This is a genomic window from Lactococcus sp. FSL W8-0209 (assembly GCF_038006585.1).
Taxonomy (GTDB): Bacteria; Bacillota; Bacilli; order Lactobacillales; family Streptococcaceae; genus Lactococcus; species Lactococcus lactis.
The window spans coordinates 2,191,022-2,248,692 of record NZ_JBBOVN010000001.1 but is presented as its reverse complement, the minus strand read 5'-3'; the positions used below and the strand labels follow the sequence as shown (position 1 = coordinate 2,248,692).

The following is a 57,671-nucleotide window of genomic DNA, read 5'->3' as shown; positions in this document are numbered from 1 at the left end:
TGTGTTGCTTACGAACGTAGTAATGGTGAACAAATTACTCATTATCCAGCATCACTTAAAGAATTAGCAGATTGCAAACCAATCTATGAAGAATTGCCAGGATGGTCTGAAGATATTACTTCATGCCGGACTTTAGAAGAGTTACCAGAAGCTGCTCGTAACTATGTTCGTCGTGTTAGTGAACTAGTTGGCGTACGTATCTCGACTTTCTCAGTAGGTCCTGGTCGTGAACAAACTAATGTTTTAGAATCAGTTTGGGGCGTATAAAGTCCAAATAAAAAAGCCAGAGCATGCTCTGACTTTTTTTGTTTACAAGAAGGGTCCGAAGACTTGTGAACTAGAGTTTTTATTATTGACGTTGACATCAATTACATTATAAAAAGCATTAGAAGTATCAGCTACATCCCAGACAGCCAAAACAATGTGATAACCAGATCGATCAGTTGGAATGTTAATCGTGTGAGAGAGATTATTTGTTGCAGGAGAACCATCGTGATTGATTGTCCCTATAAGTTCTAATTCTGAACGTTTTAAAGGTGCATTTTGGTCCCAACCTGTTTTGGTCATATAGTAGTGCCACTTCGTTGTTTTATGAGATGCAGTGTATTTCCAAGTGAAGATGTTAGAACCTGTACTAATAGAGGTTTTTTTCCAGTGGGAACTAGTTTGATTATCTAGAACAAAGTCGCCTATTTGCCCTAAGCCTCCATTTGCAGAAGCGATCCGACCATCAGCGGGACCAGATTCTGGGAAGCCTTTAGGTGCTTCTAAAGATTGTGGGTTACTAATAACATTTCCATAAATATTAAAAGCGGCGGTCCAACCTAAACTTTGATAATCCAATTGTCCTTGATAGCCTCTGGCTGGTGGTGATTGAACATAACCATGAGCTGATACAGTATCTGTTTTAATTAAAAGGGAGACACTGAGTAGACCTGCAGCAACTAATAAACCAGTAAGTAGTTTTTTCATAAATTTATTCCTCTCCTATTTATAGCTTTTTCCATGGGCCAAATTCTCCTGATTGGTCAGGTTGTTGGCCAGTATTTCACCATTTTGCTTCATAATTTACTCCATTAAAAGTAACACGATCACCTTGAACATAAACTTTATCCTTTTGCCAAGTATTATTTTCCGCTGATGTGTCCAGTGTCATAAATGTAGCTCTGGCCGTATCAGAACGATTACCTGAAGGGTCAACTGCTACAACTTCAACGTTGTATTCAGTTTTTTTGGATAATCCAGTCACATCTTGTAAGCCGGATGTACTTTTAAAAGATTGAGTACCAATCTTAATTTCATAGTGATCAATGCGGACATTGTCTGTAGATTTTCCTTGAATTGTGGCAGTAGAAGCAGTCACATTGCTAATCGAAATTGTGGGCAAGGTGGGTTTTTCAGTATCTTCAATCGGTTGATTGTTAAAGAGCATTGGGGTGTATGTATTTACAAAAATATTATTATATTTTTCACCATTTGAATTGGTTCCAGCATCCCAATTTACTGACCAAGTCATTAAACCTTTTATTTCGTTACCAGAAGCTTTTAAGCGATTCAATGCATTTTTTACGGCATTGGGGTCTTTCACATAACCTGTTGCAGCAGCGTCATTATTAGATGGTAGACCAATAACGAATTTACTGGCTGGGATTTTAATAAACCCATCTGTTCCTGTTACGAGACGTTGAGTTAAACCATAGAGAAAATCTTCTTTTTTTTCGTCATTTGATTGAGAAATCCACATATTTAAATCACTATCCCAGAAACCATCTCCTCCTTGATTATAGTATTGAGGATTGATGAAATCATAGTACGAATCTAAATTGTTGATATATGGTGCATATTTACCTGAACTTGTTAAGTAAGGAAATTCTGGAGCCATCGTAATCATAAAGTTTTTACCATCTTTTCGATAATGGTCTTTAACTTTTTTTAAAGCAGATGGGATAACAGTTTGATTATCTGCTGCTTCAATTGCAGCCTGTTCTAAATCAATATCTAATCCATCAAAGCCGTAAGTATCTACAAGACGAATGATTTCATTAACAAAATCACTTTCCTGACTTTTCTTTAATTCAATATGAGCGTCAGCTCCTCCTAAAGCGATTAAGACGCTCTTACCTTCGGCATTTAATTTTGAAATTTCGGCTCTGAATTCAGTATCAGTTTTGTTATAAGGCTTGAAAGTGGGAAGGGTTTGTCCTTCAGGTGTTTTCATAAAGGAAACATTAATTACATTGTAGCCTTCTTGTGTACTTGAAAGATTGAAGTCAGCAGAACTTCCTCCTTTATAACCATCTTTTCCTGTTGATTTCCAATTGTGCCAATAACCTACAAGCACTTTATCTTTTGGATTGACCATTTCACTAGCTGCATCTGCTAAGACTTGTTGCCCTCCTAATACAACAATTCCTATAGATGCTGTTACCAAAAAAGCCTTAATTTCTCTACGTTTTTTCACTGAAATCATAAATATCTCCTAAACAATAGTGATTTTAAAGATTCCGGAATCTTGTTCTGTAAGCGCTAACTTTATTTTAACAATTTTTTTCCTTAACTAAAAATAAAAAGGTTTATAAAATAATTATTTTTGAAGGATAAAAAAACACTAATATTCATAAAATATTAGTGTTTTTCTTATTTTAAATCTTTAAGTAAAGAATCTAACCATTCTTTTTTAAAAGTTTCTCTTTGAATAGCAAAATCTAAAACCAAATAGTGGCCACTTTTTTTATTTTTTTCATCTTCACCAAAGAGGTCTTTTTGACGTTTAATCAGATATTCCAGTTTTTTCTGGTGGACAATACTTTCTTCTTCAATTAGTTTTTGGAGATTTTCTTCATTTTTGTCATCGAGAAAATAAAGGCGGAGCATGAATTCATCTTTTTGAATTGGATAGCGGTCAACAGGGTGTTTTAACCACTCGTTAAATAGTTCGATTCCTTTTGGAGTAATTTGATAGGTTTTTTTCTCTAACTTTTCACCTACAATGTGTACATCAAAAGTAACGGCTTGATCGTTTAATAATACTCTAAGTGAAGGATAAATTTGCCCTGTGTTGGCTTGCCAAAATTCACCGACTTCACTTTCAAACTTTTTCTTAAGGTCATAACCACTTAATGGTTCGGTCTTTAAAAGTCCAAGTATAATATAAGATAATTTATCTCTATGGCTCATATTTTTTCTCCTTTATTTCCATGATACACAAAAAATAGTAAATTGTAAATTTTTGATGTAGAATTTAAATTTCATTTTTAAAAAACTATCTATTCTATTATATATAACGAAATTTAAGGAAATCTAAATTGATAATTATTTAATGTTGATAAGCTGGTATTCTATTGATTTCTCAAATAAAGAAGAGACAAATTAAATATTATTTGTCTCTTCTTCATTATTTTTGACATAAAAATTAATGCTTAATCATTTTATAATTTTGGTCAAAGTATTTTCCGTTACGAATATCATTTGTCATTTCTTTGTAAGGAGCTTGTGCGACGACTTCGTCATTATCTTTGCCTGCTTCAGCAGCATAAGTGATTTTTGCAAATTCTGGAACTAAATATTTAGGATAAGTTTCATATTTTTCGCGAGATTCATGCATTAAGTCAATAAAATCATTTTGGAAGCAGACAGTGATTTCTGGATGTTCCTCTACCCATTTCGGGAAGAAAATCATGCCATGTAATTTTCCTTCATTTGGAAGAAAATCTAAGGCAACATCAGTACCAGTAGGTTCTGTCCATGTAATTTTATAAATTCCTTCGGTTAACATCACTAATGAAACTTCTTGATCTTTGACCCAGCGGCCAGCGACCATTCCGCCATGGATACGGTAATCAATGGTATGATCGTTTTTGACGTAGAGTTCATATTCCCAACCATTATCATAGGTATAGATAAAGTGTGTTCCGACAAAATCTTCTAAGCTTTTAAATGTTTTCATTAAATTTCTTCTTTCTAAACGTGTTTTATAAACATGTTTTAAATATATATTTATTATAAAATACGTTTTTTATTTTGTCAAGATAAAAAAATACACTTTCTTAAAGTTGACAAATCTTATGAAAGTGATAAAATTAAGCATAGATGTAAGAAGAGTAGATTGTCTATGAAATTTGAGGGAATTGTGGTCACCGACTGAAAGCCACAATATGGAATTGCAATTGAAGTTCACCTTACTAAAGAAAGCTATTTTTAATCTATCATTTAGAGTGATAGTCTAAAATGTAGGCTTTTGTGTGAATTAAATAATTAAATTAAGTGATAAAATAGGATGGTACCGCGGCTTTCGCTCCTTTGGAGATGAGAGTTGTGGTATTTTTATTTTCTATTAAATTTGGCTCAAATCTCTTTTTAATAACAAATATATATTTTTCATAAGTTGAAAGGATAAAAATGAACTTACAAGAAAAAATTGAAGACCTTCGCAAGCGGACTTTGTCTGACTTACTCTCTGTTGCTGATGAAAAAACACTGAATAATTTAAGAACTATGATGCTCGGTAAAAAGGGTGAATTGACTGAAATTCTGAAAGGGATGAAAGACCTAACTAATGAAGAACGTCCAGTTATTGGCGCACTTGCCAATGCTTTTCGTGATGAGTTTGGGGCAAAATTTGAAGCTAAAAAAGTGGAAATTGAACAAGCAGTAATGAATGCCGCTTTAGAATCAGAAACTTTGGATGTGACTTTGCCAGGAAAAGCTCAGAAAAAAGGAAGTCGCCATATCTTAACTCAAACGCAAGAGGAAATTGAAGAAATTTTCCTTGGAATGGGTTATGAAATTGTTGATGGCTATGAAGTGGAAACAGACCATTATAATTTTGAGCGAATGAATCTTCCAAAAGATCATCCAGCTCGTGATATGCAAGATACTTTCTATATCACTAATGAAGTTTTACTTCGTACGCATACTTCACCTATGCAAGCTCGGACAATGGATGCTCATGATTTCTCTAAAGGTGGTTTACGCATGATTGCTCCTGGTCGTGTTTATCGTCGTGATACAGATGATGCCACTCACAGCCACCAATTTCATCAAATTGAAGGTTTGGTTGTAGATAAAAATATCACAATGGCAGACCTTAAAGGAACGCTTGACCTTGTCATGAAAAAAATGTTTGGTCAAGACCGTGAATTACGCTGGCGTCCAAGTTATTTCCCATTTACTGAACCTTCTGTTGAGGTTGATATTTCTTGTTTCAAATGTGGCGGAAAAGGCTGTAACGTCTGCAAACATACCGGCTGGATTGAAATTCTTGGTGCAGGTATGGTCCATCCCAATGTGCTTGAAATGTCTGGTTTAGATTCTTCAGTTTATTCTGGTTTTGCTTTCGGGCTTGGTCAAGAACGTATTGCGATGCTCCGTTATGGAATTAACGATATTCGTGGATTCTATCAAGGGGACGTACGATTCTTAGAGCAATTTGGAAAATAAAAAAAGTCAAAAAACTGTGAATAGAAAGTGAAATAAAATGCAAGTATCATATAAATGGTTAAAAGAGTTGGTGCCTAATCTTAGAGCGACATCGGCTGAATTAGAACAAAAGATGTCTACGTCTGGGATTGAGGTTGAAGGCGTGACAAGTCCAATGGAAGGTTTGTCAAAACTTGTTGTGGGAGAAATTTTATCAAGTGAAGATATTCCTGACACACACTTACACATCACACAAGTGAATGTTGGAGCTGAAGAATCATTGCAAATTGTTTGTGGTGCGCCAAATGTTCGTGTGGGTATGAAAGTAATTGTGGCACTTGTGGGTGCTCGAATTGCTGATAATTATAAAATCAAAAAAGGTAAAATTCGAGGAGTTGAATCTCTCGGGATGCTCTGTGCTCTTGATGAAATTGGGATTGATGAAAAAATTAATCCAATGAAGCATGAGGATGGTATTTTTGAAATGCCAGCGGATGCTAAAGTTGGTGATAGTATTTTCTCTTATCTTGATATGGATGATGAAATCATTGAATTATCAATTACACCAAACCGTGCGGATGCTTTGTCAATGCATGGGGCAGCTTGGGAAGTTGGCGCTATTTATGGTTTACCCGTTCAATTAGAAAAGAAAGATTTAGTAGAAGCTTCTGAATCAGCAGCAAGTAAAATTGCAGTAAAAGTTGAAACAGATAAGGTACCAACATATAAAATTCGTTTGATTGAAGGGGTTAAGATTGCTAAATCACCACAATGGTTGCAAAACCGTTTGATGAATGCTGGTGTGAAACCAATCAACAATGTAGTGGATGTGACGAATTATGTTTTGATGGCTTTTGGTCAACCTTTGCATAGTTTTGATTTTGCTAAATTTGGTTCTGATGAAATTTTGGTTCGTCAAGCTAAGGCTGGTGAAAAAATGACAACCTTAGACCATGTTGAACGTGAATTAGATGATTCTGATATTGTGGTTACCGCAAATGGACTTCCTGTAGCGCTTGGTGGTGTTATGGGTGGCGCTGATAGTGAAATTACTGACGAAACAACAAGTGTTGCCCTTGAAGCGGCTCTATTTGATGGGACTTCAATTCGTAAAACTTCTCAAAAATTTGCTTTGCGTTCGGAAGCATCAAGTCGTTTTGAAAAAGGAATTAATGAAGGAACGGTTCGTGAGGCACTTGATTTTGCAGCAGCAATGATAGTTGAATTGGCTGGTGGAAAAGTTCTTTCAGGTGTTGTTGAATCAAATGATTATCAACCTATTTTGCCAAAAGTATCAATTACTTTGAGTCGTGTTAATAGTGCTTTGGGAACAGATTTATCTCTTGAGACTGTGGAAAAAATTTTTGTTCAACTTGGCTTTGGGGTTGAAGTTGAGGGTGAAAAATTTACTTGTGAAATTCCATCACGTCGTTGGGATATTCATATTGAAGCTGATTTAGTTGAAGAAGTAGCTCGTATTTATGGCTATGATAATTTGCCAAGTACTTTGCCTTCCTCACAAAATGCTGGTGAATTGACTCAAATGCAAAAATTCCGTCGTACGGTGCGAACAGGTCTCGAAAGTTCAGGGCTTAATGAAGTTATTGGTTATTCGCTTGTAACTCCAGAAAAAGCAACTGAATTTGTGGGTCAGCTTGAAACAACAACGCTTATGATGCCAATGACCGAAGATCGTCAAACACTTCGTGCAAACATGATTCCAGGACTTTTGGATATTGTAAATTACAATCAGAATCGTAAAAATGCTGATGTGGCAATTTATGAAATTGGCAATATTTTCTTACCAAATCCAGATGATATTCGTCCGATAGAAGTACCAAACCTTGCTTTTGCTATTTCTGGAAATGTTGTGGATAAATCATATAATGGACAAGCTGTTCCTGTTGATTTCTACTATGCTAAGGGAATTGTGGAAAACCTTCTCGAAGCATACAAAGAAGTAGAATTTATTCCAAGCAATAATCAAGCAGCGATGCACCCAGGACGGACTGCTGTCATTAAAATTAATGGTCGTGTGGCTGGTTTTGTAGGACAAATTCATCCGGCGACAGCTAAAAAATACGACATTGCAGAAACTTATGTTGCAGGTCTTGATATGCAAGTGATGCTTGAAGAATTACCAGCTCAAACTATCTTTACTGACATTCCGAAAGTTCAAGCGGTTCACCGTGATATCGCACTTTTGATTGATGCTGAAGTGACACATGCACAAATTGTTTCTGTCATTAAATCAAGTCGTGTCAAAACACTTAGCCAAGTTGAGTTATTTGATATTTATCAAGGCAAAAACTTGCCGGCTGGTAAGAAATCAATGGCTTACAGTCTCACTTTCCAACCTGTTGAAAATACAATGACAGATGATGAAATTACGGCTGCGGTCAATAAAATTACAAAAAATCTTGTGGAAAAATTGGATATAGAAATCCGTTAATTTGAAAAATTACTGACAAAAAAACTGTCAGTAAAATCTCTATTGGTATTTTACTGATAGAGATTTTTTTGTAAATAAATAATAAAGAAGTGAATGAAAATTTGCTTTCAGTAAATTAAAAGACTCTTGCGGAAGTGTTGTTTTGTATTTATTTTAAAATTATGTTAATCTTGGTAAAGATATTGCAATTAAAATCCTGAGGGGATATGTTAGAATAGACAAAGTATGAAGAATTTAATTCCTAAAAAAATAAAACAAGTTGGAATACTTGTGGGAGCTTTGCTGTTGATTTTGTCAGTACTACCATCTAATCTCTTAGGAGTAACAAAGGTAAATGCTGAGAGCTCTCAAACGGAAGTCAACCAAGAACTTACAAACTTCCAAACAGAACTCGATAGCAAATTAGCGCAGGCAAATAAGATTTATAGTCAAGCGCAAGAAGCTCAAGAAAAAGTTAAGCAGTCAAAGAGCAAAATCACAGAATATGAAAGCAAAATTGCTGAAACTGAAAATGATATTGTTCAACTCAAGGCTTCTGTCGCAAAACAAATGCGGGCAGTACAATCAAATGGTGGGGCTACGTTCTCATATATTGATGTCGTTGCGTCATCAAAAAATCTCTCAGAGATGATTACACGTTTGACTAATCTGAACGTAGTTTTGACAGCCGAGGCTGACCAAGCTAAATCTTTGATAGAAAAAGAAGCTTCACTTAAAACAATGAAAGTTAAATTGGAAGAAACGCAAGAATCTCTTGTGAAAAACCAAAATGACTATCAAGGACAAGTAGACAGCTTGCAAAGTAGTATTTCATCGCTTAAGGATAAAATTAGTTCTAATAAACAACTTTTGAGTGAAATGCAAGAAAAAGCAGCAGCAGAACAAAAAGCTCGCGATGAAGCATTGGCTAAATCGGTAGCTGAGGTTAAAGCTAAAGCGGAGCAAGAGAAGGCTAAGATTTCATCAAGTTCGTCAAGTACTCAAAACTCAAGCTCATCAAGTTCTCAAAGTTCACAGGCTTCAAGCGATAAAGGAACGGATAGTGCTAACAATGGCTCATCTACAACAACTTCTGGTGGTCGTACTTTAAATGTAGAAGCAACGGCTTATGCTTTGAATGGGATTACAGCAACGGGAATTGATTTAAGTAAAAATCCAATTTGCATTGCGGTTGACCCAAGTGTTATTCCTTTGAATTCTCTTGTTGAAGTTCCAGGATATGGAATTGCAATTGCTGGTGATACTGGGGGAGCAATTATTGGGAATATCATTGATGTCCATTTTCCAACTAATGACCAAGCAATCGCTTGGGGACGGAAAAATATTCAAATCACTGTTTTGAGTTAATAAACATTAAAAAATAATGAAAGGCTTACAGTTAAGCCTTTTTTTGGTATAATGAGAACATGATAAAAAATGGACGTATTGTCAAATCTTTGGCAGGCTTTTATGATGTAGAATCAGAAGGTGAAGTTTATCAGACGCGTGCGCGTGGTAATTTCAGAAAAAAAGGAATGAAACCTGTTGTGGGAGATTTTGTTGAATTTTCTACTGAGGAAAATTCAGAAGGTTATATTTTAAAAATTGGTGAGCGAAAAAATTCTTTAATTCGACCATCTATTGCTAATATTGATCAAGCTGTGATTATTATGTCAACAGTGAGCCCAAATTTTAGTTTGAATTTATTAGATCGATTTTTGGTTTTTTTAGAGCATAAAAATATTCACCCGATGATTTACATTTCTAAGTTGGATTTACTGACAGAGATGCAGGAAGGCTCAGATAAGAATAAAAAAACTTTTAATCAGCTGACAGATTATGAACAGATAAAAAGTGATTATGAACAAATTGGTTATGATGTTTTTTTTGATGCTGAGCATTTGGTCAGTAATTTAGCGGGAAAAGTAACTGTCTTTATGGGTCAAACTGGCGCTGGTAAGACTACTTTGCTAAATAAAATTGCACCAGAAATGCAACTGGCAACGGGAGAAACTTCAGAAAAACTGGGACGTGGGCGTCATACGACACGTCATGTTGAATTTTTTGAATTGGCTGGTGGCTTAATTGCTGACACACCGGGATTTTCTAGTCTAGACTATGAAGTGACGAATCAGCCGGATTTAAATGCTGCTTTTCCTGAAATTTTAAGAATCAGTCATGATTGCAAGTTTCGCGAATGTACACATACGCATGAACCCAGCTGTGCAGTCAAGCTGGCACTAGAAAATCATGAAATTTTAGAGAGCCGCTATGATAATTATTTACAGATTTTAGATGAAATTAATCACACGAGGGAAACTTATGAGAAAAAACGAAAAAAACAGGGCTAAAGATAATATTTGGTTAAAACAAGCTGGTTTTTTTGCCCTTGTTTTAGCATGGATTTTAGCGATTTATTTTAAAAATGATTTGTCAAAAACAATGATGATTATTGTATTTATCCTCTTGGTTATTGCAACTTTCTTTGTTATTTTTTGGTTAAACCGTGTCTTTTTTGGATTAACTAATCAGCCCAAAGAGGATAAAAAAGATTTAGAGAGTTCACAGGACAAAGAAAAATGAAAAAAAGATTGAAAACAGAAGCCTTTTTAGCGGTTATTTTTGCGCTTATTTGCCAAATTTTAGAAATGTTTGTCTTCAAAAGTGGAAGTCTGGCCTTTGTGATGAATTTCTTGACTGTCATTGCTTTAGGCTTAGCAATTATGCTTGGAGTTCGTGCGGCAACCGTTGTAGAGCACAAACGTGAGGGTGAATCTTGGAAAACAATTATTAAAGAAGAACTTCATGATGATTCATCAGAAAATAGTGGTGAATAAGTGTTTTTAGTTTCAAAAGATAAATTACTAATTCAAGTTATTTAGAGAGAGGATAGAAATGAAAAATAAAATTGCTCCATCAATTTTGTCAGCAGACTTTGGAAATTTTGCAAGAGATGTGAAACGTTTAGAATCTGCTGGAGCTGACCTTGTACATATTGACGTAATGGACGGACATTTTGTGGATAATTTAACCTTTGGAGCTGGCGTTGTTTCGGCACTTCGCGCACAAACTCATTTATTTTTCGATGTTCACATGATGGTTGAAAATCCTGAAAAATATGTGGAGGATTTTGCAAAGGCAGGAGCTGATAGCATGAGTATTCATGTTGAAGCAACTCATCATATTCACGGAGCACTTCAAAAAATTAAGAATGCCGGCATGAAAGCTTCGGTAGTTATTAATCCTGGAACTCCTGTAGAGGCAATTAAAACTGTTTTACCACTTGTAGATATGGTCTTAGTAATGACAGTGAATCCTGGTTTTGGGGGCCAAAAATTTATTCCTGAAATGATGGATAAGGTGCGGGAACTCGCTCAAATTCGGACTGATAAAAAGCTTGATTTTGAAATTGAAGTTGATGGTGGAATTGATGACCAAACAATTAAAGTTGCTAAAGCTGCCGGAGCCAATGTTTTTGTTGCAGGGTCATTTATTTTTAATGGTGAAGTTGAGAAAAATATCGAAAAACTTCGTGTAAATTTATAAAATTTTCAAAAAGTTACTGACAGCTTTTCTGTCAGTAAACTTTAGGAATTGATTTAAATTTTTTAGAAATGTAGGAAAATAAAAAATCAAGATGGAAGTCATAATTATTATATTACTTATACTTTTGATTTTACTGTCCCTTGCCAATTTTTTCAAAAAAACTGACAAAGGAAATACGAGTCATCAGTTAAATTATCTTAATCAAAATTTATCGGAAATGCGCTCAGATATTAACCAGCAACTTGCGCAAAATAGACAGGAACTTTCTAGTAGTTTACGTTCGGTCAATAATGATTTTTCGGCACTGACAGAAAATATCAATAGTAAGTTTGATTGGCAGTTTAAAGATTTACAAAACTCAAATGAGCAAAAATTAGAAAAAATTTCTGTAAGTTTGGTAGAATCTACTGATAGAACGGTTAGTAAACTGTCAGAACTGACAGAGTCAATTACCGCCAAATTTGACCATAAATTTAAAGAATTACAAGATTCAAATGATAAAAGATTGAGTCAGATTCAAGAAACGGTCGATGAAAAATTGCAAGAAACATTAAATCGCAGAATTTCGCAATCCTTTGAACAGGTAACTTTACATTTGAAAAATGTGGAAGAGGGCTTGGGCGAAATGAGAAATCTTGCCAGCGATGTGGACAGCTTACAAAAGGTAATGACCGGTGTTAAAACACGTGGGATTGTTGGTGAAATTCAGTTAGGCCGAATTTTAGAGCAAATGTTTACAAGTAGTCAATACCGTGAACAAGTCAATATCCAAGGGGGAAATGCAGTTGATTATGCTTTGATTTTACCTGGGAAATCTGATGATTCAGAGCTTTTATTACCAATTGACTCAAAATTCCCGATGGAAGATTATCAACGCTTGCAAATGGCTTTAGAATCAAATGACAGTCTGGAAATTGAGAAGACAAGAAAAGCATTGTTTAATGCCGTCAAAGCTCAAGCCAAATCAATCAGTGAAAAATATATTGTTCCACCAAAAACAACAGATTTTGCCATCATGTTTTTACCAACTGAAGGGCTGTTTATGGAAGTGGTCAATAACCCTGAACTTTATGAACAAATCAGTCGTGATTACAAGGTTAATGTGACTGGTCCAACGACAATGACAGCCGTCTTGAACAGTTTGCAAATGGGCTTTAAAACTTTGCAAATCGAACAAAAATCAGCTGAAGTTTATGAGCTACTAGGTGCTGTCAAAACAGAATTTGGTAAGTTTGAAGGTTCACTGAAAAAAGTTCAAGAACGTCTGCAACAATCTGAAAAAGAGATTAGCAATCTAATCACCACAAGAACAAATGTGATGAATCGTAAATTACGGAATATTAATGAAATTGATAATAGTAAAAGTAGTGAACTTCTAGGGATAGATAATGAATAAACCTCTCTTTCTAGTTTAAGTTCGATATCTAAAGAAGTAGTCGCTCTTAAAAGCGATAAAAAATTAACATATAAAAGTGGGACGTAAGAAAGAAAAACATTTATTTCTTTGGTGAAATGAAGCGCCCCTGTAAATTTATTTAACTGAGTTCGGGCTCGTAGAAGCGCGTGAAATAGAGACTGGATTGTATTCAGAACCACAATTTTCATCACTTCTGAATGCTCGTTCTCACATCTTAAAGGAGAAAACATGGTGCTCATTAAAAACTTAGAAATTGGCGAATTTTTTGAAGGGTTTTATCTGATTAAATCAGTTGAATTACGTCAAACTCGTGCAGGAAAAGACTTTTTAGCTTTAAGTTTTCAAGACAGAACAGGAACAATCAACGGAAATATTTGGGATGCAAATCCTAAGGCGGTTGAACAATTTAGAGCTGGACGTGTCGTGCATATGAAGGCTCTCAAAGAACTTTATAATGGAATGCCTCAAGTCAATAAAATACAATTACGTTTGGCGACAGATAGTGAACCTAATCAACCTCATGATTACCGAGAAAGTTCTCCTGTTCAAGAAAAAGATCTACGTGAATATGTTCAATCAATCGTCTTCCGTATTGAAAATGCGACTTTAAATCGAATTGTACGGACGATTTTGAAAAAATTTGATAAAGAATTTTATGAATTTCCTGCTGCAAAAACTAATCACCATGCTTTTGAAGGAGGTCTTGCTTTCCATACAACCACCATGCTTCAATTAGCAGAAAAAGTTTGCGAAGTTTATCCACAACTCAACGAAAATTTGATGTTTGCCGGTGTTTTACTGCATGATATGGCAAAATGTTTAGAGTTTACAGGTGCGGAAAATACTTCTTATACTTTGCGCGGAAATTTGCTTGGGCACATTGTTTTGATTGATGAAGAAGTGAGTAAAGCCGCCATTGAACTTGGCTTTGATGATGATAATGAAGATTTATTAATGCTTCGTCATTGTTTGTTGAGTCATCATGGTGAGTTGGAATATGGTAGCCCTGTTCGTCCGCAAATTATGGAAGCAGAAATGATTCATCAAATTGATGTTATGGATGCCAATATGATGATGATGACTACGGCGACTCAAACGCTTGACCCAGGTCAATTTAGTCAACGGGTTTGGGCTTTATCTAATCGTAATTTTTATAAACCGAGAAAAGATTAAACCGACGGTTCGAGTGAATAAAAAAGCTGTTTTACACCTAAATTTGAATAATTTGGTGTGTAACATCTTCGCACTTCATGCTAGGCTCTCCACTCTCGCAGTCGAGTGGGACGAAGTGTTCCATTGTTAAAAGAGGAGCCCAAAAGGCTCCTCTTTTGTCTATTTCCACAGTCATTTGAGTCATAATTTAACTTTTTGATTTTTTGTGGAAAGTACTTTGTCAACATTCTGAAGTGTGGCGTACGTTTTTTTACTGACAGAAATTTTTGTCAGTAAAAATGGTAAAATAGAGGAAGTTAAAAAAATATAAGGAGTTTTTTATGAATTACACTTTAAAAAATGACCACTTAAATGTTGTTGTGGATACTTTTGGAGCAGAAATGCATTCTATTCAACATGATGATATTGAATACTTGTGGCAAGCAGATGCAAAATTTTGGGGACGTCATGCTCCAGTTCTCTTTCCAATCGTGGGGAAATTGAAAAATGGGGAATATCGCTATAATGACAAAACTTATAAAATGGGCGGACACGGTTTTGCACGTGATAATGACTTTGAATTAATTAAGAAATCAGCTGATGAACTTGTTTTTGAACTTCGCGACAATGAAGATAGCTTAAATCACTATCCCTTTCATTTTGTTTTCCGTGTTTCTTATAAACTAGTAGACAATAAAATTAGAGTTCGTTATGAAGTGAAAAATGAAGATGAAAAATTCATGTCTTTTGGCGTTGGGGCTCACCCAGCTTTCAATGTTCCTTTAAAAAATGGAACTTTTGAAGATTACCAATTAACAATTTCACCAGATGAAAAGCGGACATTTATTCCACTTGATCCACCGTCAGGAACTTTGAAACTAGATGAAAGAGTTGAAAGTCAAGTCAGTCAACTTCCATTAACAAGAACACTTTTTGATAAAGATGCTTTAGTTTATACTTCATCAAAGGAGATGAAAGTTTCATTGATCAATAAATTAGATGACCACGAAGTCAGCCTAACATGGAAAAATATGCCTTATTTTGGTTTATGGTCACCTTATCCAAATGAAGCACCCTTTGTTTGTATCGAACCTTGGTGTGGAATTGCAGATGATGAAAATACTGATGGAGATATTACCAACAAATTTGGAATCAATCAATTGGCACCAGAAGGAAAATTTTCTTGTGAATATACCATTGAAATTAAATAATCAAAAAAGACTCTCGTATTTTTACGGGAGTTTTTGCTTAAAAAAAATGCTAGAATTAATTGAGATAGGCTGTCAGTAAACTTAGGAGTTACAAAATTACTGACAGAATAAAAAACGACTGACAGAAAGTAAAATAATGACCACAATTCTTCTCAACGCCTTGAGTATCATACTTGTTTTATTTTTAGCTCTCCTACTAAAGAAAATTAGAATTCTTCATCAAAAAGACGGAGCAATAACTTCAAAAATGGTTGTTTATCTGACCTTGCCAGCAACAATTTTAATTGGAGTCAATCATACAAAACTCTCTAATATTTTTTTTATTTTGATGTTTATGGGACTTTTTTCCAATCTTCTTTTAGTTTTTCTAGGAAAATTTATTGGGCGAAAAGCTACTGTTGAAGAACGTGGACTTTATATGTTTGATTTGTCAGGTTATAATATCGGAAATTTTTCAATTCCTTTTGTTTCTAGTTTTTTTCCAGCAGCAATTCCATTTCTTGCCATGTTTGACATGGGAAATTCATTAATGGTGACAGGGACTACTCAAGCAATTGTTGAACTTTCAAGTGGCAGAAAAAAACACGGCTTTATCTTACAAGAAATATTTGGCGTCTTATTTCGTAATCCACCCTTTGTTGTTTATATTTTTATGTTTATTTTAGCAATTTTTGGCCTATCTTTTCCGGATGAATGGCTAATTCCAATTCGCCCTTTAGCAAATGCTAATACTCTTTTATCTATCTTTACGATCGGGCTTTTTATGGAATTTCGTCTGCCAAAGGGAAAATTAAAACTTGTCTTAAAAATATTGACTTGGCGCTATTTGCTAGCTTTTATTTTAGCTAGTTTAGTTTATTTTTTCCTTCCATTTCCAGCCATAATAAAAGAAATTCTTTTATTAATCTTCTTTTGCCCAATGTCCTTTTTACATATGATTCAGGCTATAGAACTTGGAAATGATAAGGCCTTAGCTGGATTGACAATAAGTTTATCCATGTTTATTTCTTTAATTTTAATGAGTATCATTGTAATAATTTTGTGAGGTGAAAAATGAAAAATCAAATAGAAAAATTATTAGAGAATTTTGTACCAGAAGGTCAGCAAGAAAAAACAGATTATAAAGTTTTTCAAGATTTTGCAGCTGATGAAAAAAATTTGAATCGGTCTTCTATTGCACATTTTACAGCAAGTGCATTTGTTTTGAATGAAAGTCATGATAAAATTTTAGGAATTTATCATAAGATTTATCAAAGTTGGGGTTGGGTAGGCGGTCATGCTGATGGCAATGCTGACTTATTAGCTGTAGCGGTAAAAGAGGTTCAAGAAGAAACGGGACTGCGATCTTTCAAAAAACTTTCAGAAAAGCCAATTTCAATTGAAGCCTTACCTGTTTTTGGACATCATCACAGAAAATATGGTTATGTCAGTGCTCATATTCATCTTAATGTTACTTTTTTATTTGAAGCAAATGAAAGTGATTCACTTCAAAAGAATACAGCTGAAACAGAGGGATTAGCCTGGATTCCCCTAGAAAAATTTTCCGAAAAATCCTCAGAAAAAGAAATGAGAGTAATCTATGATAAAATCATTGCTCGAATTATAAATAAATAAAATACAAAATGAGACTTGCCATAGGCAAGTTTTATTATAAGATTAAAAATTTTAAATTAGACCATCACAGAATTAAAATGCGAGACTATTGCAAAAAAATCACGAAGGGCTATAATTGAGTCTAATTCTATTTGAAAGTTGAGTGATTTATGCCGGTAAAAGTGATTGAAGGTCTGCCCGCAATTGATGATTTGCGAGCGGATAATATTTTTGTTATGAATGATGAACGAGCGAAGAATCAAAATATTCGCCCTTTAAATTTGCTGGTGGTTAATCTCATGCCGCGTAAATTAGTAACTGAAAGACAAATTTTACGATTACTATCGAACACTCCATTACAAATTAATGTTGACTTTTTATATATGACTTCTCATGATTTTAAAAATACGAAACAAGGGCATTTAGATTCCTTCTATAAATCTTTTTCTGAGATTAAGAGTCAATATTACGACGGATTAATTGTCACAGGAGCTCCGGTTGAGCAGTTAAACTTTGAAGAAGTGGACTATTGGAGTGAGCTTTTGAAAATTATTGACTGGTCTAAAAGCCATGTCTATTCAAGTCTGCATATTTGTTGGGGGGCACAAGCGGCACTTTATGCTCGCTATGGTGTAACTAAAGAAAATCTTCCGCAAAAATTGTGTGGTATTTACAAAAGCTCAGTAGAGCAACCTAAAAATCAATTATTTAGAGGATTTGATGATTTTTTTAATTATCCACAATCGCGATATACCCAATCAAATCCATCAGAAATAAAAAAAGTACCTGATTTGGAAGTCTTGTCAAGCTCCAAAGAAACCGGATTTTCAATTTTAGCGAAGAAAAATTTGCGTGAAATTTACCTTTTTGGTCATTTAGAATATGACCGTGAAACTTTAGCTTGGGAATATGAGAGAGATAAAGAAGAAGGACTGAAACCCAATCTTCCCCAAAATTATTTTCCGGAAAATGATGATAAAAATAAGCCAAAAAGCACTTGGGCTTCAGCAGCTTCCCTCTTTTTTTCAAATTGGTTGAATTATGCGGTTTATCAAGGAACGCCTTATCTAGGAGAACGTCTGAGTCAACATTTGAATGAAGAAAATTATGATTTTAATCAAAAAGAGTAAAAGTAAAAAATAATGAGTTAAAAAATGAGGAAATTTATGGATAAAAGATTAGATACTTTATTGGCGCAAGTCGGAATTCATCAAGATGAGGCAACGGGAGCTTTAGTTAGTCCTTTGCATTTTTCAACGACCTATCAACATCCAGAATTTGGTCAATCGACTGGCTTTGATTACACCAGAACCAAAAATCCAACAAGAGCAACCTTGGAAGAAGCCCTTGCTTCAATTGAATCAGGACAATTTGCTCTAGCAACTTCGTCAGGAATGGCTGCAATTGTCTTGGCCTTTTCAGTTTTTCCAGTCGGTTCCAAAATCGTTGCCAGTCGAGATTTGTATGGAGGTTCATTTCGCTGGTTTGATGAACAAGAAAAAGAGGGGCGATTTTACTTTTCCTATGCTAAAAGCGAAAAAGAAATGCTTGAGCTAATAGATGAAAATACTGATATTGTTTATATTGAAACACCGACAAATCCAATGATGGTTAAATATAATATTGAAAAAATCGCCAATAAAGCACAGGCATATCATGCAAAAGTGATTGTTGACAATACTTTTTATACCCCAATTTATCAAAAACCATTAGAATTGGGTGCGGATTTAGTGATTCATTCGGCAACAAAATATTTATCAGGACATAATGACGTCTTGGCTGGAGCGGTCATTGTTTATGATGAAGATCTTTATGAAAGATTATTATATCAGCTCAATACTACAGGAGCAGTTCTTTCTCCGTTTGACAGTTATCTTGTCATGCGAGGTTTGAAAACTTTAAGCCTCAGAATGGAGAGGGCAACTAAAAATGCCCAAAAAATTGTGACTTTCCTAAAAAAACTTCCATCAGTAAAAGAAGTACTTTACCCAGGATTAGGTGGCATGATTTCTCTAAAAGTTACTGACAAAAACAAAATTCCTGCTATTTTAAATCACTTGAGCGTTTTTACATTTGCTGAAAGCTTAGGAGGTGTTGAATCTTTAATCACTTATCCAACAGCGCAAACTCACCATGATATTCCACTTGAGATTAGAGAAAGTTATGGTTTAACAGATGATTTGCTTCGCCTTTCGATTGGGATAGAAGATGTTCGCGATTTAATAGAAGACCTCAAAGAAGCTTTAGAAAATTAAAAAATTACTGATGAACAAACTAGCATATCCGTAAACGCTATCTACGCACTGCGTGCTACGCTGTCCTTTTTGTCTATCCGCTAAAGCGAATGACAAAAAGGCGAAGCGCCAACGGCTATCCTATGATGAGACTACCAGCATATCCATAAGTGCTAAAATATGTTCTGTCAGTAAATTTTTTACTGATGGAACTACTAGCATATCTGTAAACTGCTAAAGCAGTCACAGCTATCATGACGAAAATAAAAAAGAGAGTATAAAAATGACAAAATATGATTTTACAACCATTCCAAATCGACTTGACCACAATTCTGTAAAATGGCAAGAAATAAAAGAGAATCCTCATAAACTTCCATTATGGGTGGCTGATATGGATTTTCTTGCCTTACCAGAAATAAAACAAAGTATCCATGATTACGCAGACTATAGAGTTTATGGATATGCCTATGTTGAAGAAGATTTAATTAAAAGCATTCAAAATTGGGAAAAAAATCAACATCAGTATGACTTTTCTAAAGAAGCTTTAATTTTGGTTGAAGGAGTTGTTCCAGGAATTGGTCTGGCCATTCAAGCATTGACCAAAGAAAATGATGCTGTTTTAATAAACACACCTGTTTATCCCCCGTTTGCCAGAACAGTTAAGCTAAATAATCGAAAGCTAATTGAAAATAAACTGATTGAAAAAAACGGGGAATTTCTAATTGATTTTGAAGTTTTTGAAAAAGAAATTGTTGAAAATTCCGTGAAATTATATATTCTTTGTAACCCCCACAATCCTGGTGGGCGCGTGTGGACGAAAGAAGAACTGATAAAACTTGGCCAAATTTGTAAAAAGCATAATGTGATTGTCGTTTCTGATGAAATTCATCAAGATTTAACATTGTTTGGTCATCAGCATCAGACCTTTAACACTCTTTCAGAAGACTTCAAAGATTTTTCAGTTGTTTTATCTTCTGCCACTAAAAGTTTTAACATTGCTGGCGTGAAATGCGCTTATGCAATTATCGAAAATCAAGATTTACGTGAAAAATACTTACAAAGAAGACTAGCAAATAATCAACAAGAAATTAGCACTTTAGGAATGCTAGCCACCAAAGTTGCTTATGAAAATGGAAGTGAATGGTTAAATGAACTCAAAAATGTGCTTGAAAAAAATATCACTTATATTGAGTCAGAACTTCATCAAAAAACAAAAATCAAAGTAATGAAACCTCAAGGAACCTATTTGATTTGGCTTGATTTTTCTGAATATCAATTAGAAGATAAGGTATTGGATGAAAAATTAGCAGAAGAGGCAGGTGTGATTTTAAATAAAGGAATAAGTTTTGGAAAAGCCGGACAAGCGCATGCCAGATTAAATGCTGCTGCACTATTCTCATTGATTGAAGAAGCAAGCAAACGACTCGTAGAAACATTCAAAATTTAAGGATTTTAGTCGAAAATGTGTTTTTAAGAATGAAAAATATGTTAAAATCAACTTATGAATGATATTTTACAACTCACAATTGTTTTAATTGCCTCTTTAATTGCTACTCTTGTTTCAAGACGCCTTAAAATTCCAGCTGTCGTTGGACAAATGCTTGTTGGGATTTTGATTGCTCCATCAGTTTTAGGCTTGGTTCATAGCGGTCATGTTCTAGAAGTGATGTCTGAGATTGGGGTTATCTTACTCATGTTCTTAGCGGGAATTGAGAGTGATTTAACTGTTCTAAAGAAAAATTTTAAAGCATCAATGCTCGTTGCAGTTGGTGGTGTAATTGTGCCATTAATTGCCTTTGGACTTGTTGCTTTTGGCTTTGGTTACGGAATATCGACCAGTTTCTTTTATGGAATTGTTTTCGCTGCGACCTCAGTGTCGATTACGGTTGAAGTCTTGCAAGAATATGGCAAGCTCAGTACACGTGCAGGTTCGATTATTCTAGGAGCAGCAGTTGTTGATGATATTTTAGCTGTATTGATTTTATCAATTTTTACTAGTTTTAAAAATGGTGGTTCTGGTTCTCATCTTTTCTTCCAATTTTTGCTTGAACTTCTCTTTTTTGCCTTTTTATTTCTTGTGCATAAGCTTATTCCAAGATTTTGGAAATTCGTACAAAAACTACCCATTGCCAACAAAAATACGATTGTTGCCTTGATTATTTGTTTGGGATTAAGTCTACTTGCTGATAGCGTAGGAATGTCAGCAGTAATAGGTAGTTTCTTTGCAGGACTTGCTATTTCACAAACAGAGGTAAGTCATAAGATTGAAGAATATACTTCAGCAATCGGTTATGTTATTTTTATCCCAGTATTCTTTGTACTTATCGCCATATCTGTTCAATTCGATAGTTTAATTCATCATCCTTGGATAATTTTACTCTTTACCTTCTTAGCGATTTTGACAAAATTTATCCCCGCCTATTTTGTTGGAAAAGCAAGTAAATTAAGTACTGGTGAGAGTATGTTGATTGGAACAGGAATGATTTCACGAGGGGAAATGGCTCTGATTGTGGCTCAAATTGGTCTGACGAGTGCCATTATCACAGATGAAGTTTATTCGGAGCTGGTTATCGTGATTATTTTAGCAACTGTATTGGCACCATTTTTAATTAAAATGGTCCTGAAAAAATATGATAATTAAGAAAAAATAAAGAATAAAAGACGAAAAATTTAAATTTTTTTAAATTTCATCTTATTCCTCCCAAAAAGATCAAAAAAGTGGTAAAATAGAAAAAATGCTTTTAGAGAATAGCGAACTTGCTAGGCTCTAAAAAATTTTGCCTAAAATTAGCAAAATTGCCTTTTAAAGGCAGTTTACAAATCTGAACTTTGCTTAGCAAAGGGATCTAGCGAAAGGAAAATCAAAATGTCAAAATTTCAAGTCGTAGAACATCCATTGATTCAACACAAACTCTCAATCTTGCGTCGTAAAGAGGCATCGACAAAAGAATTCCGTGAACTTGTTGATGAAATTGGAATGCTCATGGCCTACGAAGTATCAAGAGATTTACCCCTTGAAGATGTCGAAATCGAAACACCCGTTCAAAAAACGACGGTTAAACAAATCGCAGGTAAAAAATTAGCGATTGTACCAATATTGCGTGCTGGTATTGGGATGGTAGACGGAATTTTGAAATTGATTCCAGCTGCTCGTGTAGGGCATATCGGAATGTATCGTGACGAAGAAACACTTAAACCAGTTGAATATTTAGTTAAACTTCCAGCCGATATTGCTGACCGTCAAATTTTTCTTGTTGACCCAATGCTTGCGACTGGTGGTTCAGCAATTTTAGCAGTTGATTCTCTTAAAAAACGAAATGCTAAAGCAGAAAATATTAAATTTGTTTGTCTTGTTGCTGCACCAGAGGGAGTGAAAGCTCTCCAAGAAGCACATCCAGATATTGAAATTTATACTGCAGCTTTGGATGAAAAACTTAATGAACATGGTTATATTGTCCCAGGTCTTGGTGATGCTGGAGACCGTTTGTTCGGTACTAAATAATAAATTTATCCCTATTTCAAATAGGGATTTTTTTTATTTTATAAAAAAAGTAATTTTTTGAATCAAAATAGTTTACAAGTGTAAATTTATTTGATAAGATTACATATGTAAACAATAAAAATAAAAAAGGAAGTAATTATTATGTCATTCATTAAATCATTAGAAAACCGTCGCACAATCTACGCTCTTGGAAGAAACGTTCAAGATGAAGAAAAAGTGATTGAAACAATTAAAGAAGCTGTACGTTTTTCACCAACAGCTTTCAATTCACAAACTGGACGTCTTTTGATTCTCACAGGTGATGCCCAAGATAAACTTTGGGATGAAATTGTTGCCCCAGAACTTAAAGCAGCCATGGAAGCACAAGGTGTTCCTGAATCAGCTTGGGATAACACACGTGCAAAACTTGATGGATTTAAAGCTGCTTTTGGTACAATTCTTTTCTTTGAAGACCAAGCAGTTGTTAAAAATCTTCAAGAACAATTTGCTCTTTATGCAGATAACTTCCCAGTTTGGTCAGAACAAGGTTCAGGAATTATTTCTGTAAATGTATGGACTGCTCTTGCTGAACTTGGTTTAGGCGCTAACTTGCAACACTACAATCCATTGATTGACGAAGCTGTTGCTAAAGAATGGAATATTCCAGAAAGCTGGAAACTTCGTGGACAACTTGTATTTGGTTCAATCGAAGCACCTGCCGGCGAAAAAACATTCATGGATGATGCAGACCGTTTCATCGTTGCCAAATAATCAATTATTTATAATGACCGTCAGTAAAATTTACTGACGGTTTTTTATTTTGTAAAGTTGAACTCTTAAAAGCTGCATGCTATAATTGTCCAAAAGGAAGTGAAAATGAAAAGGATAAAAATGTGGCGATTTTTACAAGATAAAAAATATCCAGCCCTTGATTTTTTGAAGTATGTTGGACCAGGATTGATTGTTGCGGTGGGATTTATAGATCCAGGAAATTGGGCTGCCAATCTTGCTGCGGGTTCTCAATTTGGTTATAAATTACTTTGGGTAATTACGCTATCAACAATTATGTTGGCTTTTCTCCAGCATAATGTGGCCCACTTAGGGATTGTCACAGGAAAGTGTTTGTCAGAAAATGCGACCCAATACCTTAGACCCTGGCTCAGTAGAACAGTTTTGGTAACGGGAGTTTTAGCTTCTATTTCGACAGCAGTTGCTGAAATTTTGGGTGGAGCAATAGCTTTGCAAATGCTCTTTAAATTACCAATTGTGGTAGGAGCAATTTTAACAGCTGATTTGGTTATCTGGTTTTTGTTTAGTAATTCATATCCTAAAATTGAAAAAGTTATTATTGGTTTTGTAAGTTTGATTGGGATTGCACTTTTACTAGAAATTTTTATTATTCCACATATTAATTGGGGAAAAGCAGCAAAAGGAATGGTCATTCCTTTTGTTGATGCAAAATCAATGCCAATCATCATGTCAGCCCTAGGGGCCGTTGTCATGCCACATAATCTATTTTTACACTCGGAAGTTATTCAAAGTCGTCAGTGGAATTTAAAAGATGAAGCGGTGATGGAAAGACAATTGCGTTTTGAGTTCTTTGATACAATTTTTTCAATGTTTCTAGGTTGGGTGATTAATTCTGCAATTATTATCATTGCTGCGGCTTTATTTTTCCCTCGAATTGTAACAGAAATTAATCAAGCACAAGAAATGCTCGTTCCTCTCCTTGGTCCAGTGGCTGCAATTATTTTTGCGATTGCTTTTCTTTTTGCAGGAGTAGCCTCATCGGTAACAGCCGGAATGGCAGGTGGGTCAATTTTTGCAGGAATCTTTGCAGAACCTTATGATGCACAAGACCCACATAGTAAATTAGGTGTTTTAATCACAATAATTGGAGCAACGATTGCTATTTGCGCTTTAAGTTTTGTGACTTCGCCCTTTAATATTTTAATTTATTCACAGGTTTTCTTAAGTATCCAATTACCAATTACTATCTTTTTGCAAATTTATTTGACAAGTTCTAAAAGGGTAATGGGCAAATATAAAAATGTTTGGTTTACAAAGTGGCTCTTATTAGCGACAGGAGTTTTTGTAACTTTACTCAATATCGTATTAATCGTCGAAACTTTTAAATAATTCCGAAAAATTTGGTATAATAGTATTGTAAGAAGATTAAAAAATAAGGAGAAATTGATGCAAGCAAAATTAGTTAATAAAGTAGTTATCAAACGTAATGGACATGTCGTTGACTGGGATAGCTTCCGCATTCAAACGGCAGTATTCAAAGCTGCAATCAATGGTAAATACAAAGATAAACCGCTCCACGCCAATATGATTGCTAATAATGTAACAAAAGTCGTTGAAAAAGTAATTGCTGAGCTCTCTTTTGAAAAAATTGAGATTGAAACGATTCAAAACCAAGTGATAAAACAACTCAATGATTTTGATAAAGATGTGGCACGCGATTTTCTTGCTTACAAAACAAAGCAAAATATTGAGCAAAGACATTAATATAAAAAGAACTCATTGAGTTCTTTTTTACTCGTCAGTAAAAATTACTGACAGAACTTTTAATCTTGGGCTGTCAGTAATTTTATTTAGTATAATTTCCTTCTTGACAAATTTTAGGTCAAGCTTTACAATATAAGAAGAGACATGTTTTTAGTGAAAATTTCTAAGAAATCAGGCGGTTGATGCGAGCCTGAAAATGGCAGCTAAAAATACCACTCACTACTTACAGATTTTTTGTAAGTTAAATTCTTTTTTGGACAACAGAAAAGCGTCTCTGACACGTTACGTCAAAGAAGAGAAATTTACTGACAGCAATTTTATAGCTAAAAATTGAGTACTTTTGTAAGCAATAATTGCTAGCAAGAGCTTAACGAATTTTGTCAGTAAATAGAACAAAGGTGGTAACACGCAGATCGCGTCCTTTATAGGATAAGATTTGCGTTTTTTTATTTCCATAAATTATTGACAAGACTTTTAACAAGTAATTCATTGCTCCCAAGCAATTCGGATTTTTCTGTCAGTAATTTCCAACTAAAAAAACATTAAAGAAAGGCACATAAAATGATTAAAATAACATTTCCAGACGGTAACGTAAAAGAATTTGAGGCGGGCGTAACAACATTTGAAATTGCTAAATCAATCTCACCTAGTCTTGCCAAAAAAACACTTGCAGGTAAGGTCAACGGAAAATTAATTGATGCCACTCGAGCAATCAATGAAGATAGCAACTTTGAAATTGTAACACCAGACCATGAAGATGCACTTGGAATTTTACGACATTCAGCTGCTCACCTTTTTGCTCAAGCAGCAAAACGCCATTTCCCTGATATTCACTTGGGTGTTGGACCAGCTATTCAAGATGGGTTCTATTACGATACAGATAACGAAGCCGGTCAAATTTCAAATGATGATTTGGCAACAATCGAAGCTGAAATGAAGAAAATTGTCAAAGAAAACTTCAAATCAGAACGTAAAGAAGTAAGCAAAGAAGAAGCAAAAGAAATTTTTGCAAATGATCCATACAAACTTGAACTCATTGAAGAACACAATGAAGATGAAGGTGGACTTACTATCTATACTCAAGGTGAATATACTGACCTTTGCCGCGGCCCACACGTTCCATCAACTGGTGTCATCAAATTTTTCCACCTTCTCAACGTTGCAGGTGCTTACTGGCGCGGTAATTCTGATAACAAGATGATGCAACGTATTTACGGTACAGCTTGGTTTACAAAAGAAGAATTAGAAGAAAATCTTAAACTTCGTGAAGAAGCAAAAGAACGTGACCACCGTAAACTCGGTCGCGAACTTGACTTGTTCTTTAATGACGCAGAACTTGGTGCGGGAACTGCTTACTGGCTCCCAGCTGGAGCAACAATTCGTCGAATTATTGAACGTTTTGTCGTTGACCAAGAAGTGAAAAACGGTTATCAACACGTTATCACACCAGTCATGATGAACCTTAATACTTATAAACAATCAGGTCACTGGCAACATTACCATGAAGATATGTATCCACCAATGGATATGGGTGATGGCGAAGAAATGGAACTTCGTCCAATGAACTGTCCGAGCCATATAGCTATCTATAAACATCACGTTCACTCTTATCGTGAACTCCCAATTCGTATTGCTGAATTTGGGATGATGCACCGTTATGAAAAATCAGGAGCACTCTCAGGACTTCAACGTGTCCGCGAAATGACTTTGAATGATGGTCATACTTTCGTCATGTTAGAACAAGTTCAAGAAGAATTTAGTAAAATTCTTCAATTGATTATGGACATGTACCGTGACTTTGGAATCAATGATTACAGTTTCCGACTCAGTTACCGTGACCCTAAAGATACAGTGAAATATTTCCCAGATGATGAAATGTGGGAAAAATCTCAAGCCATGCTCAAAGCGACAATGGATGACATGAATCTTGACTACGTTGAAGCAGAAGGAGAAGCAGCATTTTACGGTCCTAAACTTGACATTCAAGTTAAAACTGCACTTGGTAACGAAGAAACACTTTCAACTATTCAGTTAGACTTCCTTAATCCTGAAAACTTTGACATTTCATATATCGGTGCTGACGGGGAAAAACATCGCCCAGTCATGATTCACCGTGGTGTAATCTCAACCCTTGAACGTTTCATTGCCTATCTTATTGAAGTTTATAAAGGTGCTTTCCCAACATGGCTCGCTCCAACTCAAGCAACCATTATCCCAGTAAATAATGAAATTCATGCCGATTACGCATGGAAAATTCAACGTGAACTTCAAGATAAAGGGTTCCGCGTTGTTGTCGATGAAGCCAATGAAAAAATGGGCTGGAAGATTCGTCAATCACAAACACACAAAATTCCATATCAAATCGTTATTGGAGACCAAGAACAAGCTGATGGAACTGTAAATATTCGTCGTTATGGCTCAAAAGAAACAAAAGTCATTCCGCTTGAAGAATTTATTGAAAATATCAGTGCAGATGTTGCTAATTTTAGCCGCGTTGATTAAAGAAAAAGAGACTGTTGAAAATCAGTCTCTTTTTTATTTATATTGGAGGATTATAAGGTATAATAAATTGTATTAAAAAGATTATTAAGGTGAAGTATAAAGGGATATGGAAGTGATTAGCAGTTTTTATTTATTTTTGGAAATTTTAGGAACCGTAGCATTCGCTATTTCGGGGACCGTAGTGGGGATCAATCATAAACTAGATATTTTTGGTATTCTTGTGATGTCAGTAATAACAGCTGTTGGTGGTGGGATATTTCGAGATTTACTCTTAGGAGCAACACCGCCTACAGCATTAAAATCGCCATTTTTTATAGTTATTTCGATTATTGCATCAATAGTAGCTATGCTTGTAGCACTAATAATTAAATCAAGAAGAGAAGCATTGAGTATTTTTAAAGCAGCACGTTTCTATAATAATCTTCTCCTGGTTTCTGACGCAATAGGTTTAGGAATTTTTACAGTATTAGGGATTGATGCTGGAATAGCACATGGTTATTCACAAAATATCTTCTTCATTGTATTCTTAGGAGTATTGACAGGTGTCGGTGGTGGAATGATACGCGATGTGATTGCAAATCAAGTTCCAATGATTTTTAGAGAAAACATCTATGCCCTACCATGTATTATTGGTGGAATTCTATATGTATCCCTTCAATCGGTAATCAGCCATAACTTAGCTTTATTTATTTCTGTCATCTTTATCGTTCTCATCAGAATCATTTCAGAACAAAGAAAACTAAATTTACCAAGAATTGAATATTAATGTATTTAATAAAACATGACAACCGTGGGATTTTCCGGATGTAAGATAAAAAAAGTCGTAAAAGCCACAGTTAATTCTTGACAAGATTAGGTAGGTTTGATAGAATATAATAGTTGTCGCAAGAGACGAGGGTCTTGAAGCGATAAGCTAGACCATTGAAAACTGAATAAAGAAGAATGACTCATGTGATGTAGTAAGATACATCAAAAATCTGTCAATCAATAATGAAAGACAAGCCAGTCACTTCGGTGACTTAAATACTTTATTTGAGAGTTTGATCCTGGCTCAGGACGAACGCTGGCGGCGTGCCTAATACATGCAAGTTGAGCGCTGAAGGTTGGTACTTGTACCAACTGGATGAGCAGCGAACGGGTGAGTAACGCGTGGGGAATCTGCCTTTGAGCGGGGGACAACATTTGGAAACGAATGCTAATACCGCATAAAAACTTTAAACACAAGTTTTAAGTTTGAAAGATGCAATTGCATCACTCAAAGATGATCCCGCGTTGTATTAGCTAGTTGGTGAGGTAAAGGCTCACCAAGGCGATGATACATAGCCGACCTGAGAGGGTGATCGGCCACATTGGGACTGAGACACGGCCCAAACTCCTACGGGAGGCAGCAGTAGGGAATCTTCGGCAATGGACGAAAGTCTGACCGAGCAACGCCGCGTGAGTGAAGAAGGTTTTCGGATCGTAAAACTCTGTTGGTAGAGAAGAACGTTGGTGAGAGTGGAAAGCTCATCAAGTGACGGTAACTACCCAGAAAGGGACGGCTAACTACGTGCCAGCAGCCGCGGTAATACGTAGGTCCCGAGCGTTGTCCGGATTTATTGGGCGTAAAGCGAGCGCAGGTGGTTTATTAAGTCTGGTGTAAAAGGCAGTGGCTCAACCATTGTATGCATTGGAAACTGGTAGACTTGAGTGCAGGAGAGGAGAGTGGAATTCCATGTGTAGCGGTGAAATGCGTAGATATATGGAGGAACACCGGTGGCGAAAGCGGCTCTCTGGCCTGTAACTGACACTGAGGCTCGAAAGCGTGGGGAGCAAACAGGATTAGATACCCTGGTAGTCCACGCCGTAAACGATGAGTGCTAGATGTAGGGAGCTATAAGTTCTCTGTATCGCAGCTAACGCAATAAGCACTCCGCCTGGGGAGTACGACCGCAAGGTTGAAACTCAAAGGAATTGACGGGGGCCCGCACAAGCGGTGGAGCATGTGGTTTAATTCGAAGCAACGCGAAGAACCTTACCAGGTCTTGACATACTCGTGCTATTCCTAGAGATAGGAAGTTCCTTCGGGACACGGGATACAGGTGGTGCATGGTTGTCGTCAGCTCGTGTCGTGAGATGTTGGGTTAAGTCCCGCAACGAGCGCAACCCCTATTGTTAGTTGCCATCATTAAGTTGGGCACTCTAACGAGACTGCCGGTGATAAACCGGAGGAAGGTGGGGATGACGTCAAATCATCATGCCCCTTATGACCTGGGCTACACACGTGCTACAATGGATGGTACAACGAGTCGCGAGACAGTGATGTTTAGCTAATCTCTTAAAACCATTCTCAGTTCGGATTGTAGGCTGCAACTCGCCTACATGAAGTCGGAATCGCTAGTAATCGCGGATCAGCACGCCGCGGTGAATACGTTCCCGGGCCTTGTACACACCGCCCGTCACACCACGGGAGTTGGGAGTACCCGAAGTAGGTTGCCTAACCGCAAGGAGGGCGCTTCCTAAGGTAAGACCGATGACTGGGGTGAAGTCGTAACAAGGTAGCCGTATCGGAAGGTGCGGCTGGATCACCTCCTTTCTAAGGAATATATACAAAGACGTGAGCATTCAACTTTATTCAGTTTTGAGGGGTTTAGTCATAAACCTAAGCAAGAATCAACTTCTTGATTGTGGGGCCTTAGCTCAGCTGGGAGAGCGCCTGCTTTGCACGCAGGAGGTCAGCGGTTCGATCCCGCTAGGCTCCATTGTCAGACAAGACGTTAAAATCACTTGAACATTGAAAACTAAATAACAATATCTAATAACGATAAATAAACCAAAAGCTGTGAATTTTAAAGAATTTACAAACTTATACTTGAAAAACGATGATTATAAATCATCATGGCAAAGTTAATAAGGGCGCACGGTGGATGCCTTGGCACTAAGAGCCGATGAAGGACGTGACTAACGACGATATTCTAGGGGGAGCAGTAAGTACGCATTGATCCCTAGGTCTCCGAATGGGGAAACCCAGCTGCTACTAGCAGTTATTCATGAGTGAATACATAGCTCATGTAAAGGTAACGCAGAGAACTGAAACATCTAAGTACCTGCAGGAAGAGAAAGTAAAAACGATTTCGTAAGTAGCGGCGAGCGAACGCGAAGAAGGGCAAACCAAGAAGCTTGCTTCTTGGGGTTGTAGGACTGCAACGTGGACTTAAGCATTATAGTCGAATAACCTGGGAAGGTTAATCAAAGAGGGTAATAATCCCGTAGACGAAATAGCGCTTATACCTAGCAGTATCCTGAGTAGGGCTGGACACGCGAAATCCAGTTTGAATCCGGGAGGACCATCTCCCAACCCTAAATACTCCTTAGTGACCGATAGTGAACCAGTACCGTGAGGGAAAGGTGAAAAGAACCCCGAGAGGGGAGTGAAATAGCACCTGAAACCGTGTGCCTACAAGAAGTTCGAGCCCGTTAATGGGTGAGAGCGTGCCTTTTGTAGAATGAACCGGCGAGTTACGTTATGATGCGAGGTTAAGTTGAAGAGACGGAGCCGTAGGGAAACCGAGTCTGAATAGGGCGACTTAGTATCATGATGTAGACCCGAAACCTAGTGACCTATCCATGAGCAGGGTGAAGGTGTGGTAAGACGCACTGGAGGCCCGAACCAGGACACGTTGAAAAGTGTTTGGATGACTTGTGGATAGCGGAGAAATTCCAAACGAACTGGGAGATAGCTGGTTCTCTCCGAAATAGCTTTAGGGCTAGCGTCGAAATGTAAGTGTATTGGAGGTAGAGCACTGTTTGGGTGAGGGGTCCGTCTAGGATTACCAATCTCAGATAAACTCCGAATGCTAATACACATGTTCGGCAGTCAGACTGCGAGTGCTAAGATCCGTAGTCGAAAGGGAAACAGCCCAGACCAACAGCTAAGGTCCCAAAATATATGTTAAGTGGAAAAGGATGTGGGGTTGCATAGACAACTAGGATGTTAGCTCAGAAGCAGCTATCATTCAAAGAGTGCGTAATAGCTCACTAGTCGAGTGACCCTGCGCCGAAAATGTACCGGGGCTAAACATATTACCGAAGCTTTGGATTGATATTTTATCAATGGTAGGAGAGCGTTCTTAACCGCGATGAAGGTATACCGTGAGGAGTGCTGGAGCGTTAAGAAGTGAGAATGCCGGTATGAGTAGCGCAAGATAAGTGAGAATCTTATCCACCGTAAGACTAAGGTTTCCAGGGGAAGGCTCGTCCGCCCTGGGTTAGTCGGGACCTAAGGCGAGGCCGAAAGGCGTAGTCGATGGACAACTGGTTGATATTCCAGTACTAGATATGATCGTGATGGAGGGACGCAGTAGGCTAAGAGATGCCAGTTAATGGATTCTGGTCTAAGCAGTGAGGTGTGAGATGTGTCAAATGCATTTCTCTTTAACATTGAGCTGTGATGGGGAAGCAACTACGGTTGCGAACTCTCTGATGTCACACTGCCAAGAAAAGCTTCTAGCGTAAAGTCATATCTACCCGTACCGCAAACCGACACAGGTAGTCGAGGCGAGTAGCCTCAGGTGATCGAGAGAACTCTCGTTAAGGAACTCGGCAAAATAGCCCCGTAACTTCGGGAGAAGGGGTGCTGGTGTAAAAGCCAGCCGCAGTGAATAGGCCCAAGCAACTGTTTATCAAAAACACAGCTCTCTGCTAAACCGCAAGGTGATGTATAGGGGGTGACGCCTGCCCGGTGCTGGAAGGTTAAGAGGAGTGCTTAGACGTAAGTCGAAGGTATGAATTGAAGCCCCAGTAAACGGCGGCCGTAACTATAACGGTCCTAAGGTAGCGAAATTCCTTGTCGGGTAAGTTCCGACCCGCACGAAAGGCGTAATGATTTGGGCACTGTCTCAACGAGAGACTCGGTGAAATTTTAGTACCTGTGAAGATGCAGGTTACCCGCGACAGGACGGAAAGACCCCATGGAGCTTTACTGTAGTTTGATATTGAGTACCTGTAAGTCATGTACAGGATAGGTAGGAGCCATTGAAATAGGGACGCTAGTTTCTATTGAGGCGTTGTTGGGATACTACCCTTGACTTATGGTTACTCTAACCCGCTGGCATAATCGGCCAGGGAGACAGTGTCTGACGGACAGTTTGACTGGGGCGGTCGCCTCCTAAAGAGTAACGGAGGCGCTCAAAGGTTGGCTCAGATTGGTTGGAAATCAATCGTAGAGTGTAAAGGTAAAAGCCAGCTTGACTGCGAGAGCTACAACTCGAGCAGGTAGGAAACTAGGACTTAGTGATCCGGTGGTACCGCATGGAAGGGCCATCGCTCAACGGATAAAAGCTACCCTGGGGATAACAGGCTTATCTCCCCCAAGAGTTCACATCGACGGGGAGGTTTGGCACCTCGATGTCGGCTCGTCGCATCCTGGGGCTGTAGTCGGTCCCAAGGGTTGGGCTGTTCGCCCATTAAAGCGGCACGCGAGCTGGGTTCAGAACGTCGTGAGACAGTTCGGTCCCTATCCGTCGCGGGCGTAGGTAATTTGAGAGGATCTGTCCTTAGTACGAGAGGACCGGGATGGACTTACCGCTGGTGTACCAGTTGTTCCGCCAGGAGCACGGCTGGATAGCTATGTAGGGAAGGGATAAGCGCTGAAAGCATCTAAGTGCGAAGCCCACCTCAAGATGAGATTACCCATTCGTAAGAATTAAGAGCCCAGAGAGATGATCTGGTAGATAGGCTGGAAGTGGAAGAGTTGCGAGACTTGGAGCGGACCAGTACTAATCGCTCGAGGACTTTACCAAAAGAGTCAAATATAATATGCTTATGGTTTAAAAGTTAGAAGAATTGTTATTTAGTTTTGAATGTTCAAGGTAACATTTAATGATTTGGTCATCATTGCGATGGAGATACACCTGTTCCCATGTCGAACACAGAAGTTAAGTCCATCTACGGCGGAAGTACTTGGGGGTTGCCCCCTGGGAGATAGGCGAGTGGCCAAGTTTTGGGAGTTTAGCTCAGCTGGGAGAGCATCTGCCTTACAAGCAGAGGGTCAGCGGTTCGATCCCGTTAACTCCCATTGGTTGTTTCAGCCATTAAGTGAATAAAGGTTCTGTAGTGTAGCGGTTATCACGTCGCCCTGTCACGGCGAAGATCGCGGGTTCGATTCCCGTCAGAACCGTTAGTAGAAATACTAATGACTCGTTAGCTCAGTTGGTAGAGCATTTGACTTTTAATCAAAGGGTCGCTGGTTCGAGCCCAGCACGGGTCATAATCCTAGCGGATGTGGCGGAATTGGCAGACGCACTAGATTTAGGATCTAGCGCTTAACGGCGTGGGGGTTCAAGTCCCTTCATCCGCATACTAGGTATTAGCCGACTTAGCTCAGTTGGTAGAGCATCTGATTTGTAATCAGAGGGTCGCGTGTTCGAATCATGTAGTCGGCATTGTCGTAAGACACAAAGTTTAAGTGCGAACGTAGTTCAGGGGTAGAACACAACCTTGCCATGGTTGGGGTCGCGAGTTCGAATCTCGTCGTTCGCTTGATAATTCTCCCAAGTGGGAGTTTTTGGATAATACCCGGGGTGGCGGAACTGGCAGACGCACAGGACTTAAAATCCTGCGAGGGGTAACCTTCGTACCGGTTCGAAACCGGTCCTCGGGATATGCTAAGATTAATAGTTATTAAACTATTAATCTTTTTTTATCTTTCTTTAAAAATGGCTTAATAAAGCGGTTACTTTGTATTTTTGTGAGCTTGGACTAGAAAAATACTTCACAAAATGCTATACTAGGTAGGTAATAAAATATTCGGAGGAATTTTGAAATGGCAATCGTTTCAGCAGAAAAATTCGTACAAGCCGCTCGTGATAACGGATACGCTATCGGTGGTTTCAACACAAACAACCTTGAATGGACTCAAGCTATCTTGCGTGCAGCAGAAGCTAAAAAGACTCCAGTATTGATCCAAACTTCTATGGGTGCGGCTAAATACATGGGTGGTTACAAAATGTGTAAACTCCTCATTGAAACTCTTGTAGAATCAATGGGAATCACAGTTCCAGTTGCTATTCACCTTGACCACGGTCATTTTGATGATGCTTTGGAATGTATCGAAGTTGGTTACTCATCATTGATGTTTGACGGTTCACATCTTCCAATCGAAGAAAACCTTAAACTTGCTGAAGAAGTAATCGCTAAAGCTCATGCTAAAGGCATCTCAGTTGAATGTGAAGTTGGTTCAATTGGTGGTGAAGAAGACGGTATCGTTGGTGAAGGTGAACTTGCTCCTATCGATGATGCAGTTGCAATGGCTAAACTTGGTGTTGACTTCCTTGCAGCAGGTATCGGTAACATTCACGGTCCTTACCCAGAAAACTGGAAAGGTCTTCACATCGATCACCTTGAAAAATTGAACAAAGCACTCGTTGAAGCTATGGGACACAATGTGCCAATCGTACTTCACGGTGGTTCTGGTATCCCTGATGATCAAATCAGAGAAGCTATCGCTAATGGTGTAGCTAAAGTTAACGTTAATACTGAATGCCAACTTGCTTTCGCAGCTGCTACTCGTAAATTCGTTAATGAATTTGATGCTAATGAAGCAGAATACATGAAGAAAAAACTTTTCGACCCACGTAAATTCTTGAAACCTGGTTTCGATGCAATTACAGCGTCTGTTGAAGAACGTATCGACGTATTCGGTTCAGCAAATAAAGCTTAATCAACTTTTTAAACATGATTAAATAAACGTTTGTCATTTATGATGGACGTTTTTTTATTTTTCAATTTGCTTTGATATAGCATAAGGTTCTATCTTAGTATATAAGTTTAATAAGTATTTTCAATTTTATCGATTATGTGCTATTTAAAAAGTTTATCTGGTTGTCGGAAATCTATCATTGCTTACAGAATGATGAAAGAAAATTTGACTTTAACAAATTGGCACATTGAATTCCTGATTGCGCCAGAAGAATGCTTGCCTTGCAATTAAAAAATTTTATCGATTCAGATAATTATAAGGAAGATAATTTATGAATATATATAAATATCATACTTTTATGATATTTTTTAGCAAAATTTTGTCTACTTTACGAAGAATCTGGTATAAGCTTTATTGATTGACCAATTATACAGCTAAAGAGTGTATTCTAGTAATTCCTTCATTAATTGTTCTTAGGATATTTGAAATTTCTACATTAGAAGGCATTTGAGAGGGAATAAAAAAATAAATATAAGAATCTATTTTATGCGAATGCTACCTTTTTAAAAGATTACCTAGCTGAGGCTAAGAAGAGTTGTGAAATATGAGCGGACGATGTATAAGTTTTTTGACTGAATTTAATTTTTCTACATTATTAAATTTGTAATAAATATGTTATTTTTTAGTAATTTCACTTAGAAATGTAAGATAAAGAGAACAGAATATTTTTTAGGGACGATAGTAATCATTTGTTTTAGAGAGAGTATTGGTTATTTCAACTAAGTCATAAGCAACTTATTATAAAATATGATTAAATATGGCTTTGTCACTTATGATGGACATTTTTTTATATGATTTTGCTACTAGCTATATCGTATAATAATTTTTTCAAAAAAAAATGGAAATCTGTTCAATAAATAAAAGTGATTAATTTGACTTGCTTGTGTTTAAATGTTACAATTGTGTAAAAGTAGATGTCTTGAAAGAAATGATGTTGAAATTATAATACATACCATGGAGGATTAACTAAAATTGACTAATAATGATAAAACTAAGCGCTTAAAAAAGGAAAAATTTATTGCGGGAACAGCGCTGATTTTAGGAATGACGGCTTTTGGCGTGACTGGCCATGCTGATGGAGTAACTGTTGGAAGTAGTTCAGATGCTTCGTCTGCAATTACAAATAGTTCAGATGCATCATCAAGTACGGGTAGTTCAAGTTCATCATCAAGTACAGGTAGCTCAAGCACATCATCAAATTCAAATGGTTCAAGTTCATCGTCAAGTACAGGTAATTCAAGTTCATCATCAAAACCAAGTACTTCAGGTTCGACATCAAAACCAAGTAATCCAAGTTCATCAACAAATAATAATTCAACTAGTAATTCCTCTACGACAACTCAAGCACCATCAACTTCAGTTTCTACCACAGCTCCTTCAGCATCAACTTCTACAGCTGCACCCTCTAATTATTCACAGGATAATGCCTACTATCAGACATCAACTGCAGCACAAATTCCTAATTCTTCAGCAGATTCAGCTCCTTCTATTTACGCTGGCCCTGTTTTGAAAACAATTGAAGCAGCTAAGTCAATTGATAAAATTGATACTTCTAGTACAGAAGCCTTTATTAAAAGTATTGCGGACCGCGTGAGAATTTTAGCCGGTAAGAATAATTTGTATGCATCAATTATCTTGGCACAGGCGATTTTAGAATCTGGTTCTGGTCAAAGTAATATGAGTCAGCAGTATTTTAATATTTTCAATATTACAGGTGCTTATTTAGGAAAATCAATTTCATTTAAGACGGAAGAATTTTCGGGAAATAATCCTTATTATATTGAACAAAGTTTTAGAGTTTATAGTAACTATGACCAAGCCTTGGATGATTATATTAATTTAATGATTAAAGGGACAACTTGGAACTCAGAAATTTATGCTGGCGCATGGAAGTCACACGCTAAGGCTTATCAAGAAGCAGCTCAAGCTTTGCAAGGTATTTTTGCTACTGACCCGTCATATGCTCAAAAATTGATTGAAATTATTCAAGAATATAACTTAAATTTTTATGACAATGTAGATAGTACGACAAAAGTTGTAGATGATAAAGTTCCTGAAAGTCCACTGGTGGCATCAAAATTAGATAATTCAGCTTATCCAGATTACAATGGTGTGGAATATCCAGGTGCTGATAGCTATGCTTTTGGTAATTGTACACAGTATGTTTATAACCGTATCATTCAATTAGGTGGGCTCGTTGGAACACATATGGGAAATGGTGGAGAATGGGGAATTAATGCCCAAGCTCAAGGTTATTTCACAACAACAGTTCCAACTGAGGGTTATGCTGTTAGCTTCCCACCAGGAGTAGCTGGTTCAAGTTCAGAATATGGTCACGTAGCTTTTGTTGAAAAGGTTTATTCAGATAACTCTATTCTCGTTTCAGAGATGAATGTTAAAGGTAATAATATTGTCAGCGAACGCCATATTTCTGCTGGTGTAGCTGCTTTGGCAACTTATATTCAACCTAAATAATTACTGACAAAATTAATTAGTGGTTCTGTCAGTAAAATAGGAGTATTGAATCTTTTATTTAGTTAAAAAAAGAAGATGTTAAAAATCAGCCCAAAGGCTGATTTTTATTTGGTAAAAGTTTGAGATAATAAATGTACGAGATAAAGATAATCTCAATAAAAAAAGTTTTTAAGATATTGAATGCTTGAATGAGCAGAGAAAGGATCTAAAAAAATGGCTAATAAAAAAGATAGAATTATGGATTTGATGCGTCGTGGAATTATCACGGAAGATGAAGCTTTAGAATTACTTGAAAAAAATGGTTCAGTGAATGGAGAAGCTTCTGATGATAAAACCGAGAACAAAGAATTCACATATACAGATAAAGAAGGATATGTGAATCACGATGTAGATTTTCCTGATGCAATGAAAAATGTTGCAGAAAGTTTGTTTGCTAGAGGTAAAGAAATTTTCCAAGGGGTTGCAAAATCTGTTGATGATAATATTGATTTTTCAAAAGGATTTCCTAAGGTTAAATCAATTTCTCACACTGTAGAAAAAGATATCAACGAAGATTTCAAAAATGTTAATCTTAATCTTAAGAGTGGTAAAGTAAATATTTTACCGGGTGAAAATGCCCATGTAAAAGTAGAATATAAAATTTACGGGGCAGTTGAAGATGGTAATGTAGAAGCTTACATTGCTGAAAAAACTAAACTTGAAGTTGAAGATGATGTGCTTGAAATTGAAGCAAATGGTCGAATTTCTGCGAATATTGAACTTTACTTACCAGTAAAAGAATATGAAAATATTGAGATTAATACACCTCATGCAGAACTTAAAGTTGAAAAAATTTCCAGTCAAAAAATGAATATTAATCTTATGAACGGAAATGCTGAAGTGCTTGAAGTAAACAGCGATGAGTTGAAGATTAACAATAAGAATGGTGAAATCAAAGTAATTGATGGCACGAATTCAGATTTAGAATTAACTGGAGTTAATGGTAATATCAGAATTACAACTGCTTTTGAATCTGGTGATGTCTCACTCGTAAACGGAAATATTTTGCTGACCGAAAAAACAGGAACGGCTCACAAATTAAATCTTAAAAATGTGAATGGCGATATCAAAGTTTCTGTACCAGAAAGTTTGGGCTTGGTTGGTCATGTTCGCACAATCTTTGGCGGATATAAGACACGTTTAAATCTTGATAGTCCTTTTGAAGCTGGCCGTAATGGAGCAGCGATTGTCCGTCAAGGTGCTGAGTCATTAACCTTTGAATTTGAAACAAAATCAGGAACGATTTGGCTTAAAGATACTGAAACTACTGACAAAGAAGAAACTGAATAAAATTTTACTGACAGGAATTTTATAAGAGTTCTGTCAGTAAATTTGAAAAGAAAGGTGAGAAATGGCTAAGAAAACTCTGAAAAGATCAAGTAGCAATCGAGTCATCGCAGGAACCGTCGGGGGACTTGGTGAATACTTTGGCTTGAGCCGTACAGTAATTAATGTAATTCGGGTTCTGATTGTGCTTGGTACTTTCGGAAGTTGGGGAACATTACTCATTGTTTATGTGATTGCGAGTCTATTGATGACACCGTCACAATGTTAATTCAACGATTATAAAGAAAGGATAAATTATGTCTCAAAGACAATTAACAAAATCAGTGACAAATCGTAGAGTCAGTGGTGTCATTGCAGGGATTGCAGAATATTTTGGTCTGGGTCGTGATGTTGTGACGATTCTACGTATCCTATTTGTTGTTCTGGCTTTTGGAAGCTGGGGCGGATTGATTCCATTGTATTTCGTAGCAAGTTGGATTATTCCAAGTGCTAGACCACGAAATTACTATGATGATTCAGAAGATGATTATCAAGAAAAATGGAATCGTAAAGCGCAACATTTTGATGAAAAAATGGACCGTTGGTCAGAACGTTATTCAGATAAAATGAATAATTGGGCACGTCGTTATGAAGATAAAGGACGTCAAAATCAACAAGATTCAAACCAATGGGGAAATCCATGGGATGAACCAAAAAGTCGTAAGACTAAGGAAGCACAACCAGTTGAAAAAGAAAAAGAAGATGACTGGTCAGATTTCTAAAAAAGTTACTGACAGAAAGTTCTGTCAGTAAAATAATTCTGGTCCACCATGACCTAAAACTGGCCTCCTATATAATATAATAATAATAACTGAAAAAATGGACTGATTAAGTCCATTTTTTTAGTGAGATTTCGCCACTGGAAAGTATTTTTTGCTGACCATTATCTAAATTTACGATAAGCTCACCTTTAGAGGTTAAATCTGTGGCTCTTCCGGAAAAAGTTTGTCCAGATTGAACAAATTCAACTTGTTTGCCAAGAATAAATGAGTGAGATTTATAAATTTGGAAAAATGAACCCTCTGATAAACGATGAAATTCAGACCAGATTTCGGCAATTAATTCCGAACGACTGATGCTTGCTTGTTCATTATAAAATAAAGAAGTGGCTCTTTCTTCGATTTCAGTTGGAAATTGGGAAATAGAAAAATTAATTCCGACACCAATGATAACTTGAGCTTCTTGAGTTGGATTAAGTGATGTTTCGGCAAGAATACCAACAAATTTTTTATCGTCTAGATAAATATCGTTAACCCATTTAATTTGAGGGTTTTTGTCAGTTAATTTTTCGATTGCTGACACAATGGCAGCTCCTGTCAGCAGAGTGAACTCTGGAAGTTTTTCTAGTTCAACTTTGGGCTTGAGTGACAAACTCATATAAATTCCGCCAGACGGCGCAGCAAAATACTGACGGCCAAAACGACCATAAGTTTTATTTTGTCTTTCAGTTAAATAAAGACAATTTTCTTGTCCGTCTAATTTAGCATCTTTTTGAGTTGATTCAGATTCAGCGACAATTTTTACATCAGTCAGCCAAGGATTTTTTTGTAAAATAATAGATTTTTCAAGTTTGTCGTTCATTTTTTTATTATACCATGTGAAGTCGACTGTAAGCGAGAGAGAAAATTAGGAAATTACGTTTCTGCACTTGCGCAAGTTCAAAGTTATCTATTTTCTAGAGTCTAGGAGGCTGACCTCACTTATAGGCAAAATCTTTAGCAATTTACTGACAATGAAAATTTTCAGAAAAATCTAATGATAGTAAGTATTTGACTTTCAATAATCTACGGAGTATAGTTTTATTAGAACAATGTTAGGAAAGGGAAGAATAACTTGGTATTTGAAAAAACAGTTTTGAACAAAGCACTTGCAGTTGCTTTCGATATCCCCATTGCAGTAACTTATTGGGATGGAAAAACAGAAAAGTATGGTGAGGGAGAAACGCAAGTTCACATTACTTTTAATAAAAAATTCTCATTTAGTGAATTGAGCTCAATGCCAACCTTAGTATTGGCTGAAGCTTACATGAATGAAGAAATTGAAATTGAGGGGAGCATTCAAGAGCTTGTTACATCAGCATATCGTAAGGCTGGTAGCTTTTTAACAGACCAATCTGGTTTTGGGAAATCAATGATAAAACTTTTGGGAAATCATTCTCAAAAACAATCTCGTGAAGATATTCATAGTCATTATGATATTGGTAATGACTTTTATAACAAATGGCTTGACCCAACGATGACTTATTCATGTGCTTATTTTGAACATGAAGATATGACTTTGGAAGAAGCACAAATTGCTAAAGTTCATCATATTTTGGACAAACTCGATAGTAAACCTGGGGGACGTTTGCTTGATATTGGTTGTGGCTGGGGAACTTTGATGTTTAAGGCTGTTCAAGAATATGGTCTTTCAGCAGTCGGAGTGACACTCTCAGAAGAACAGTATTATTATGTTCGCAAAAAAGCGGATGATTTGGGACTTTCTGATAAAGTGAAAGTTTATTTGGTTGATTATCGTGACCTCAAAGAAGAACCTTTTGATTACATTACATCTGTCGGAATGTTTGAACATGTTGGGAAAGAAAATTTGGAAATGTATTTCCAAAAAGTTTCTGATTATCTCAAACCAAATGGTCGTGCATTGATTCATGGTATTACTGGACAACATCGCGGTGCTGGTGTGGATCCATTTATTGAAAAATACATTTTCCCTGGAGGTTATATTCCAAATATCGCTGAAAATGTTGAACATATTATGACTGCTGGTTTGCAAATGGATGATCTTGAACCTCTTCGTCGTCATTATCAAAAAACGCTTGAAATTTGGAATGAAAATTATCTCGAAGTTTTTGATGAAGTAGAAAAAGAAATGGGTAAACCATTTGCAAGGATGTGGACACTTTATCTTCAAGCCTGCGCTGCAAGTTTTGAAGCTGGAAATATTGATGTTGTTCAATATCTTTTGACTAAAGGTGCTTCAGGTCAAGGTTTGCCAATGACCCGCGAATACATGTTTAAAAAACATTAAGTTTGACAATTGATAAGTTGAAAAACAAGACCATTCAGCATTTCGGGTTTGAATTATCATAAGGACAACTTATTTAAAATTTATCAGTAGATTTATTTTAGAATCATGTAAAGGAAAGAGTGCATTTTTTCCGAAAAAGAGGTAAAATAAGAGAGTTACGAGTCCCGAAAGGATTTGATTTATTTTAAAAATTACTGATGAAAATACTAGCATATCCGTAAGCGCTGAAGCACCAATGGTTATCCTATGAAGGTTTTTCGTCAGTAAATATTAGATAAGTTTAAAGACGCCTTGTAACCAAAATTTAGATTGGGGGACATTTTTAATGTCAGAAAAACATTTATTTACATCAGAATCAGTATCAGAAGGCCATCCAGATAAGGTTGCAGACCAAATCTCAGATGCCATTCTTGATGCCATTCTCGCACAAGACTCACATGCACACGTCGCTTGTGAAACGGTCGTATATACAGGGACGGTCAATGTCTTTGGTGAAATTTCAACATCAGCTTATGTTGATATTGCTCATGTCGTTCGTGAAACAATCAAAAAAATTGGCTATACAGATAGCGAAAATGGATTTGATTATAAATCAGTGGGCGTTCACGTCTCACTTGTTGAGCAATCAAGCGATATTGCACAAGGGGTAAATGAAGCCGAAGAAGTTCGCGATAAAAATGGCCAATTAGTTGACCCGCTTGATTTGATTGGTGCTGGTGACCAAGGAATGATGTTCGGTTTTGCTACTAACGAAACTGCCGAATATATGCCACTCGCCATCTCACTTTCACATAAATTAGTTAAAAAATTAGCTGATTTACGTAAATCAGGTGAAATTTCATACTTGCGTCCTGATGCAAAATCACAAGTAACTGTAGAATATGATGATAATGGCAAAGCAAAACGCATTGACACAGTCGTTATTTCTACTCAACATGCTGCGTCAGCAACAAACGAAGAAATTCACGATGATGTGATTAATAAAGTCATCAAGGCTGTTATTCCAGCTGAACTTTTAGATGATGAAACTAAATACTTCATCAATCCAACAGGACGTTTTGTTATTGGTGGTCCTCAAGGGGATTCAGGCTTGACCGGACGTAAAATTATTGTTGATACTTATGGTGGGTATGCTCCCCACGGTGGTGGAGCTTTCTCTGGTAAGGATGCAACAAAAGTTGACCGTTCAGCTTCTTACGCAGCACGTTATGTAGCCAAAAATATTGTGGCAGCTGGACTTGCAGAAAAAGCGCAAATTCAACTTTCATACGCCATTGGTGTTGCGACACCAACATCAATCAATGTTGATACTTTTGGTACAGGTAAAGTCTCAGATGATGAACTTTTAGCAGCAATTCGTAAAGTATTTGATCTTCGCCCAGCAGGAATTATTCAAATGCTTGACTTACTCCGTCCTATTTACGGACAAACAGCAGCTTACGGGCACTTCGGCCGTACAGATGTAGAATTACCATGGGAACAAACAGATAAAGTTGAAGAACTTAAATCCGTTTTAGGTAAATAATCGGCCTCGCCGACCTTCGTTCGGTCTACGTCGCCATTGTCTCCTCCGCTGTCCTTTCTCGCTAATGGGCTAAAGCCCAAAGTCGAAAGGCACTTCGGCCGTACAGATGTAGAATTACCATGGGAACAAACAGATAAGGTTGAAGAGCTTAAAACAGCTCTTAAAAAATAATAAAAAAAGCGGATTTCCGCTTTTTTTATTTTCAACGAGTAGAATTGCTTTAAATAGAATACTTAATCCTGTAAAATAGAAGTAACAAGAAAAAAGGAGCTTTTATGAAAAAAATAATCACTAAAGATTACGCCACAATGAGTGAACTTGCTGCAGCGATTGTTCTTGATAAGATGATGCTTTCAAAAAGGGTAAATCTTTCGCTTACAGCGGGAAATACCCCTCTTGGAATGTATGAAATTCTTATTGATAAACTCCAAAAAATGAATTTTGATCGCTCAAATATCCATTATTACAATTTTGATGAAGTACCACTTGCTGGTGAACGCTATGGATTAACAATGAGTGCTTTAAAGACAGCTTTCTATGATCGAGTACATATTGATGATGGTAATCTTCATGAATTAAATGCTCAAAATAATCAAGTTTTTGACCAAAAAATCTTACAGGACGGTGGGATTGATTTGATTGTTATGGGGATAGGAGAAGATGGTCATTTTTGTGCAAATATGCCAGGACATACAAGCTTTGAGCGAGAAATTTTTGCTGTTCCATTTGAAGAAGGGGATGAGATTTATCAGTCAATCAAAAATTTGACAGATAAAGAACCGGCTTCTCCTTATGTCACTTTTGGTCCACGAACAGTTCTAGCTAGCAAGCAACTTTTAGTTTTTGCTGACGGAAAAAAGAAAGCAGAGATTATGAAAAAAGTTCTTGAGGGTCCAATCACAGAAGAAATTCCAGCTTCTATTTTACGGACGCATCCAAATATTACTTTTATTTTGGATGAAGAAGCAGCTGCTTTACTTGAAAATTAGTTGATGAAGACAGTTAGTAAAATAACTGTTTTTATTTATTCGTGAAGGATGTCAATTTATGATGACATAATTGACTCTAAATTATTCTGAAAGCGTTACACTATCTTTCATTGAATAATGAGCCTTAAAATGATATAATAAATGAGTGTTTACTATGTAAAATACATTAATTTATAATCAAACTGTGAGTAGAATTTATTGGAATTACTACTGACTTTAGAGGAGACTAATGGACATTATTTCTATCGTTCTCTTGGTCTTATTGGTTGTATTAGTTGTCGCATTTATTTTTTACGCTCAAAATATAAAGAAAAATAAGCAGGATGCTGAATCTCTTTTTAATGAAGCTGAAAATAAAGCAAATGAGGTGATGGCGAATGCTAAACGTGAGGCGGAGTCTTTGAAAATGGAGGCTGAAGCCTTCAAAAAAGAAGCCCGTTACACCCTTCGTGAAGAAGAACAAAAGCAACGTCGTGAAATCGAAGATGAATTTAAGCAAGAACGTCAGGAGTTAAAGGAGACTGAAAAGCGCCTAAAACAACGTGAAGAAATCTTAGACCGTAAGGATGATACCTTAACGAAAAAAGAAGAAAACTTAGATTCTAAAGAGGAGAGCCTCGTTAGAAAAACTGATACGCTCAGTAAGCGAGAAGAACAATTAGCGCATATTGAAGAAAAGAAACGACTAGAATTGGAGCGTATTTCAAATTTGAGCACAGATGATGCTCGTGAAATTATTTTGAGTGAAACTCGAGATGGTTTGACAAAAGAAATGGCTCAAATTATTCGTCAAAGCGAAGAAAAAGCTCAAGTTGAAGCAGATAAGCGAGCTAAAAATATTATCTCACTTGCTATTCAACGCGTTTCATCTGATTCTGTAGCTGAACAAACTGTTTCGGTTGTCAATTTACCAGACGATGGTATGAAAGGTCGGATTATCGGTCGTGAAGGTCGTAATATTCGTACTTTTGAAGCGTTGACTGGGATTGATGTCATCATTGATGATACGCCAGAAGCTGTTGTACTTTCAGGATTTGACCCAATTCGTCGTGAAATTGCTCGTATGACTCTTGAACAATTAGTTCAAGACGGTCGAATTCATCCAGCGCGAATTGAAGAGTTGGTTGAGAAAAACCGCAAAGCACTTGATCATAAAATGCGTGAATATGGTGAACAAGCAGCCTTTGAAGTTGGGGCGCATAACTTGCATCCTGACTTGATGAAGATTATGGGACGTTTGCATTTCCGTACTTCATATGGACAAAACGTACTTGATCACTCAGTAGAAGTTGCTCATATTGCTGGTAATTTGGCTGGTGAAATGGGAGAAAATGTGGCACTTGCTAAACGTGCAGGTTTCTTGCATGATATTGGTAAAGCACTTGACCATGAAGTTGAGGGAAGCCACGTTGAAATTGGAACAGAACTTGCGCGTAAGTACAAGGAAAATCCAATTGTCATCAATACAATTGCGAGTCACCACGGTGATACAGAACCTTTGAGTAACATTGCGGTACTTGTTGCGGCGGCTGATGCTTTGTCAGCAGCACGTCCTGGAGCTCGTCGTGAATCAATTGAAAATTACATCAAACGTTTGAAAGACCTTGAAGCAATTTCAACAAGCTTTGAAGGTGTGGAAACAGCATTTGCCTTGCAAGCTGGACGCGAAATTCGTGTAATGGTTAAACCAGAAAAATTAACGGATGACCAAATTGTGATTTTGGCGCGTGATGTGAAAAATCGAATTGAGGATGAAATGGATTATCCTGGTAATATCAAGATTACTGTTATCCGTGAAACTCGAGCGATTGACTATGCAAAATAAAAAACTGTCTTTTGGCAGTTTTTTATTTCTTATTACGAAATTATATTTCTTTTTTGTTACAAAAACTAGTTTTAAGAGCTAGCTTTTGATAGAATGAGATTAATCGTTGATTAAGAGATGGAATTAGAGATATATCGGAGGAAAAAATGCGTGAGCGTGGTTTATTAATTGTTTTTTCTGGGCCTTCTGGTGTTGGAAAAGGAACAGTTCGTGCTAAAATTTTTGAGAGTGAAAACAACTTTGAATATTCAGTGTCAATGACAACGCGTAAGCAACGTCCTGGCGAAGTAGATGGAAAAGATTATTATTTCCGGACACGTGATGAATTTGAAGAAATGATTCGCAATGGTCAGATGCTGGAATATGCTGAATATGTTGGAAATTATTATGGCACACCTTTAACTTATGTCAATCAGACATTGGACGAAGGAAAAGATGTTTTTCTAGAAATTGAAGTGCAAGGTGCGCTTCAAGTGAAGGAAAAAGTTCCAGATGGTGTTTTTGTCTTCTTGACTCCACCAGATTTGGAAGAATTGCGTGGACGTTTAGTTGGACGTGGGACAGATTCGGCTGAAGTCATTGCTTCACGACTTGAAAAAGCAAAAGAAGAAATTCGCTTGATGAGTGAATATGATTATGCCGTCGTTAATGACAAAGTTGAACTTGCTGCCGAACGTGTTAAGAAAATTATTGAAGCTGAGCATTACCGAGTGGACCGCGTGATTGAACGCTATGTTCATATGATTGATGATGTGAAAGTTTGATTTAATTGGAAAAAATTACTGACAGATTTGTTGGTTTAATGCGAAGGAGCTATCAGTTCTACTGATAGTCCTGCCAGAAATGATTAAGTTGATAAATTTTACTGACAGAATTTTGTTTTGACGATAACAAGTCTGTCAGTAAAAATAGAATGAAAAGTTTAGAAAATGAGGTAATGAATTATGATGTTAGAACCTTCAATTGACAAGTTATTGGACCAAGTTGATTCAAAATATTCTTTAGTAGTTTTGGAAGCAAAACGTGCGCATGAATTGCGTGATAAAGAACGTCCAACAAAAGAATTTAAAGCTGTAAAAAATACTTTGCGTGCTTTGGAAGAAATTGCTGATGGAACAGTTAAAATTCACCCATCACCTGAATTGAAACGTGAAACTTTAGTTGAAAAACGCGAATTGGAACGTTTGCAAGCTAAGATGAAAGAACAACTCATCAAAGAGCAAATTGCTAAAGAAGAAGCTGAAGAAGAAGCAAAACAAAAAAATAGCCGCGCCGCTAAAGCAGCTGCTGCAGAATAAATTTTTTAAGCGTTAATTGGCGCTTTTTTTATTTCTAAAAGTTACTGACAGCTTTGTCAGTAAGAAGCGGATAAGTCAAAAGCAGGAAAAATGCTTTTCTGTTATAATTAAAGATAAGAAAACGGAGGTCAAAAATAAATGAAAATTGCTAAAGTCATCGTTGATGTGCCTCTGATGCAGACGGATAAACCCTTTTCTTACAGCCTTTCAGCTGAATTTGAAAATTTGCTTGAAGTGGGCATGCGGGTTCATGTTCCTTTTGGAAGTGGAAACAGGCTTGTTCAAGGAATTGTCATTGGATTTGAAGATGAAGAACTTGAGCCGTCAGTAAATTTGAAAGGAATTTCTGAACTACTCGACGTTGAGCCAGTCCTAACGGATGAACAACTTTGGTTGGCAGATGAAATGCGTCATTCAGTATTTTCTTATAAAATTTCATGTCTAAAAGCCATGTTACCTAATCTTTTGAATTCTAATTATGACAAGCTCCTAAAATCAACTGACGGAACTTCTGTCAAATGGTCACAACTGACAGAAGCAGAAAAAATCTCGTCAACAAAGGCTGTGCGTTTGGGTCATCTGTCAGTAGAATATTTAGCAAAATCTAAAGAAAATAGAAAAACAGAAAAATTCTTATCTATTCCAGATATCGAAAAACTAGCTGAATTTGAAATTGAAAAGAGAGCTAAAAAACGCTTAGAGTTGAAATATTTTCTATTACGACTTCAAGAAGAAAAAATTGCGGTCAAATCATTAAATTTTTCTTCACAAATCATTAAATTTTTCGTTGAGCATGACCTAGTCAAAATTGAAGAGGTTGAAATTTCGAGGACGAAAGAAAAATTTGAAGCTGTGGAAAATGACAGTGCTAAAATTCTCAACTTCGAACAAAATGCAGCTTACGAAAAAATAATTGCATCTTCTGACAAACCCTTTTTGTTGGAAGGAATTACTGGTTCCGGTAAAACAGAAGTTTACTTACAGACCATTGACCATTTTCTCAAACTCGGTAAAACAGCAATTATGCTTGTGCCAGAAATTTCACTGACGCCACAGATTACGAATCGATTTATTGCTCGTTTTGGAGATAAAGTGGCGATTATGCATTCTGGTTTATCTGATGGTGAAAAATATGATGAATGGCGAAAAATTAAATCTGGCAAAGCTCAGGTAGTTGTCGGTGCACGTTCAGCTATTTTTGCACCTGTTGAAAATTTGGGAATTATCATCATTGATGAAGAACATGAAACGTCATATAAGCAAGATTCAAGTCCTCGTTATCATGCAAGAGATATTGCGCTTTTGCGTGCAAAATGGCATGGTGCAAGACTTGTTTTAGGTTCTGCAACGCCAAGTTTAGAAACGCGAGCACGTGCCATGCGCGGAGTTTATGAACTTTTATTACTGACAAAAAGGGCAAATGAAGCAGCAATCCTGCCAGAAATAAAAATCATTGATATGCGCAGTGAAATTTCTGACCAATCTGCTAATTTCTCACACTCTTTACTGACAAAAATAAAAGAAAAAATTGACAAAGATGAACAAGTCATTTTGATGTTGAATCGAAGGGGTTATTCTTCATTTGTCATGTGCCGCGAATGTGGTTTTGTTGTTGATTGTCCCAATTGCGATATTTCCTTGACCCTTCACATGGATACCCGAACTTTGAATTGTCATTATTGTGGTCATGTCGAAGGAATTCCGCAAACTTGTCCTAATTGTCATTCACGAAAAATTCGTTATTACGGTTCAGGAACGCAAAAAGTCGAAGAAGAACTTCGAGAAATTATGCCTGAAGCACGAGTTTTGCGAATGGATGTAGATACAACTCGGACAAAAAATGCTCATGAAAAAATTCTTGAAAAATTTGGTAATCATGAAGCTGATATCCTCTTAGGAACTCAGATGATTGCCAAAGGTTTAGATTTTCCAAACGTAACCTTAGTGGGTGTCATTAACGCAGATACTGGCCTAAATCTACCTGATTTTAGAGCGAGTGAGCGTTCCTTTGAATTGTTAATGCAGGTGGCTGGACGAGCTGGACGAGCAGATAAAAAAGGTGAAGTCTTCATTCAAACTTTCAATCCACATCATTACGCCATTGAAATGACCAAGGCTCAAGATTACGAAAAATTTTATGAAATGGAAATGAGATTTCGTCGTGAACTTTCCTATCCACCTTATTATTTCACCGTTCAAGTGCTTGTTTCTCATCAAGATGAAGAAGTTGCCATTCAAAAATCTTATGAGATCGCTCAATTACTCAAGCAAAATTTGACAGAAAAAGCTAAAATTTTAGGGCCAACCGCCAGACCAATTGCCAGAACACATAACCTTTATCATTATCAAATCTTAGTTAAATATCGTTTTGAAGAAGAATTAGAATCAGCTTTGAATCAAGTGCTTGAATTAACCCAGATTCGGGATAACAAAAATTTACGAGTATTGATTGATAGTGAACCACAAAATTTTGTATAAAAATTTCCACAGGTGGAAAAGTTGAGAATTTGAAAACAAACGAAAGTTGGTGTGGAAAATGCAGAAAATAGAACTTTTTCAACAAACAATTGACGCATGGCTGACCAAAGACATCAAAAAGTTACTGACAGCCCTGTCAGAAGACATTAGCTACACCGAATGCTACGGGGCGCAATACGAAGGAAAAGCGGAAATTGAAAAATGGTTTCGTCAGTGGAATCATCCTGTGGAAAATAAAGTGAAGTCATGAACTGTGGATAAGTCTTATGTAGATAAGGAAACTGGGTTTTTCACATGGACTTTCCACTATGTTTATAAAGGGGAAGAAAATATTTTTGACGGTCTTTCTCTTGTTAAATTTTCTGGAAATAAAATTTGTGAAATTCAGGAATTTGAACAAAAACATGAAAAATTTCGGCCGTTTTTGAAATGAAATGAGGTAAATATGGTTGAGAAATTTGATTTATTGAAGCATTTTGGAGTCTATGGTGTGGCAATTGACAATGATAAATTACTAGTCATTGAAAAAAATTCAGGTCCTTATCAAACTCGCTTTGATTTACCTGGAGGTTCGCAAGAAGTTGGTGAATCAATGGTTGATACATTAGAGCGAGAAGTTCTTGAAGAAACTGGCTTTACGGTTCTTTCAAGTACTAATAATCGCCTGTATTCCGCTTGGATTTATGAAAATGACCGTCGAGTCGTCACACACCACGTTTTCAATCTTTTTGATGTAAAATTAAATAGTGTAGCCAAAAAATTACCACAATTTGTTGCTGACGGAAAAAATGATTCTGACAGAGCAGTCTGGAAATCGATTAAAAACTTGTCAGTAGAAAATTCATCTCCACTTGTCCTAAAAGTAATTGCCGAAATCAATAATTATCCCCATGTGGATAAAGCTGAAATTTACAGAGATTGGAAGGTCAACTATGGAAGCAAAAATTATCCCAAGCCTTTGGTTTGATAACAATGCCAAAGAAGCAATGAACTATTATGTATCTGTATTTCCAAATTCAAAAATCAAAAACATCGAATATTATCCTGATGAAAAGCTAGATGAGCATTTCGTAGGAATGTCTGGAAAAGTATTAAATGGTGAATTTAGTCTGAATGGCCTTGACTTTATCTGCCTTGATGGCGGTACAATTTTCAAATTTAATGAAGCAGTTAGTTTTACTGTGACTTGTAAAAATCAAGCCGAAATTGATGATTATTGGTCAAAACTTTCTCATGTTAAAGAAGCCGAACAATGCGGTTGGTGCAAAGATAAATTTGGTATTTCTTGGCAAATTATTCCAGAAAATCTTGGACAGTTAATGGCAAAAGGCGATAAGGCTGTTCAAGTATTAATGAAACAAAAGAAAATTATTATCGAGGAGTTTGAAAACTTATGACAAAAACAAAAATTATCTTTATGGGGACACCACAATTTGCTGCGACCGTTTTAAAAGGTTTGATTGATTCTAATCAATATGAAATTTTAGCAGTAGTGACTCAACCAGACCGTAAGGTTGGTCGGAAACAGGAATTAAGAATGACACCAGTTAAAGAACTTGCCTTAACGGTTAACTTGCCTGTTCTTCAACCAGAAAAACTTTCTGGCTCAGTAGAAATGACTCAAATCATGACGCTCCTTGAATCAGGAGAAGTTGGAATTGTGACTGCCGCCTTTGGACAATTTTTGCCAGGTAAATTATTAGATGTTGCTCAATTTGCAGTCAATACTCATGCTTCTTTACTACCAAAATATCGCGGTGGGGCACCTATTCATTATGCTATTATGAATGGCGAAAAAGAAGCTGGTGTAACCATCATGGAAATGATTCGTAAAATGGATGCCGGTGACATGATTGCTCAAGATTCTACTCCAATTCTTGAGGATGATAATGTTGGCACTATGTTTGAAAAGTTAGCTCTTGTTGGACGTGATTTGTTACTTGAAACATTGCCAAAATATCTGACTGGCCAATTAAAAGCTCAAGCTCAAAACGAAGATGAAGTGACTTTTAGTCCTAATATTTCGCCAGAAGAAGAAAAAATCGACTGGAATAAATCTGCACGTGAAATTTTCAATAAAGTTCGTGGAATGAATCCATTCCCAGTTGCTCATACCACATGGAATGGCGAGCGTTTCAAGATTTATGAAACAAAAGTCGCTGATGATTCTGTCAGTAACTTACAAGCTGGTGAAATTGTGGAAAAAACGAAAAAATCATTAAAAGTTGCCACAGGCGAGGGACTTCTTGAACTTCTTTTCGTTCAACCAGCCGGTAAACCCAAGATGGATATCGTTAGCTTTCTTAATGGCCTAGGTCAAAAAATACAAGTTGGGGATAAGTTTGGCGAATAAATTTGTCCACAATAATAAATTAAAAGTTCTATCAATTTTAATGATAGAACTTTTTTTACTTCAAAATTTAGCAAGCAAGTTAGGGTGTAATAAAAAGAAAGCGAATTACTTTAAAAGTTGCTTGAACTTTGATATATTAAAAATGTACAGGAACTGTACTAGAAAGAGGTATTTATGATTTGGTCATTAATCGTCGGAGCTATTATTGGTGTAATTGCAGGAGCAATTACAAATAAGGGCAAATCAATGGGATGGATTGCTAATATTTTAGCTGGTCTTGTTGGGTCTTTTGTAGGGCAAGCGCTTTTAGGCTCTTGGGGTCCAAGTTTAGCTGGTATGGCACTTATCCCTTCTATTGTTGGTGCTGTCATCGTTGTTGCTGTTGTTTCATTCTTCTTAGGTAGAGCTAACAACTAGATAGAGCAGCAAAAGAGAGGAGGTATCGTGTCAAAAGGAAAAAAATTTATTTTTATTTTGGCTGATTTATTCTTTCTCACCATTCTTATCCCCATATTATGGGATTACTTTAATTATATGAATTTTCGTTGGGAGCTTATGCCCACATCAGAAATTCCTTACATTGGGAATCATCTTTCCCAATATATATTTATCAGCTCTTCAATTTTAGGAGCATTATTGTTAATTTGTTTGCTGATTCTTATTTTTTATCCAAAAACTTATCAGGAAGTTCTACTAGATGATAAAACAGGAAATCTAACTTTAAAAGTTTCAGCAATCGAAGGATTGGTCAGAGAAATTGTTAGTAACAACGGTTATATCAGAAATCCAAAAATCAATGTGACTTTATATCAAGCCAAAATAAAAATTGATGTTAAAGGAGAAATTATTCCCAGAGTTGAGATTGTCGAAAAAACAAAAGAAATTGAGCAAGAAATTAAAGAAAGTATCCAAAATTTCTTTGGTATAAACTATGACTTAAAATTAAAAATAAAAGTTAGCTCACTTGCTGAAAATAAAAGTTCGACAAGTCGTCGTGTAGAGTAAGGAGGTGGAAATGAATCTTTTAGAAAGATATCGCTATCCGATAATTGGAGGAATAGTAGGTTTAATTATAGCTATTTGTATCTTCACAATCGGATTTTGGAAAATGATTCTTCTCTTCTTACTAATTGGCTTAGGAATTTTCGTTGGCCTTTATCTTAAACGTACGGGAATCATTGAACAACTGTTAAAGAAAAAATAAGAAAATACTAGGAGGAAATTATGGTACAAGAAAACACAAAAACAGAAGTAACTGAAGTTAAAGGTAGCTTGACTTACGAAGATAAAGTGATTCAAAAAATTGTTGGACTTGCCCTTGAATCTGTCAATGGACTATTGTCTGTCGATGGAGGATTTTTCTCAAATCTGACAGGAAAACTAGTAAATACAGATGATGTTACAGCAGGTGTCGGTGTAGAAGTTGGTAAAAAACAAGTTGCAGTGGACCTAAAAGTAGTCACAGAATACAAGAAGAATGTTCCTGATATTTATCAAAAAATTAAGGATGTCATTCGTAAAGAAGTTTCTGATATGACTGATTTAGAAGTTGTTGAAGTTAATGTTACAGTTGTTGATATTAAAACAAAAGAACAACAAAAAGATGATGAAAAAAGTTTACAAGATCGTGTGGTTGGCGCAGCTCAAACAACAGGGAAATTTACATCTGATCAAGTAGATAAAGTCAAAGAAAAAGTTGATGACATGGGTGATGATGCTCGTGTAAAATAAGAATCAATTTAACAAAAAAACTGACAAGATGTCAGTTTTTTTGTTACTTTCAAGAAAATTTTACTTTAAATAGAAAACGGTTAAGTATTATATATAGTACAAACGAATCATGAAAAGAGAGTGTTTTTAAGAAATTTAAGGAAAATCATCTGACGAAAGTCATTGACAGTCATTGACTACTAAGGGTATAATAGCTCTATGACAAAAAATGCAAGACAAACCGCACTCGATGTATTGAATGACATTTTTGGCAATGATGCTTATGCCAATATTTCATTGGATCGAAATTTGCGAGATTCTGAACTATCCACAGTTGATAAAGCTTTTGTGACTGCCCTTGTATATGGAGTGGTTTCTAAAAAAGATTTATTGGAGTGGCATATTACTCCCTTCTTGAAAAAAGAACCAAAACCTTGGGCAAAAATGCTCCTATTACTTACAGTTTATCAAATCTTATTTATGGATAAGGTCCCAACTTCGGCAGCAGTAGATGAAGCAGTCAAAATCGCTAAACGTCGTGATGGCCAAGCAACGGCTAACTTTATCAATGCTGTGTTACGCAATTTCATGCGTTCTGAACATCGAAATGAAGAACCAAAGGATTGGGAAACAAAATATTCAATGCCCAAACTTTTATTGGATAAAATGGTTCGTCAATTTGGTGGAAAAAGAACAGGAGAAATTTTAGAAAGTCTTGAAAAGCCAAGTCACGTTAGCTTACGAAGAATTGACCCAACCGTAGAAATTGCAGGATCGCGTGCTTCTCTACTGACAGAAAGTGCTCTAATTGCTGACAGTGGAAATTTTGCAATGACAGAAGAATTTCAATCTGGCAGAATTACGATTCAAGATGAAACAAGTCAATTAGTTGCCCCTCAACTTGATTTAGAAGGAACAGAAGAAGTTCTTGACGCTTGTGCAGCTCCTGGTGGTAAAAGTACTCATATGGCTCAATATTTAACAAGTGGCCATATCACAGCACTAGATTTATATGATCATAAACTTGATTTAATTAATCAAAATGCAGAGCGTCAACATGTTGCGGATAAAATTACTACTCAAAAAGCCGATGCGACAATGATTTTTGAAGAATTTGGTTCAGATAAATTTGACCGAATTCTTGTGGACGCTCCGTGTTCAGGTATTGGATTAATTCGACGCAAACCAGATATTCGCTATAGAAAAGAAAGTTCGGATTTTGTCGATTTACAAAAAATTCAGCTAGAAATTCTGAACAGCGCCTCGAAAAGCCTGAAAAAAAGTGGTATAATGGTATATAGTACTTGTACAATTTTTGATGAAGAGAACTTTGACGTTGTTCGTCAATTTCTAGAAAGTCATCCTAATTTTGAACAAGTTGAAATTTCTAGCGATAAGGCAGATATGATTAAAGAAGGATGTATTTTTATTACTCCAGAAATGTATCATACAGATGGCTTTTTCATCGCGAAATTTAAGAAAATAGGCGAATAACTGCTGACAAATATTTTTTTAATTCTGTCAGTAATTTTTAGACCTAAAAATAAAACTTTATTCTTGTTAAGGAGAAAAAGTGGAATACAGTATTTTATCAGATATCGGTTCAAAACGTAGTACTAATCAAGACTATGCCGGTACTTATGTCAACCGTGCAGGTTATCAGCTTTTTTTATTAGCTGATGGCATGGGAGGGCACAAAGCAGGTAATGTCGCAAGTAAACTTACCGTAGAAGATCTCGGCAAACTTTGGTCAGAGACATTTTTTGATGCGGGAACACCAGAAGCAACTCTTGAGATTTGGCTAAAAAACCAAGTTCGTAATGAAAATGAAAATATTGCCAGCCTTGGAAAACTTGATGAATACCAAGGAATGGGAACAACTCTTGAAGCCTTGGTTATTAAAGCAGGAATGCTCGTTTCTGCCCATGTAGGTGATAGTCGAACTTATTTAATGCGCGATGGTGAATTAAATAAAATAACCACAGACCATTCTTTAGTTCAAGAGCTTGTAGATGCAGGACAAATTACCGAAGAGGAAGCTGAAGTTCATCCGAATAAAAATATCATTACTCGTTCACTTGGGCAAACTAGTGAAGTTCAAGCAGATATTCAAGTTTTAGAACTTCAAGTTGGGGACATTATTTTGATGAACTCCGATGGTTTAACAAACATGGTTTCAACTACCGAAATTATGGAAGTTTTAGAGCGTGAAGATTTAACTTTAGATAATAAATCTGAAGCTTTAGTTCGTTTAGCCAATGAACATGGAGGTTTGGATAATATTACCGTCGTTTTGATTAAGTATGATGAAACGACAGAAAGCGAAACACCAGCGCAGGAGGTTAGTTGATGATTCAAATCGGTAAAATCTTTGCCGATCGTTATCGGATTATCAAAGAAATCGGACGCGGCGGAATGGCGAATGTTTATCAAGGTGAGGATACTTTTCTTGGTGACCGCTTGGTTGCAATAAAAGTGCTACGTTCAAATTTTGAAAATGATGACATCGCGATTGCTCGTTTTCAGCGAGAAGCATTCGCCATGGCAGAACTTTCACATCCAAATATCGTAGGTATTTCTGATGTTGGTGAATTTGAAAGTCAACAATACATTGTCATGGAATTTGTTGACGGCATGACACTTAAACAATACATCAATCAAAATGCACCTTTAGCCAATGATGAAGCTATTGAAATTATTACTGAAATTTTATCAGCAATGGACATGGCCCATTCACATGGTATTATTCACCGGGATTTAAAACCACAAAATGTTTTAGTTTCCAGTAGTGGAACTGTAAAAGTAACGGATTTTGGAATTGCGAAAGCACTCTCTGAAACTTCACTTACTCAAACAAATACAATGTTTGGTTCAGTTCATTATTTATCACCAGAGCAAGCGCGTGGCTCAAATGCAACTGTTCAATCAGATATTTATGCGATTGGAATTATTTTATTTGAACTTTTAACAGGTCAAATTCCCTTTGATGGAGATTCTGCAGTTGCTATTGCTCTAAAACATTTCCAAGAGAGTATTCCAAGCATCATTAATCTCAATCCAGAAGTTCCGCAAGCTTTGGAAAATGTTGTCATTAAAGCTACAGCGAAAGATATTAAAAATCGCTATACTGATGTAGAAGAAATGATGACTGATGTGGCAACTTCAACGAGTCTTGACCGTCGTGGGGAAGAAAAATTAGTTTTCAATAAGGATCATGATGAAACAAAAATTATGCCTGCCAATCTAATTAATCCTTATGACACCAAGCCTCTGATTGATAAAAAAGAAGATAATGATTCACAAACAGATGAAAAAGCTGCAAGCTCAGAAGTAGGAAATAAAAACAAAAAATCTAAAAAAGGCTTGATTATTGGTCTTGTTATCCTTCT

General features: G+C 36.5%; 51 protein-coding genes, 8 tRNA genes and 3 rRNA genes (2 of these 62 running past the window's edge). 57 read left to right on the top strand and 5 right to left on the bottom strand.

Features of this window, described 5'->3' with window-relative positions; all coding sequences use genetic code 11:
• A protein-coding gene (locus MKX45_RS11125) for an adenylosuccinate synthase (RefSeq protein ID WP_015427073.1) crosses the window boundary here: on the top strand, positions 1-267 show its 3' end. It extends 1,026 nt beyond the left edge of the window; the window shows 267 of its 1,293 coding nt (coding positions 1,027-1,293); the start codon falls outside the window, past its left edge; its stop codon occupies positions 265-267.
• A gap of 42 nt (positions 268-309) precedes the next feature.
• Here MKX45_RS11125 and MKX45_RS11120 read toward each other — a convergent pair whose 3' ends face one another.
• The 4 genes from MKX45_RS11120 to MKX45_RS11105 form a co-directional block, all read right to left on the bottom strand.
• Entirely contained in the window at positions 310-972 is a 663-nt protein-coding gene (locus MKX45_RS11120; RefSeq protein ID WP_340817208.1) for a lytic polysaccharide monooxygenase auxiliary activity family 9 protein, read from the bottom strand.
• A 76-nt stretch (positions 973-1,048) separates the two neighbouring features.
• Positions 1,049-2,470, bottom strand: coding sequence for a glycosyl hydrolase family 18 protein (locus MKX45_RS11115; RefSeq protein ID WP_340817207.1), 1,422 nt, complete (start codon positions 2,468-2,470; stop codon positions 1,049-1,051).
• 167 nt (positions 2,471-2,637) lie between these two features.
• Positions 2,638-3,177, bottom strand: a complete 540-nt coding sequence (locus MKX45_RS11110; RefSeq protein WP_004254847.1) for a PadR family transcriptional regulator — start codon at positions 3,175-3,177, stop codon at positions 2,638-2,640.
• Between the two features lie 235 nt (positions 3,178-3,412).
• Entirely contained in the window at positions 3,413-3,946 is a 534-nt protein-coding gene (locus MKX45_RS11105) for a phenolic acid decarboxylase (RefSeq protein ID WP_029344419.1), read from the bottom strand.
• Positions 3,947-4,398: 452 nt separating this feature from the next.
• Between MKX45_RS11105 and pheS the strand changes: the two genes are divergently transcribed.
• From pheS to MKX45_RS10915, 38 genes are all read left to right on the top strand, one after another.
• Positions 4,399-5,439: a phenylalanine--tRNA ligase subunit alpha gene (pheS, locus tag MKX45_RS11100; protein ID WP_057720412.1), complete on the top strand. Its 1,041-nt coding sequence runs from the start codon at positions 4,399-4,401 to the stop codon at positions 5,437-5,439.
• 37 nt (positions 5,440-5,476) lie between these two features.
• Positions 5,477-7,870: a phenylalanine--tRNA ligase subunit beta gene (gene pheT / locus MKX45_RS11095; RefSeq protein ID WP_128267818.1), complete on the top strand. Its 2,394-nt coding sequence runs from the start codon at positions 5,477-5,479 to the stop codon at positions 7,868-7,870.
• 225 nt (positions 7,871-8,095) lie between these two features.
• Positions 8,096-9,217, top strand: coding sequence for a 3D domain-containing protein (locus MKX45_RS11090; RefSeq protein WP_057720414.1), 1,122 nt, complete (start codon positions 8,096-8,098; stop codon positions 9,215-9,217).
• Positions 9,218-9,276: 59 nt separating this feature from the next.
• Complete coding sequence (gene rsgA, locus MKX45_RS11085) at positions 9,277-10,200, top strand: ribosome small subunit-dependent GTPase A (RefSeq protein ID WP_004254873.1); 924 nt, start codon at positions 9,277-9,279, stop codon at positions 10,198-10,200.
• On the top strand, positions 10,172-10,432 hold the full coding sequence (locus tag MKX45_RS11080; protein WP_012898465.1) for a hypothetical protein: 261 nt from the start codon (positions 10,172-10,174) through the stop codon (positions 10,430-10,432). The genes rsgA and MKX45_RS11080 overlap by 29 nt, the downstream gene beginning before the upstream one ends.
• Positions 10,429-10,686, top strand: coding sequence for a hypothetical protein (locus tag MKX45_RS11075; RefSeq protein WP_004254880.1), 258 nt, complete (start codon positions 10,429-10,431; stop codon positions 10,684-10,686). Before MKX45_RS11080 ends, MKX45_RS11075 begins: the two co-directional genes overlap by 4 nt.
• Positions 10,687-10,744: 58 nt before the next feature.
• On the top strand, positions 10,745-11,395 hold the full coding sequence (rpe, locus tag MKX45_RS11070; RefSeq protein WP_004254883.1) for a ribulose-phosphate 3-epimerase: 651 nt from the start codon (positions 10,745-10,747) through the stop codon (positions 11,393-11,395).
• Positions 11,396-11,486: 91 nt separating this feature from the next.
• On the top strand, positions 11,487-12,791 hold the full coding sequence (gene rmuC / locus MKX45_RS11065; protein WP_015427065.1) for a DNA recombination protein RmuC: 1,305 nt from the start codon (positions 11,487-11,489) through the stop codon (positions 12,789-12,791).
• Positions 12,792-13,040: 249 nt separating this feature from the next.
• Positions 13,041-13,985, top strand: coding sequence for a 3'-5' exoribonuclease YhaM family protein (locus tag MKX45_RS11060; RefSeq protein ID WP_004254890.1), 945 nt, complete (start codon positions 13,041-13,043; stop codon positions 13,983-13,985).
• A 320-nt stretch (positions 13,986-14,305) separates the two neighbouring features.
• Positions 14,306-15,175 carry an aldose 1-epimerase family protein gene (locus MKX45_RS11055; RefSeq protein ID WP_128267819.1) on the top strand — a complete coding sequence of 290 codons (870 nt, stop codon included), beginning with the start codon at positions 14,306-14,308 and terminating at the stop codon, positions 15,173-15,175.
• 136 nt (positions 15,176-15,311) lie between these two features.
• Positions 15,312-16,220, top strand: a complete 909-nt coding sequence (locus MKX45_RS11050) for an AEC family transporter (protein ID WP_015427063.1) — start codon at positions 15,312-15,314, stop codon at positions 16,218-16,220.
• Positions 16,221-16,228: 8 nt separating this feature from the next.
• Positions 16,229-16,789: an NUDIX hydrolase gene (locus MKX45_RS11045; protein ID WP_057720416.1), complete on the top strand. Its 561-nt coding sequence runs from the start codon at positions 16,229-16,231 to the stop codon at positions 16,787-16,789.
• 149 nt (positions 16,790-16,938) lie between these two features.
• Positions 16,939-17,898: a homoserine O-succinyltransferase gene (locus MKX45_RS11040; RefSeq protein ID WP_340817205.1), complete on the top strand. Its 960-nt coding sequence runs from the start codon at positions 16,939-16,941 to the stop codon at positions 17,896-17,898.
• Between the two features lie 36 nt (positions 17,899-17,934).
• On the top strand, positions 17,935-19,023 hold the full coding sequence (locus MKX45_RS11035) for a cystathionine gamma-synthase (RefSeq protein ID WP_081037460.1): 1,089 nt from the start codon (positions 17,935-17,937) through the stop codon (positions 19,021-19,023).
• A 262-nt stretch (positions 19,024-19,285) separates the two neighbouring features.
• Positions 19,286-20,449: a MalY/PatB family protein gene (locus MKX45_RS11030; protein ID WP_340817204.1), complete on the top strand. Its 1,164-nt coding sequence runs from the start codon at positions 19,286-19,288 to the stop codon at positions 20,447-20,449.
• 54 nt (positions 20,450-20,503) lie between these two features.
• Complete coding sequence (locus MKX45_RS11025) at positions 20,504-21,643, top strand: cation:proton antiporter (RefSeq protein WP_057720420.1); 1,140 nt, start codon at positions 20,504-20,506, stop codon at positions 21,641-21,643.
• Positions 21,644-21,868: 225 nt separating this feature from the next.
• Positions 21,869-22,504 carry a uracil phosphoribosyltransferase gene (gene upp / locus MKX45_RS11020; RefSeq protein ID WP_011835873.1) on the top strand — a complete coding sequence of 212 codons (636 nt, stop codon included), beginning with the start codon at positions 21,869-21,871 and terminating at the stop codon, positions 22,502-22,504.
• A gap of 141 nt (positions 22,505-22,645) precedes the next feature.
• Entirely contained in the window at positions 22,646-23,254 is a 609-nt protein-coding gene (locus MKX45_RS11015; protein ID WP_057720421.1) for a nitroreductase family protein, read from the top strand.
• Between the two features lie 105 nt (positions 23,255-23,359).
• Positions 23,360-24,622, top strand: a complete 1,263-nt coding sequence (locus MKX45_RS11010; protein WP_340817203.1) for an Nramp family divalent metal transporter — start codon at positions 23,360-23,362, stop codon at positions 24,620-24,622.
• A 57-nt stretch (positions 24,623-24,679) separates the two neighbouring features.
• Positions 24,680-24,997: an ATP cone domain-containing protein gene (locus tag MKX45_RS11005; protein ID WP_004254946.1), complete on the top strand. Its 318-nt coding sequence runs from the start codon at positions 24,680-24,682 to the stop codon at positions 24,995-24,997.
• 561 nt (positions 24,998-25,558) lie between these two features.
• The gene (gene thrS, locus MKX45_RS11000; RefSeq protein ID WP_004254953.1) at positions 25,559-27,499 is read left to right on the top strand and encodes a threonine--tRNA ligase; all 1,941 of its coding nucleotides are present in this window, start codon (positions 25,559-25,561) and stop codon (positions 27,497-27,499) included.
• A 106-nt stretch (positions 27,500-27,605) separates the two neighbouring features.
• Positions 27,606-28,265, top strand: a complete 660-nt coding sequence (locus tag MKX45_RS10995; RefSeq protein WP_015427055.1) for a trimeric intracellular cation channel family protein — start codon at positions 27,606-27,608, stop codon at positions 28,263-28,265.
• Positions 28,266-28,527: 262 nt separating this feature from the next.
• A 16S ribosomal RNA gene (locus MKX45_RS10990) occupies positions 28,528-30,074 on the top strand.
• A gap of 93 nt (positions 30,075-30,167) precedes the next feature.
• Positions 30,168-30,240: transfer RNA gene (locus MKX45_RS10985), tRNA-Ala, on the top strand.
• 138 nt (positions 30,241-30,378) lie between these two features.
• A 23S ribosomal RNA gene (locus MKX45_RS10980) occupies positions 30,379-33,279 on the top strand.
• An 83-nt stretch (positions 33,280-33,362) separates the two neighbouring features.
• Positions 33,363-33,478 (top strand): 5S ribosomal RNA (gene rrf / locus MKX45_RS10975).
• Together the 16S, 23S and 5S rRNA genes with 8 tRNA genes alongside form the textbook arrangement of a ribosomal RNA operon.
• A gap of 3 nt (positions 33,479-33,481) precedes the next feature.
• Positions 33,482-33,554: transfer RNA gene (locus tag MKX45_RS10970), tRNA-Val, on the top strand.
• A gap of 29 nt (positions 33,555-33,583) precedes the next feature.
• Positions 33,584-33,656, top strand: a tRNA-Asp gene (locus MKX45_RS10965).
• Positions 33,657-33,673: 17 nt separating this feature from the next.
• Positions 33,674-33,746: transfer RNA gene (locus tag MKX45_RS10960), tRNA-Lys, on the top strand.
• Between the two features lie 8 nt (positions 33,747-33,754).
• Positions 33,755-33,836 (top strand) — tRNA-Leu (locus tag MKX45_RS10955).
• A gap of 12 nt (positions 33,837-33,848) precedes the next feature.
• A tRNA-Thr gene (locus MKX45_RS10950) sits at positions 33,849-33,921 on the top strand.
• A 25-nt stretch (positions 33,922-33,946) separates the two neighbouring features.
• Positions 33,947-34,018: transfer RNA gene (locus MKX45_RS10945), tRNA-Gly, on the top strand.
• Between the two features lie 35 nt (positions 34,019-34,053).
• Positions 34,054-34,139, top strand: a tRNA-Leu gene (locus tag MKX45_RS10940).
• A 162-nt stretch (positions 34,140-34,301) separates the two neighbouring features.
• Complete coding sequence (locus MKX45_RS10935) at positions 34,302-35,198, top strand: class II fructose-bisphosphate aldolase (protein ID WP_003131457.1); 897 nt, start codon at positions 34,302-34,304, stop codon at positions 35,196-35,198.
• Between the two features lie 1,011 nt (positions 35,199-36,209).
• Positions 36,210-37,712, top strand: coding sequence for an amidase domain-containing protein (locus MKX45_RS10930; protein WP_340817201.1), 1,503 nt, complete (start codon positions 36,210-36,212; stop codon positions 37,710-37,712).
• 213 nt (positions 37,713-37,925) lie between these two features.
• A complete protein-coding gene (locus MKX45_RS10925; protein ID WP_128267984.1) occupies positions 37,926-39,041 on the top strand; it encodes a DUF4097 family beta strand repeat-containing protein in 1,116 nt (371 codons plus the stop codon).
• Between the two features lie 61 nt (positions 39,042-39,102).
• Positions 39,103-39,306: a PspC domain-containing protein gene (locus MKX45_RS10920; RefSeq protein ID WP_340817200.1), complete on the top strand. Its 204-nt coding sequence runs from the start codon at positions 39,103-39,105 to the stop codon at positions 39,304-39,306.
• 28 nt (positions 39,307-39,334) lie between these two features.
• Positions 39,335-39,799, top strand: coding sequence for a PspC domain-containing protein (locus MKX45_RS10915; protein WP_003131461.1), 465 nt, complete (start codon positions 39,335-39,337; stop codon positions 39,797-39,799).
• Positions 39,800-39,905: 106 nt separating this feature from the next.
• Here the strand turns inward: MKX45_RS10915 and MKX45_RS10910 are convergent, their stop codons facing one another.
• Positions 39,906-40,658 (bottom strand): biotin--[acetyl-CoA-carboxylase] ligase, encoded by a 753-nt coding sequence (locus tag MKX45_RS10910; RefSeq protein WP_015427053.1) that lies wholly within the window; start codon positions 40,656-40,658, stop codon positions 39,906-39,908.
• 252 nt (positions 40,659-40,910) lie between these two features.
• On the opposite strand from MKX45_RS10910, the gene MKX45_RS10905 reads away from it, so the two are divergent.
• The 18 genes from MKX45_RS10905 to pknB all read left to right on the top strand — a co-directional run.
• Positions 40,911-42,104, top strand: a complete 1,194-nt coding sequence (locus tag MKX45_RS10905; RefSeq protein ID WP_042230608.1) for an SAM-dependent methyltransferase — start codon at positions 40,911-40,913, stop codon at positions 42,102-42,104.
• Positions 42,105-42,429: 325 nt separating this feature from the next.
• Complete coding sequence (gene metK / locus MKX45_RS10900) at positions 42,430-43,629, top strand: methionine adenosyltransferase (protein WP_340817198.1); 1,200 nt, start codon at positions 42,430-42,432, stop codon at positions 43,627-43,629.
• Positions 43,630-43,904: 275 nt separating this feature from the next.
• Positions 43,905-44,618: a glucosamine-6-phosphate deaminase gene (locus MKX45_RS10895; protein ID WP_015427049.1), complete on the top strand. Its 714-nt coding sequence runs from the start codon at positions 43,905-43,907 to the stop codon at positions 44,616-44,618.
• A 229-nt stretch (positions 44,619-44,847) separates the two neighbouring features.
• On the top strand, positions 44,848-46,443 hold the full coding sequence (rny, locus tag MKX45_RS10890) for a ribonuclease Y (RefSeq protein ID WP_015427048.1): 1,596 nt from the start codon (positions 44,848-44,850) through the stop codon (positions 46,441-46,443).
• A 146-nt stretch (positions 46,444-46,589) separates the two neighbouring features.
• Complete coding sequence (gene gmk, locus MKX45_RS10885; RefSeq protein ID WP_003131468.1) at positions 46,590-47,207, top strand: guanylate kinase; 618 nt, start codon at positions 46,590-46,592, stop codon at positions 47,205-47,207.
• A 180-nt stretch (positions 47,208-47,387) separates the two neighbouring features.
• On the top strand, positions 47,388-47,741 hold the full coding sequence (gene rpoZ / locus MKX45_RS10880; RefSeq protein WP_010906189.1) for a DNA-directed RNA polymerase subunit omega: 354 nt from the start codon (positions 47,388-47,390) through the stop codon (positions 47,739-47,741).
• Between the two features lie 138 nt (positions 47,742-47,879).
• Complete coding sequence (locus MKX45_RS10875; protein WP_057720524.1) at positions 47,880-50,219, top strand: primosomal protein N'; 2,340 nt, start codon at positions 47,880-47,882, stop codon at positions 50,217-50,219.
• Between the two features lie 58 nt (positions 50,220-50,277).
• On the top strand, positions 50,278-50,469 hold the full coding sequence (locus tag MKX45_RS10870) for a nuclear transport factor 2 family protein (protein ID WP_240664890.1): 192 nt from the start codon (positions 50,278-50,280) through the stop codon (positions 50,467-50,469).
• A gap of 195 nt (positions 50,470-50,664) precedes the next feature.
• Complete coding sequence (locus tag MKX45_RS10865) at positions 50,665-51,186, top strand: NUDIX hydrolase (RefSeq protein WP_057720523.1); 522 nt, start codon at positions 50,665-50,667, stop codon at positions 51,184-51,186.
• Positions 51,152-51,616 (top strand): VOC family protein, encoded by a 465-nt coding sequence (locus MKX45_RS10860; RefSeq protein ID WP_057720522.1) that lies wholly within the window; start codon positions 51,152-51,154, stop codon positions 51,614-51,616. Before MKX45_RS10865 ends, MKX45_RS10860 begins: the two co-directional genes overlap by 35 nt.
• Complete coding sequence (gene fmt / locus MKX45_RS10855) at positions 51,613-52,572, top strand: methionyl-tRNA formyltransferase (RefSeq protein ID WP_015427044.1); 960 nt, start codon at positions 51,613-51,615, stop codon at positions 52,570-52,572. The genes MKX45_RS10860 and fmt overlap by 4 nt, the downstream gene beginning before the upstream one ends.
• 174 nt (positions 52,573-52,746) lie before the next feature.
• On the top strand, positions 52,747-52,989 hold the full coding sequence (locus MKX45_RS10850; protein ID WP_003131476.1) for a GlsB/YeaQ/YmgE family stress response membrane protein: 243 nt from the start codon (positions 52,747-52,749) through the stop codon (positions 52,987-52,989).
• Between the two features lie 27 nt (positions 52,990-53,016).
• Positions 53,017-53,577, top strand: coding sequence for an alkaline shock response membrane anchor protein AmaP (gene amaP, locus MKX45_RS10845; RefSeq protein ID WP_128267987.1), 561 nt, complete (start codon positions 53,017-53,019; stop codon positions 53,575-53,577).
• Positions 53,578-53,587: 10 nt separating this feature from the next.
• A complete protein-coding gene (locus MKX45_RS10840) occupies positions 53,588-53,776 on the top strand; it encodes a DUF2273 domain-containing protein (protein WP_057720520.1) in 189 nt (62 codons plus the stop codon).
• Positions 53,777-53,796: 20 nt separating this feature from the next.
• Positions 53,797-54,303: an Asp23/Gls24 family envelope stress response protein gene (locus MKX45_RS10835; protein ID WP_012898444.1), complete on the top strand. Its 507-nt coding sequence runs from the start codon at positions 53,797-53,799 to the stop codon at positions 54,301-54,303.
• Between the two features lie 198 nt (positions 54,304-54,501).
• Positions 54,502-55,776 (top strand): 16S rRNA (cytosine(967)-C(5))-methyltransferase RsmB, encoded by a 1,275-nt coding sequence (rsmB, locus tag MKX45_RS10830; RefSeq protein WP_057720519.1) that lies wholly within the window; start codon positions 54,502-54,504, stop codon positions 55,774-55,776.
• A 79-nt stretch (positions 55,777-55,855) separates the two neighbouring features.
• Entirely contained in the window at positions 55,856-56,632 is a 777-nt protein-coding gene (locus MKX45_RS10825) for a Stp1/IreP family PP2C-type Ser/Thr phosphatase (RefSeq protein WP_057720518.1), read from the top strand.
• On the top strand, positions 56,632-57,671 hold the 5' portion of the coding sequence (pknB, locus tag MKX45_RS10820) for a Stk1 family PASTA domain-containing Ser/Thr kinase (protein ID WP_340817196.1). Its footprint extends 844 nt past the window's final position; only the first 1,040 of its 1,884 coding nucleotides appear in the window; its start codon is at positions 56,632-56,634; the stop codon falls past the right edge of the window. The genes MKX45_RS10825 and pknB overlap by 1 nt, the downstream gene beginning before the upstream one ends.

What these genes read in the sequence shown, in the direction of transcription:
- MKX45_RS11120 (WP_340817208.1), bottom strand. Translation starts at nt 972, where the DNA reads ATGAAAAAACTACTTACTGGTTTATTAGTTGCTGCAGGTCTACTCAGT.
- MKX45_RS11115 (WP_340817207.1), bottom strand. Translation starts at nt 2,470, where the DNA reads ATGATTTCAGTGAAAAAACGTAGAGAAATTAAGGCTTTTTTGGTAACA.
- MKX45_RS11110 (WP_004254847.1), bottom strand. Translation starts at nt 3,177, where the DNA reads ATGAGCCATAGAGATAAATTATCTTATATTATACTTGGACTTTTAAAG.
- MKX45_RS11105 (WP_029344419.1), bottom strand. Translation starts at nt 3,946, where the DNA reads ATGAAAACATTTAAAAGCTTAGAAGATTTTGTCGGAACACACTTTATC.
- pheS (WP_057720412.1), top strand. Translation starts at nt 4,399, where the DNA reads ATGAACTTACAAGAAAAAATTGAAGACCTTCGCAAGCGGACTTTGTCT.
- pheT (WP_128267818.1), top strand. Translation starts at nt 5,477, where the DNA reads ATGCAAGTATCATATAAATGGTTAAAAGAGTTGGTGCCTAATCTTAGA.
- MKX45_RS11090 (WP_057720414.1), top strand. Translation starts at nt 8,096, where the DNA reads ATGAAGAATTTAATTCCTAAAAAAATAAAACAAGTTGGAATACTTGTG.
- rsgA (WP_004254873.1), top strand. Translation starts at nt 9,277, where the DNA reads ATGATAAAAAATGGACGTATTGTCAAATCTTTGGCAGGCTTTTATGAT.
- MKX45_RS11080 (WP_012898465.1), top strand. Translation starts at nt 10,172, where the DNA reads ATGAGAAAAAACGAAAAAAACAGGGCTAAAGATAATATTTGGTTAAAA.
- MKX45_RS11075 (WP_004254880.1), top strand. Translation starts at nt 10,429, where the DNA reads ATGAAAAAAAGATTGAAAACAGAAGCCTTTTTAGCGGTTATTTTTGCG.
- rpe (WP_004254883.1), top strand. Translation starts at nt 10,745, where the DNA reads ATGAAAAATAAAATTGCTCCATCAATTTTGTCAGCAGACTTTGGAAAT.
- rmuC (WP_015427065.1), top strand. Translation starts at nt 11,487, where the DNA reads ATGGAAGTCATAATTATTATATTACTTATACTTTTGATTTTACTGTCC.
- MKX45_RS11060 (WP_004254890.1), top strand. Translation starts at nt 13,041, where the DNA reads ATGGTGCTCATTAAAAACTTAGAAATTGGCGAATTTTTTGAAGGGTTT.
- MKX45_RS11055 (WP_128267819.1), top strand. Translation starts at nt 14,306, where the DNA reads ATGAATTACACTTTAAAAAATGACCACTTAAATGTTGTTGTGGATACT.
- MKX45_RS11050 (WP_015427063.1), top strand. Translation starts at nt 15,312, where the DNA reads ATGACCACAATTCTTCTCAACGCCTTGAGTATCATACTTGTTTTATTT.
- MKX45_RS11045 (WP_057720416.1), top strand. Translation starts at nt 16,229, where the DNA reads ATGAAAAATCAAATAGAAAAATTATTAGAGAATTTTGTACCAGAAGGT.
- MKX45_RS11040 (WP_340817205.1), top strand. Translation starts at nt 16,939, where the DNA reads ATGCCGGTAAAAGTGATTGAAGGTCTGCCCGCAATTGATGATTTGCGA.
- MKX45_RS11035 (WP_081037460.1), top strand. Translation starts at nt 17,935, where the DNA reads ATGGATAAAAGATTAGATACTTTATTGGCGCAAGTCGGAATTCATCAA.
- MKX45_RS11030 (WP_340817204.1), top strand. Translation starts at nt 19,286, where the DNA reads ATGACAAAATATGATTTTACAACCATTCCAAATCGACTTGACCACAAT.
- MKX45_RS11025 (WP_057720420.1), top strand. Translation starts at nt 20,504, where the DNA reads ATGAATGATATTTTACAACTCACAATTGTTTTAATTGCCTCTTTAATT.
- upp (WP_011835873.1), top strand. Translation starts at nt 21,869, where the DNA reads ATGTCAAAATTTCAAGTCGTAGAACATCCATTGATTCAACACAAACTC.
- MKX45_RS11015 (WP_057720421.1), top strand. Translation starts at nt 22,646, where the DNA reads ATGTCATTCATTAAATCATTAGAAAACCGTCGCACAATCTACGCTCTT.
- MKX45_RS11010 (WP_340817203.1), top strand. Translation starts at nt 23,360, where the DNA reads ATGAAAAGGATAAAAATGTGGCGATTTTTACAAGATAAAAAATATCCA.
- MKX45_RS11005 (WP_004254946.1), top strand. Translation starts at nt 24,680, where the DNA reads ATGCAAGCAAAATTAGTTAATAAAGTAGTTATCAAACGTAATGGACAT.
- thrS (WP_004254953.1), top strand. Translation starts at nt 25,559, where the DNA reads ATGATTAAAATAACATTTCCAGACGGTAACGTAAAAGAATTTGAGGCG.
- MKX45_RS10995 (WP_015427055.1), top strand. Translation starts at nt 27,606, where the DNA reads ATGGAAGTGATTAGCAGTTTTTATTTATTTTTGGAAATTTTAGGAACC.
- MKX45_RS10935 (WP_003131457.1), top strand. Translation starts at nt 34,302, where the DNA reads ATGGCAATCGTTTCAGCAGAAAAATTCGTACAAGCCGCTCGTGATAAC.
- MKX45_RS10925 (WP_128267984.1), top strand. Translation starts at nt 37,926, where the DNA reads ATGGCTAATAAAAAAGATAGAATTATGGATTTGATGCGTCGTGGAATT.
- MKX45_RS10920 (WP_340817200.1), top strand. Translation starts at nt 39,103, where the DNA reads ATGGCTAAGAAAACTCTGAAAAGATCAAGTAGCAATCGAGTCATCGCA.
- MKX45_RS10915 (WP_003131461.1), top strand. Translation starts at nt 39,335, where the DNA reads ATGTCTCAAAGACAATTAACAAAATCAGTGACAAATCGTAGAGTCAGT.
- MKX45_RS10910 (WP_015427053.1), bottom strand. Translation starts at nt 40,658, where the DNA reads ATGAACGACAAACTTGAAAAATCTATTATTTTACAAAAAAATCCTTGG.
- metK (WP_340817198.1), top strand. Translation starts at nt 42,430, where the DNA reads ATGTCAGAAAAACATTTATTTACATCAGAATCAGTATCAGAAGGCCAT.
- MKX45_RS10895 (WP_015427049.1), top strand. Translation starts at nt 43,905, where the DNA reads ATGAAAAAAATAATCACTAAAGATTACGCCACAATGAGTGAACTTGCT.
- rny (WP_015427048.1), top strand. Translation starts at nt 44,848, where the DNA reads ATGGACATTATTTCTATCGTTCTCTTGGTCTTATTGGTTGTATTAGTT.
- gmk (WP_003131468.1), top strand. Translation starts at nt 46,590, where the DNA reads ATGCGTGAGCGTGGTTTATTAATTGTTTTTTCTGGGCCTTCTGGTGTT.
- rpoZ (WP_010906189.1), top strand. Translation starts at nt 47,388, where the DNA reads ATGATGTTAGAACCTTCAATTGACAAGTTATTGGACCAAGTTGATTCA.
- MKX45_RS10875 (WP_057720524.1), top strand. Translation starts at nt 47,880, where the DNA reads ATGAAAATTGCTAAAGTCATCGTTGATGTGCCTCTGATGCAGACGGAT.
- MKX45_RS10870 (WP_240664890.1), top strand. Translation starts at nt 50,278, where the DNA reads ATGCAGAAAATAGAACTTTTTCAACAAACAATTGACGCATGGCTGACC.
- MKX45_RS10865 (WP_057720523.1), top strand. Translation starts at nt 50,665, where the DNA reads ATGGTTGAGAAATTTGATTTATTGAAGCATTTTGGAGTCTATGGTGTG.
- MKX45_RS10860 (WP_057720522.1), top strand. Translation starts at nt 51,152, where the DNA reads ATGGAAGCAAAAATTATCCCAAGCCTTTGGTTTGATAACAATGCCAAA.
- fmt (WP_015427044.1), top strand. Translation starts at nt 51,613, where the DNA reads ATGACAAAAACAAAAATTATCTTTATGGGGACACCACAATTTGCTGCG.
- MKX45_RS10850 (WP_003131476.1), top strand. Translation starts at nt 52,747, where the DNA reads ATGATTTGGTCATTAATCGTCGGAGCTATTATTGGTGTAATTGCAGGA.
- MKX45_RS10840 (WP_057720520.1), top strand. Translation starts at nt 53,588, where the DNA reads ATGAATCTTTTAGAAAGATATCGCTATCCGATAATTGGAGGAATAGTA.
- MKX45_RS10835 (WP_012898444.1), top strand. Translation starts at nt 53,797, where the DNA reads ATGGTACAAGAAAACACAAAAACAGAAGTAACTGAAGTTAAAGGTAGC.
- rsmB (WP_057720519.1), top strand. Translation starts at nt 54,502, where the DNA reads ATGACAAAAAATGCAAGACAAACCGCACTCGATGTATTGAATGACATT.